We start from the raw sequence: 57,671 nt of genomic DNA on the forward strand, positions 1-57,671 counted from the left end.
AGGCATTGATCCAAAAAATTTCATCCTATTCATTCGTAAAAAAGGCTGAGCCTTCCTATAAACCGTTCCTGAAGACAGAATTCGAAAATTCGAAGCCGGATAAAGCGAAAGAATACGATTATAAAATGGGTATTTAAAAAGGCTGGGAGAATTCCCTGCCTTTTTTTCTGGTTATAAAAGAAATATTGAAACGTCAATCACTATGGGTGCCTGCCCTCGAGTTCTTGCTGGCAGGAAGTGAAATACGCCGCCTGCGCTTTTGTCATTCCTAATGCAGCGGCTGTATATAATGGTTCAATCTGAGAATGCCGATGAGGTACTGGTAGAATAATTCCTTTTCTGCAAAGAGTGCAGAAGGCTTTACTTCCAGACGGATCATTTCCTTTCCGCATTCATCAGCCAAATCCTTAAATAATTGAAATCTGGCATTGGGAGCAGTGTCAGGATGGGGGATACCTTCCCGGCAAATATACAGAGGCTGGAATTTCCCTGTCTCTGCAGGCTTGAGCACTGCGGCGACCGATGTCATCTCTTTCCCTTCAAAAGTGGATTGGAATGCAATCAGATGCTGCAGCCGATGCTTGTTGGAACGGACAATTTCAAGTAATTCATATATATCGGAATAGCCTTCTCCCAATTCAATAAAACGCTGGATCACATAGATTCCTCCTGGTTAATATGAAAAAATTTAATGAGTCTCCTGATACTTTATCACTAAGCAGAGTGTTTGAGAAGCCTTCACTCTAATCTGGAAACGGGTCTTCTGGCGGAAGATTATAGAAAGAACGAAAAAAATGCAAATCACGAATCAGGATAAAAGTTTCATGAAATCGTAAAAAAAAGGATAGTCCTGGTCAGGTTCATTTGCTATTGTATGAATAAAGAATTATTTTTCAAAGGAGAATCGGCATGTGGAAAGGATTGTTTCTCAGTTTTTTGGCATTAGGGACTGTAATCGGCGCAATGCTGTTCTTTCAGTGGAATGCCTATTCCAAACAGTCAGAGCCTTCTAATGTGCTGGAGACAGCCCAACAGGAGCTGACAATAGAAACAAAACAAGATCAATTATTTGTTACACAGACTATAAAAGGCCTGTCGAAAGGCAAAGAATACAGAACTGTCAAAACAGAGAAGCAGTTCAGATGGGAATGTCCCGGCATAGAAGGGAAGGGATGCAGCTCTTCTGATGAGGATCCGTCCACATTCATTTCTGAAGACGGCAGCTTCACATTCGAATATATAATCCCTGTGGGCGCTTCTCCAGCCGCGTTCCTGCTGACTGATTGGACGACCATGATTCCTGATGTTCACATAGATGATACACTTACCGTCATTGTAGATTCCTCCAGAAGGTCTGGAACCTGGTCTGCCGGCGGCCGCCCGGAAGGGTACAAGCAGGGAGAACTGATCGATTATTATGTGTTTGAACGGGAAGGAGGCGCACCGGCTGTCTTCTGGCAGGCTGAAAAGCTGAAGACTTTTGAGGCAGGCGATAATGTCATCTTTTTAGCTGAGGAAAAAGAAAACGGACTTGCCATAGCTCCGGAAACGGCGGAGAAAATGGCAGACCTTCCGTTCTTAACTTTAATACAAACCGCTGCCTATAAGGAAGCTGCCGGCAGCGGACTAATGATTATCAATCCCGGAACTGATCCAAATGAGATGATGGCTAAAATTCTGTCTCAAGCTCTAAAAGAGAAATTCAGCAGGACACCTCCTGGTGAAACCTGGCTGCTGGATTTAGCGGCTTCGGCAGTACTCTCACAGGAGCCTGGCTCTGAAAAGGCAAAAAGTCTTCTGGCGGGGCTGAAGGAGGTCATGGGTGAAGAAGGAATGGAACGATTTTACTCTTACGTTAAAAACTCGGATTCTCTTAATGCGGAACAGCTGGATCGTTTCCTTGTAAGTGAACTTGGAAAAGAAACACGCTATTTCACTTTGAACAAAGATGAGAAAGCTCCTTATATTCCTTTTTATTTTGCCGATGAGCGGAAAATAGATGTCAATGGGACAGAGTCAGATTTGGAGGCAATCGGCCTGAATGGAAAAACATATTTTCCATTTATTAAAACTGCAGGGCAGCTTGGATTCAAAGCGGAAAAAGTTTCTGCTAAAGAAATTCTCCTTCAGGGGGCAGGCAATAATAGCTACCGTTTCTATCTGGACAAAAACATTTTCATATACAATGAAGAGGACTACGGGCTCCTGGAGAATCCGCTGGTAACAGTAGGACCAGAGCTTTTTATGGACAGTCACTGGCTGGAAGCACTATTTAAAATTAAAGTTGCCGAAGATGAAAACAGGATTTCTATCGAAAAAGGCAAATAAGAAAAGCTGGCGATGCCAGCTTTTTTCATTTGTTCGTCTGTTAAAAGAAAAGAATTTACCGATAACTATCTAATTCCAAACTTTTCAGCACTCCCGCCTTTCTTTTGGCAGTAACAAAAAAAACCCTGCATTCCTGCAGGGCCCTTCTATATCCCATAGGGACAGAAGGCAAAGGGAGAGGAGAAACCGGAGGAAGAACTTATGGGGAAACGTAAGTCTTCTCCGCGGTTGGCAACAACACCCTCGAATAGATGTTGTTACTTACATTATTTCCATAAAGAACACGCTTATACACCTTTTGGGAACATTTTTTGCAGTTAAGGAAATTTACTAATCCAGCGCCTGCCCCCTCGAGTCATAAGCCAAGCCCCCCAAAAAGGCAAAGAGCGCCTTTTCGGGTGTCTTGTCTTAGGGCCCCCAGGAAGCTGGTCATGCAGACGTTGCCACAGGACGTGGCGTTCTTAGTCTGCGTTCCTTAAGTGGGCAAGGCGCTTCCGCTTTTCTGATGAATCCGCTTTCAAATAGCCTGTTGGCGGCATGGGGCGAATTGTGTTAGGATAAATAAGAAAATAAGGGAAAATGTCAAATGATTGTGGTGATGAATGATGAGAGTGGTGTCAGGTGAATGCAAAGGCATTTCTTTAAAAGCAGTGCCCGGAAATACAACAAGGCCAACCACCGATAAGGTTAAAGAAGCTATTTTTAACATGATTGGGCCGTATTTTGATGGCGGAATCGGACTTGACCTTTTTGCCGGCAGCGGAGGCCTCGGAATTGAAGCTTTAAGCCGGGGGCTCGGAAGCGTGATTTTCGTTGACCGGGAAGGAAAGGCAATCAAGACGGTCCATGAAAACCTGGAAGCCTGCGGCCTTGAAGACAAGGCGGAGGTTTACCGGAACGATTCTGAAAGGGCATTGAAAGCGATTGTTAAAAGGGAAATTTCTTTTGACTATATCTTCCTGGACCCTCCTTATAAAAAACAGCAGCTGCTGAAGCTGATGGAACTGATCGGCCGGCATTCCCTCCTCAAAGAAGAGGGAGTTATCGTCTGTGAACATGCTTCAGATATAGAGCTGCCGGGTGAGGCAGGGAATTTTGTGAAAACTAAAAGTGAGACATATGGAATAATCGCAGTTTCTATTTTTACATACAGCAACGGAAATGAAGGAGGATGACAATGGCAAGCATTGCAGTTTGTCCGGGCAGCTTTGATCCCATTACATATGGCCACCTGGATATTATTAAAAGGGCCTCGAAGGTTTTTGACCAGATTCATGTGGTCCTGCTTAATAACTCATCCAAAAATCCGCTTTTTTCTGTTGATGAGCGCATCAGCCTGATCAGTGAAGTGACGAAGGAATTCCCCAATGTGAAAGTGGACTCTTTTCAGGGGCTGCTTGTAGACTACGCAAAAGGGGTCGGGGCAAGCGCAATCATCAGGGGCCTCAGGGCGGTTTCAGATTTTGAGTATGAGATGCAGATTACATCAATGAACCGGGTATTGAACGAGGAAATAGAAACGTTTTTCATGATGACAAACAACCAATTTTCTTTTTTAAGCTCCAGCATCGTCAAAGAAGTGGCTAAATACGGCGGAGATATTTCCGAGCTTGTTCCAGAGGCAGTCCAAAAAGCGCTCAGCGGGAAATTCAGTCTTCAGCAGTAAAAATAACCGGCGTGTGCCGGTTATTTTTTTTGTGCATCTCCTGCATAAATTTGCCTGCCCAGCAGGAAAATATAGACAAGCAAAGCTGCGAGCGTTATCAGAGGTCCATGCTCTGCCAGGAATGCCGCAGCCTGTGAATAAGCATTTCCTCCAAACAGCCCAACAGGCAAAGCATTGGAAGGGGCATCTGTATGATAGAACCTCTCATAGACTGGCCCCCAAAGAAGAAAGGCGAACATAGCCGCCGCAATTCCATGGATGATTCTTGCAGCAAAGAAAGGCTTAAAGCCGATATCGGTCTGGGCCAGAATGCTTGCCACCTGGGCCTGTACACTAAATCCTGAGAATCCCAGCACAAGACTTGTTACGATAACCTGCTGCATCAGGGTGGCCTGCTGAATCTGGCTCGTCATTTGGCTTCCCAGTGTTATTTCAAACAGACCTGAAATAAATGGGATGCTGAGCTCGGAAGGAAGATTGATGCTGCTGAAGGCGACTGCTATGAATTCGGCTGCAAAGGCTGTGATATGCAGGTGGAAGAGCAATTTATTGATAACCGAAAATAAGATGATGAAGCCCCCGATCATAAGCAGCGTCTGGACTGATGACATAACAGCGTCGCCGAGCAATTTGCCAATGGGCCTGTTGTCATTGATCCTTGTCTGATGGAGAGCAGAAAACGCAGCCCTGAGAGAATTTTTCCTTTTTGGCCTTGAACGGGTCATCTCTTCTTTTCTTCCATAAAACCGCATGATCAGGCCGACAGTAATATTTCCAAGATAGTGGGCCAGAGCCAGTATGATGCCGATTTTTGCATTGTTGAAAAAACCGACAGAGACCGCTCCAAAAATAAATAGGGGGTTGGATGAGTTTGTAAAAGAAACGAGCCTTTCAGCTTCTGTTTTGGTCAGCTGATCTTCCTGCCGCAGCCTGGCAGTAAGCTTTGCCCCGGCAGGATAGCCTGAAGCCATCCCCATCGCCCAGACAAAACCTCCGACGCCCGGAACGCGGAAAAGCGGCCGCATGAGCGGCTCCAGCAAAACGCCGAGGAATTTGACCACCCCGAATCCGATCAGCATCTCAGATACTATGAAAAAGGGGAGGAGGGAAGGAAAGACAATTTCCCACCACATATTGAGGCCTCTAATCGAGGCGTCGACTGATTCTTGTGGAAAGGATATGAGCGATACAGCCATTAATGTAACGGATGAAGCTAATATGAGTGTTTTTAGTTTGGAACGCAACACCGGCAAATCCTCCCTTATCAGGTAACAAACTGTGCAGCTCTTGCAGAACAGTGATAAACTGTATTTATAATCAGCGGGCCGGGTCTGGAGCGGCAAACCGCCCCTCCTGAGTCTGCACAGTAGATTTTTCAGCCAATATACAGGGTTTTCCATTTGCTTTGCCCAATCGGCTTCAGCCGGGCACGCCTTGTCCCCATATATCCCAATATACTCATAGAAAGTTAAAATAGACCATAAGATTAAACCAGGCTTTATTGTGTTTGATGGGGAGGTAAGCAAATTCTTGACTATCGCCCGCCATGAGTCTTATATAAAAGGGGGGATGCTGATGAGGCAGCCCGTGATTGGATTGGCGCTGGGATCAGGGGGAGCCAGGGGGTTCGCCCATCTTGGTGTCATCAAAGTGCTGAAAGAGGAAGGAATCAACGTCGATGTGATTGCCGGGAGCAGCATGGGAGCGCTTGTAGGCTGCTTTTATGGAGCAGGACTGGACATTGACAGGCTCTATAAGCTGGCCGGAGCTTTCAAAAGAAAGTACTATCTTGATTTTACAGTGCCGAAGATGGGGTTTCTGGCTGGCAAGAAGGTGAAGGAACTTATTCGATTGTTTACCCATGGCAAGAACCTCGAAGATCTTGATATCCCTGTCAGAGTGGTTGCAACTGATCTTAAGGCAGGGGAAAAAGTTGTTTTCTGCAAAGGGCCGATTGCTGATGCCGTCAGGGCAAGCATATCAATACCCGGGATTTTCACTCCGGAAAAACTGGAAGACCGGCTCCTGGTCGATGGGGGGGTCATTGACAGGGTGCCTGTATCTGTTGTTGAAGAAATGGGAGCGGACCTGATCATAGCTGTAGATGTGTCAAGAGTGAAGACCAGCTCTGACATCACATCCATTTTCGATGTGATCATGCAAAGCCTGGACATAATGCAGATGGAGCTCGTTTCCAACCGGGAGATCGCCTCTGATATCATGATCAGACCGCATGTGGAAATGTACAGCTCAAGGGCTTTCACAAATATTGAAGATATCATCAGGATTGGGGAAGAAGAAGCAAGAAAGCAAGTTCCCAGAATAAAGGAAGCTATTCAAAATTGGAAGGGGCAAGAAGACGATGAAGAGAAATAAAATCTTCCTCCGTTCCTTCTTTATCGCTGCAGTGATTTTGCTGGCAGGATTTTTCTATTATCTGCCTTATTATGTAACAAAACCAGGCATGGCCAAGCAGCTGGAACCGATAATTGAAGTGGAAGGCGGATATGATGAGACAGGGGACTTCATGCTTACGACCGTCAGGATGGGCAGGGCCAATATTTACTCCTATCTGACTGCAAAGGTGAGCAAGTTCCAGGAAATCTATCCTGTCGAGGAAATTAGGCGCGAAGATGAAACTGATGAAGAATACAATGTCCGCCAGCTGCATCTGATGGACACATCAAAAACAGCAGCCATTGAGGTTGCCTATAAAAAGGCTGGCCTGCCGGTGGATTATGAGTACAGAGGCGTCTATGTGATGAATGTCCTGCCTGATATGCCTGCCGACGGAGTGCTGAAGGCAGGCGATATGATAACACAAGTGGACCATCAGAAATTCAAGTCGTCTGAAGAATTCATTTCTTATGTCAGCACACAAAAAGAGGGAGACACCATTACACTTGCCTATAAAAGAGGCGGGGAGAGCAAAGAAGCAGAGGTTTCGCTGAAAGCTTTCAAGGATGATCCTGATAAGGTCGGGATCGGCATATCGCTTGTCGATGACAAGGAGATTAAAGTCGAGCCGGAAGTCAGCCTCAATACAGAGGAAATAGGCGGTCCGTCCGCTGGATTGATGTTTTCTCTGGAAATCTACAATCAGCTGACTAAGGAAGATCTGACAAGAGGTTATCAGATTGCAGGAACAGGAACCATTTCTGCCGATGGAACAGTCGGAAGGATTGGCGGGATTGAGCAGAAAATTGTAGCGGCCGACAAAGCTGGCGCAGAAATCTTTCTGGCGCCGAATGAAAATGGCGCAGCCGGGTCGAACTACAGCGAAGCAGCAAAAACTGCCGAGGAGATCGGGACAGATATGAAAATCATTCCGATCAACACATTTGATGAAGCGGTAGATTATTTGGAAGGTTTGGAACCAAAATAACAAAGCAGGCAGGATGATTCCCTGCCTGCTCCTTTTTTGTCAGGCCCTGCTGCCTTTCAGATAGATTGGCGGCTGAGTGTATTCCATATCCAGCAGTTTCTGGCGCTGCGGATGCGGGAGGGCTGAAGCATAGATCCTGGCTGCACGTATATCCTGCCGCACAGCTTCTTCGGGGCTGGAAGACAGCTTGGAAATGAGGGGCAGGCCGAGGCTTCCTTTTTGCCTGTTTAAATATATCCGCCCTTCTTCACTCATCCCGAGCAGCCGGAGATAGGATGCTGACTTAGGCTGCGGCAGCATTTCTTCTTTTTTCGTGTTGGTCAGTATATGGACACAAGCCCGCTGCAGCCTTGTCCAGGTATATCGCTTCGTTTTTATGGATTCCATAAACTCATGGAAGGTTCCTGCCTTTATGGCCGAATGCATGATTCTGTTTTCAAGGCCTTCTTCCATTTCGTAGATTTCTTTTAGTTCAGGAGCGGACATCTGAAGCAGCCGGTACTTGAGGAAGGGCCAGTACATTTCCCACTGGTGGAAGGCACCGAAGGTTTTTTTATAAGCTTCCATGATGTCAAGCGTTGTTCCAGGAACATATGATTTGATATCGGTCAGTTCATGCCCGTCTGAAAACAAAGCTTTCCTGATGCTTGTTGCGCTCGCAATGGTCTCTGATGAGAAGTGTTCGTCATGATAGCCGGCACTTTTTCTTTCAACAGTCAGGAGCTCCAATTCCTGATGGCGGGAATGGACCGACTTGGCGTACTGATAGCCGAGAATATTGTTCGGCTTGGACAGGTCCAGCCCGGATTCGCCCAGCCCAAGATCACTGAAAGCAAGAGACAATGCTTTAGGGTAGCTGTTTCCGTCTCCTATATGGTGCCTGATCCTTTCCTGGTAGGCTTCATTGTATTTGTCGAGCAGATGGACGGCAGAGTTGAATGTTTCGATGTCTCCAGATTCGCTCCCAAAGCAGATGGAGCTGCATCCCGCAGCAGCAAGAATGGAAACTGCACCGTCTGCAAAAGTTTCGGCATTCTGAACAGCGAATTTATAGGGAAGCTCAAAAACGAGGTCGGCGCCGGCTTGTAACGCCATTTCAGCCCGTGCCCATTTAGAGAGAAGCGCCGGTTCGCCTCTTTGGAGGAAATTTCCGCTCATGACAGCTATGGCAACATCTCCGCCTGCTGCTTGCCTCGATTTTTTCAGATGATATAAATGCCCGTTATGGAAAGGATTATACTCAACGATTACACCAACTGCTTTCATAAGAACATTCCCCTTATAATGGTTTAATATCGGCTGCTTGTGATAAACCTATGTTATAGTGACAGAAGCTGTAATGGTAGATGAGGCTTCTCCTTCAAGAGGAAAAATCCCGGAAAATAAGCCGATTCTGCGTTTAACTAGCTTAAATTATAGTGTAAAGAAAAAATATTGACAAATAATTATATGAAAGCTATAATTACTTTTGTTGCCTTGGGGTGATTCGTATGAAATGGACAATAAGTCAATTACAGAAATATCGAAGCAAGGATTATCCGATCGATGAAACAGTGGATGTGAGCGGGATCAGGGATACTGACCCGACGATCAGAGAGGTTTCGCCGATTCATATATTTGGCCGGGCGGATATAGATTCGTCCAAGGTGACTTTTCATTTAGCGATTAAAGGTCATCTGGTGCTGCCTTGTTCTCGTACGTTAGTTGATGTGCATTATCCAATTAATGTTGAAACAACTGAAACATTCCTCTTAAAAGGTTTGGATTATGAAACCGAAGAGGAAACCCATCAGGTGAAAGGCGATGTCATTGATCTTCAGCCGATCATTGAAGAAATCCTTTTGCTTGAAGTCCCTATGCAGGTTTTTTGCGAGGACAGCGGTGAAGAGGGTGCCCCCCAATCCGGCAAGGACTGGGAAGTCATCCAGGAGGAAGACCTTCAAAAGAAAGTCGACCCCCGTCTTGCTGGGCTTGCGAATTTCTTTGATCAAAATGATCCCTCCGGCGAATAGCAGGAGACTGGATTATGATCCCCGGAATATTTCCGGACTAATGAACTACTACAAGAAGCATTTGAAGAATCCAGCGAATACCTGGCCTTCATAACTTTCTTAATACTCTTTAAGGAGGTGGGAAGAATGGCTGTACCTTTTAGAAGAACTTCTAAAACTGCGAAAAGAAAACGTCGCACTCATTTCAAACTGCAAGTGCCTGGTATGGTAGAATGCCCAAACTGTGGTGAGATGAAACTTGCTCACCGCGTGTGCAAGGCTTGCGGAACATACAAAGGAAAAGAAGTTGTTAACGACTAATTTTCACTATTAAAAGCACAGGGATTATATCCCTGTGCTTTTAATTTTGGCGTTTTTCAGGTGCAGCTGGGCTGTTCTGTGATTTTATTGCTATTTAGCCGGACTTCTTCCTATAATGGAAGAAAAGTGAAGGAAGATGATGATGCCGTATTCGATAGAACAGCATGAAGATGGACTGCTTCAATTCACGATCAACAGGCCGGAAGTCCGGAATGCAATCAATTATGAAGTAATGGAAGGGCTGAGGGAGGCAGTCAATCTGGCAGGCAGGAAAGAGGTTAAGGCACTTATGATAACCGGAGCCGGAGGCCATGCTTTTTGTTCAGGCGGAGATTTGGGGCTCTTCCACAGCCTGAAGACAGAGGATGAGGCTTTTGGAATGCTGTCAGGGATGGCGGCAATCCTGAAAGACCTGCTGTTCCTGCCCAAACCGACAGTGGCTTTTTTAAATGGGGCGGCGGTTGGAGGAGGCTGTGAGATTGCATCTGCATGCGATTTCCGTATAGCAGCTCCGGGTGCAAAGGCAGGATTCATCCAGGGAAAGCTAGCAATTACGACCGGCTGGGGCGGCGGCTCTATTTTAATGGAGAAACTCCTGCAGGCCAATGCGCTGAAAATGCTGGCGGAAGCATCGGTTTATGGATGCTCTGAACTGCTGGAGCTCGGATTCATTCATATGATAAGCCAAAAGGAAGCGCTCGAAAGCTGCAGGGATTATTTGTCAAAAATTCTCCGGATGGATGTGAATGTGCTTGAAAGCTACAAAAGGCTGCAGATTGAAAAGTGGCAAAACAGCCATATTCTGCAGAGAATTGACGACGAAGTCCGCCGCTGCGCAATTCTGTGGGAAAAGGATGAGCATCATGCCCAGGTGGACAAATTTCTAAATCGCTCTTAATCATTATAATTTATTTTGCATCAGTCTATCTTTTCTAGCAGAAGCATATGCTTTTAAAAAGACTAGGAGGGATAGCTGATGTCGACAACAAGGCAGGATGCCTGGACCCAGGATGAAGATCTGCTGCTTGCTGAAGTGGTGCTTCGCCATATCCGGGAAGGCGGTACACAGCTGCAGGCCTTCGAGGAAGTGGGAAAACAGCTTTCAAGGACCCCTGCGGCATGCGGTTTCAGATGGAATTCTTATGTGAGGAAGCAATATAAATCAGGGATTGAGCTTGCAAAGAAACAGCGGAAGGAATTGAAGAAAAAGCCGGAAGCGGTACAGACTGGCAAGCTGGAACCTGAATCCGCCAAAACGGAGGAAGGTACAACAGCGGAAAAAGCCACACCCGGGGCAGAAATCCCTGAAGTTGAGGTTATAGTGGGTTACATTGAAGCATTGTACCGCAAAGCCAATCAGCCGGCAGCGGCTGAGACGGGAGAGCAGATCAAGAAGCTGGAAAATCAGGTATATTACCTGGCGGCAGAAAACGAAAGGCTGCTGAAGGAGATTTCTGTCATGGAAAGAGACTATGAAGCGCTTACCGAAATAATGGAAAGGGCAAGGAAGATGGTGGTGCTGAAAGAGGAAGACCGCCAGCAGAAAACAAAGAACAGCCAGCAGGTATTTCAAAAATGATCATACTAAAAAGCGGACAATTAATGTCCGCTTTCTGGCTGTCTGCCCCTGTTATTTGCTTTCACCCGTCTGTTCAGATGCTCCGGCTGGGATCCACACCAATGGGTTTTCTCCCAGATCCCTTTCTATGTCATACGAGACGGAAGTGAAGCCCATCCTCTCCCAGAATTCCTTTGATTTGATGCGGGGATTGGTTTTGATAGGAAGCTTGAAGCTTTTCGCAAAGTTCACAAGCGCAGTTCCGTACCCTTTGCCCTGGTAATCAGGCAGAACTTCCAGCTTCCAGAGCTCAAGATAATCCTGCGGCGGGCTGAAATAGCGGTCAAACTTCGCAGCCTCCCGGTAAAGACTCATTCTGGCAACCAGCTTATCCCCGAAATAGATCCCGTAAAAAGGAGACTCGCTGTCGTTTTCAATAATATTGGCTTCAAGATCTTCAAACATGGATAATTCCTGCAGGCCATATTCTTTGAATCTTTTAAATTCCTCAAGTGTTTTATAGTTCACCTTTAATTTTTCTACTTTAAATTCCATTATGTTTCCCCCTTGCGTACTGGCTGCATTACATCATATGAATTTTTTTGCCCTGCATTATAGAAATTTAAACCTGCCTGTTACAGCAAATATTTGAAGGCGCTTTCCAACATTATATAACAAAATAACAAATAATTCTGCATAATCAAGTAGTAATTGATGTTGAATTTTATGGCAGCATGCAGATATCCGGAATGAATATGCTGCTGTCAGGCAAAAAGAAAGAGGGCTATTAGCTATTTTCAAATAATATAGAAAGCGTTTTCAAAAAAAGAAGGGAAAAAGGAGAACTTTGTAGAAATATATTTTATTGCAGGGATAAAGCCAGGAAAGGGGACTGAATGTGCGAAAAATACTGATTGCAAACCGCGGGGAGATTGCCTCGCGCGTCATTAAAACATGCCGTGAAATGGGAATTGAAACGATTGCTGTTTACTCAGATGCAGATAGCGGAATGCCATATGTCCAGGAAGCGGATCATTCTTTCCGGATAGGGGAGCCCCCGGTTGGCAGATCTTATCTCAAAACAGATGAAATACTGCGGATTGCCAAAGCTGAAGGGGCCGATGCTATTCACCCGGGCTACGGCTTTTTATCAGAAAACGCGGCTTTTGCCCGTGCAGCAGCTGATGAGGGAATTGTTTTCATCGGACCATCCCCTGAGACCATTGAGCTGATGGGAGATAAAATCGTTTCCCGGGATACTATGGCCAAGGCGGGAGTTGCCGTCGTTCCGGGAAGCAGTGAAGGTGTCGCCACGCTCGAAGAAGCTATAAGCCTTGCAGATGAAATGGGCTATCCTGTCATGCTCAAGGCAAGCGGCGGCGGGGGAGGAATCGGGATGATCCGCTGTGAAAATGAGCAAGCGCTCGCTAAGTCCTACGACTCAACAAAAGCACGGGCAAAAGCTTATTTTGGCACAGATGATGTATTTGTAGAAAAGTATATTCCTAACGCCAGGCATATCGAGGTCCAAATATTCGGGGATTCATTCGGAAACCTTGTGCACCTGTATGAAAGGGACTGCTCCATCCAAAGAAGACACCAGAAAGTGGTTGAGGAGTCGCCATCCCCTTTTTTATCTGAGGGGACAAGGCAGAATATGCTGGAAACAGCGCTGAGAGCAGGAGAAGCGGTCGGCTATGTGAATGCCGGCACTGTTGAATTCATTGTAGATGAAGAAGAGAATTTCTATTTCCTGGAGATGAATACAAGGCTTCAGGTCGAGCATCCCGTAACCGAGCAGATCACCGGCCTGGATCTTGTGAAATGGCAGATCCTCGTGGCAAGGGGCGAAAAGCTTCCATTGCTGCAGGGTGAAATAGCAAGGGACGGCCATGCGATCGAGTTCAGGCTTTATGCAGAAGATCCTGTAAGCTTCATGCCTTCTCCGGGAAAAATTGATAGCTTTTCCTGGATAAAGGGGGACGGGATCCGGATGGATAATGGATATCTCGCTGAAAACACAGTCACACCTTTTTACGATCCAATGATTTCGAAGTGCATCATCTTCGGAGGCTCGAGGTCAGAAGCGATCCAGCGGGCATCTAATTTCTTTGCACACCTGGAAATCAAGGGGATCAAAACAAATGCTCCTTTATTTCAGCAGATATTGAATGACGAAGATTTTATTAAAGGAAATTATACAACAGCCTTTTTGGCGGAAAAGAAATTTGCAGTTCATTAAGAGGAGGAAATCACATGAAAGAAATAACATCATCAATGGCTGGTACGGTTTTGAACACAATGGCAGGGCCTGGGGATGAAATCAAGGCCGGCCAGGAAGTCATTATGCTGGAGTCCATGAAAATGGAAATCCCGGTTGAAAGCCATATGGACGGAAAAGTAGCTGAAATAAAAGTCTCAGCCGGTGATTTTGTCAATGAAGGAGACGTTCTGATCGTACTGGAATAGCAGTCCGCCAAAATAAAAAGAGGAGGAATAACATGAAGGCAGTCAACACTTTGACCGAAACATTAAGGGAAAGGTCCGCAGCGGCAGAAGCCGGCGGGACCCCTAAATATCATGAAAAGCTGAAGGCGCAAAATAAGCTGTTTGTCAGAAAGCGCCTCGAGCTTTTATTTGATGACGGGGAGTATATGGAAGACGGCAAATTTGCCAATTGCAAGGAAGAAGGCCTTCCGGCTGACGGAGTTGTTTGCGCCACTGGAAAAGTGGGCGGACAGACAGTCTGTGTCATGGCCAATGATTCAACCGTAAAAGCTGGATCCTGGGGGGCAAGGACCGTCGAAAAAATCATCCGGATCCAGGAAACCGCCGAGAAGCTGAAGGTTCCATTATTGTATTTGGTAGATTCGGCCGGCGCCAGGATTACAGATCAGCTGGAAATGTTTCCAAACCGCCGAGGTGCAGGCCGAATATTTTATAATCAGGTCAAGCTGTCGGGCGTCATCCCGCAGATTTGCCTGCTGTTCGGCCCATCTGCTGCTGGCGGGGCTTATATACCGGCTTTCTGTGATATCGTCATCATGGTGGATCAAAACGCTTCCATGTACCTGGGTTCCCCAAGGATGGCTGAAAAGGTCATTGGGGAAAAAGTGACGCTGGAAGAAATGGGCGGCGCACGTATGCATTGTTCTGTCAGCGGCTGCGGCGACGTGCTTGCTTACAGTGAGGAAGAAGCGATCGAATATGCCAAACGGTACTTGCCGTACTTCCCTCCAAATTTTCAGAAGAAAACGGAACTGCTGGAGGGAATGGCAGCCAAAGAGGGCCGTCAGCTGGAAGACATTATTCCGGTTAACCAAAATGCCCCTTTTGATATGTACGAATGCATTGATGCATTGATTGACGAAGGCAGTTTCTTTGAAATCAAGAAGCTGTTTGCTCCTGAAATCGTTACTGGGCTGGCTCGGATAGGCGGGAGAGCTGTCGGTATCATTGCCAATCAGCCGAAGGTTAAAGGAGGTGTGCTGTTTGTTGATTCAGCCGATAAAGCGGCGAAATTCATTCAGCTCTGTGATGCCTTCCATATTCCGCTGCTGTTCCTTGCAGATGTCCCAGGTTTCATGATTGGCACAAAGGTTGAGCGCGCCGGCATCATCCGCCACGGCGCCAAGCTGATCGCAGCCATGAGCTCGGCAACTGTTCCTAAGATATCCGTCATTGTGCGGAAGGCATATGGAGCCGGATTATACGCAATGGCGGGCCCTGCATTCGAACCTGACTGCTGCATTGCCCTGCCGACCGCACAGATTGCGGTAATGGGCCCTGAAGCCGCCGTCAACGCCGTATATTCCAATAAAATCAATGAAATAGAAGATCCAAAGGAGAAAATCGCCTTTGTCCAGGAGAAGCAGCAGGAATACAAAGAACATATCGACATCTACAGGCTAGCTTCTGAATTGATCGTAGATGATATTGTCGCTGCCTCTGATCTCCGCGATCAGCTGATCGAGAGATTCTCTTATTATGAAACAAAAGAACTGAATTTCAGCGTGAGAAAGCATCCGGTTTATCCGGTTTGATAGAAAGAAAAGGGGAGGGGTTCCAGTTTCGAAACTGGGACCCTCTATTTGTAGATAAAGAAGACAAATGATCTTAGTCAGGGCTGCTGAGGCCCTCTGATTAAGAGAAAAGAAAACAGAGGGTTTTAGTCAGAGCCACTGAGACCCTCTGACCGGGAAAAAAGAAAAACAGAGGGTTTTAGTCAGGGCCACTGAGACCCTTTGACCGGGAAAAAAGAAAACAGAGGGTTTTAGTCAAGGCAGCTGAGACCCTCTGACCAAGAAAAAAGAAAACAGAGGGTCTTAGTCAGAGCCACTGGGGCCCTCTGATCAAGAAAAAAGAAAACAGAGGGTCTTAGTCAGAGCCACTGAGACCCTCTGACCAGGAAAAAAGAAAACAGAGGGTTTTAGTCAGAGCCACTAAGGCCCTCTGACCACTGTAGTTCTGCTCCGCTCTACTCATCAAGCCAAAATGCCTTTAATTTACTTTTAAACACCTTCTGCGCGAGCTGCCTTTTGCCTGATTTCATCCTATAACCTCAGCCATTTTCATAAAAAAAAGAAAAAGTCCCAGGCGGAGTACAGGAAGTTGGCTATATCTGATAGAATATTACTAAAAGTTACAAAATAGAGGAGTTATTATGAAAATAGGGATCATTGGCGGGGGGGCCATTGGATTATTATTTGCAGCATACTTGCAGAAAGGTCATGACGTCACTCTGTATGTCCGTTCTGCAGAGCAGAAAAAGCTTATCTCTTCCTATGGGATTTCATTATTGGCGGAAGGCCGGGAACATATTTCTTATGTACAGGTGCTGCTGACTGATGAGTGGAAGGGAGGAGAAGAGCTCTCCATTGTTGCGGTCAAGCAATACGATATCCATCCCCTTATTTCTATCATAAATGATAATCAGGCTGCCACATCTTCTTCTTTTTTATTTCTCCAGAATGGAATGGGCCATCTGTCACTGCTTCACGAACTCAGGGCCAGGGCCATCCTTGTAGGAACTGTTGAGCATGGGGCTTTAAAAAAAGATGCAAGGACTGTTCAGCACACGGGTGCTGGAAGAACGAACATAGCGGTTTTCTCAGGAGAAGGAACAGAAGCGGCGGAATGCCTGGAAGAACCCTCAGGGGACTTTCCTTTTTCCGTCCGCAAGGATTACAAGGAAATGCTCCTTCAAAAGCTTGTCATCAATGCTGTAGTCAACCCGCTGACTGGCATTCTTCAAGTGAAAAATGGAGAATTGATTGAAAATCCCTTTTATTACATAGTAGTGCAGAAATATTTTGCGGAAATTGCCGCTGTGCTGGAGCTTTCCGATCCTGAAGAAACTTTTGATGCTTTGGTTTCAGTCTGCAGGAAAACTTCATCAAACACTTCATCTATGTTAAAAGACCTGCAGAACCAGAGACAAACAGAAGCTGATGCCATTCTCGGATATATTCTGGGAGAAGCGGATAAAAAAAATAAACAAGCTCCCCTTGTTCATGCATTTTATTCGTGCATCAAGGGGAAGGAGCCTGGAAACTAGGGGGGATCCATCATGTCATCATTCTTTTCGGCAGTTGCCGCAACACTTGTAACAGTACCGCTGCTAGGCTACCTGATTGTATTCGTCATCAGCAAGCAGATTACAGGAAGCCACAAAAAGTCAGTCCGCATTGCACTCGACTCTAGTACATTTCTTCTTATTCTTTCTGTTCATTTTTTGATCCTGGCTATTTGGGAACGGTCTTATTTATGGATTATAGTGCTGTTCATGCTGTTTGCTGCGGTCATATTCACAGTCATCCATTGGAAAGTCAAACAGGAGATTAATATCCAGATGATTTTCAAGGGGTTCTGGCGGTTCAATTTTCTTTTGTTTTTCTCTGCCTATATTGTCCTTTTGATCTTCGGTGTCTTTCAAAGTGTCTCCGGCTATCTGTCTATTCCGTAAGCAGCAATGCTCTGATAGTCATTTTTGGGCGATGTTTCTCAGGCAAAGTTTTTTTCTTTTCAATTCTGACAATGATATACTCAGGTAGGAGTGAAAATTGTTGACCAGAAAGGAAGTACTTAGATGGAGATTTTAAATCTCTCACTGCCGGCATCCAGCCGGTTTGCGACAGATTATACGTCTCATGAGCCTGAGGTGGAGCGTTTTTTCCATTACCGCTATCATGATGCCAGCGAATATCAAAGGCGTTTGAACGAGCTGAAGGGACGGAAGTTTTACAGAGAAGAGCTTGCCGATTATATCGGGCAGTATATGTCCAGATTTCCTTCTTCGGACAAAACCGGCATTTCATTAGATAAGCTTCGCTCGGAGGACAGTGTGGTCATCATCGGCGGACAGCAAGCAGGAATATTGACTGGGCCTTTATATACTATACATAAAGTAATTTCTATAATTGTTCTTGCAAAGCAGAAGGAAGCCGAACTCGGAGTTCCTGTTGTGCCGGTGTTCTGGATAGCCGGGGAGGATCATGATTATCACGAGGTCAATCATATCTTTGCGGAGAACAGCGGGCGGATTGATAAAGCTGTGTATCCATATAAGATACTTGAGAAGAAAATGGTATCTATGATCGAGCTGGATCGATCCCTGTGTTTCCGCTGGGCAGAAAGCCTGATCGAAGGTTATGGAGAAACAGAGCATACAAAAGATCTGCTTCAATTTGTCCAGCGGGCTGCCGACGAGTCAGAAACCTTTGTCGACTTTTTTTCATATATGATTATGGAGCTGTTTAAGGAATATGGCATTTTGCTTGCCGATTCAGGAGACAGCCGTCTGAGAAAACTTGAAAAAAACATTTTCTCTGAACAGCTGAGCCAGTTTTCCTCCATCACCAAAGCTGTTAAACAGCAGCAGAAGGAAGTGGAGGCAGCCGGTTTTAAGCCAGCGATTGAAATAGGAGATAATGCAGCCAACCTTTTTTTCTATGATGAACTCAATTCTGAAAGGGTCCTTCTAGAATATAATGAGGAACTCAGCGTGTTCGAGGGCAAGAATGGAGCTATTCAGTTTTCTCTTGATGAACTGTCACTGATTGCCAAAGAATCGCCGGAAAAGCTAAGCAATAATGTGGTGACAAGGCCAATTACGCAGGAAAGGCTTTTCCCTGTCCTTGCTTTTATTGCCGGCCCGGGGGAAATCGCCTATTGGGCAGAGCTCAAACAGGCATTTGAACATCTCGGCATGGAGATGCCTCCGATTGTGCCAAGGCTGAATATCACATTGCTGGAAAGGCCTGTTGCTTCAGACATCCAGGATCTTGACCTGGAAATAGCAGCGGTTTTGGAAAATGGAACAGGCAAAGAGCAGGAAGCTTTTGTCGATGGAGTAAAGGACCAGGCGCTTTCAAGCCTGTTCGGGGAAACGAAAAAGCAGCTGATCAGCCAGTATAAGATGATTGAAAGCCGTCTTCGGGAAACGGACAAGGGAATGCTGCCCCTGCTTGAAAAAAATGGATCTTTTCTTCTGAAGCAGCTGGATTTCATGGAGGCGAAGACTGAAGAAAGCCTAAAAAACAGGCATTCAGCTATTCTTTCTAAATACAGGCGGATTGAAGCTGCCTTAAGGCCTTCGGGGTCGCCTCAGGAACGGATCTGGAATATCCTTTATTATCTGAATTTGCATGGTCTTACCCTTATAGACGATATAATGGAGCTTCCGTTTGAGTTCGATGGAAAGCATAAACTGATAAAGCTTTAAAATTAAGGACGGTCACTGACCTGCCTGTAAAGAGGTTTGGAATGGAAATATTCCAAACCTCTTTTTTAGGAAGATTTTTTGAAAATATATATTTGTTTCCCCATCCCTTGCCAATCCGGCTGGGGATTTTTTGCATTGGGAGCCGCGCCTGCATCCAGGAAAGAATTTTTTATCAGGAAATAAAAAGGAGAAAAATAATTATTTACCAGAAGGATTTGCAGAATGCAAGGAGAATATTAAAAACATGTGGAGGAAAGTGGGGGAATGTGGTACATTTGAGTTGGAAAGTGGGGTTTAGGGCATGTTCATGGGCGAATACCATCATAATGTTGATACAAAAGGCCGTTTGATAGTGCCTGCTAAATTCCGTGACGATTTGGGCGAAATGTTCATTTTGACACGCGGGCTTGATCAATGTTTGTTTGGCTATCCGCTTTCTGAATGGAAGCAGCTTGAAACAAAGCTGAAAGGGCTGCCCTTGACCAAGAAGGATGCACGCGCGTTTACCCGCTTTTTCTTTTCCGGTGCATCTGAATGCGAACTCGATAAGCAGGGAAGAATCAACATTTCCAGCCCGCTCATGCAATATGCGAAGCTGGAAAAGGAATGTGTCATAGTAGGCGTTTCCAATCGAATCGAAATATGGAGCAAACATCTTTGGGAAGATTTTTTTGCAGAGTCAGAGGAATCTTTTGCTGAAATTGCAGAAAATATGATTGGGTTTGATATATAATGGGAATGTTTTATTAGTATAATAATTCCTCGATGATTCGATTGGAAGGTGGAAGACAAGTATGTTTGATCATAAAACAGTTTTGCTGGAGGAAACGGTAGCCGGCCTGGATATTAAGCCGGATGGCGTCTATGTCGATTGTACAATGGGCGGGGCCGGGCACAGTGAACTGATTCTGACACAGCTGTCAAACCGGGGAAAGCTGTATGCTTTTGACCAGGATGAAACAGCTATTGAAAATGCACAAAAGAAGCTCAGTAAATATGGAGACAAAATCACTATTATAAAAAGCAATTTTCTTCATTTAAAGGAAGAGCTGGAAAAAGCCGGAGTCACCGAGGTGGATGGTGTGCTCTATGATCTTGGCGTTTCTTCTCCGCAGCTTGATACACCTGAGCGGGGATTCAGCTATCATCATGATGCTCCGCTTGATATGCGCATGGATAAGGATGCAAGCCTGTCCGCTTATGAAGTGGTGAATGATTGGCCGTATGAGGACCTTGTCAGGATATTCTTCCGGTATGGCGAGGAAAAGTTCTCGAAGCAAATAGCAAGAAAGATTGAAGCGGCCAGGGAGAAAGCACCGATTGAGACGACCTCCCAGCTGGTCGAACTGATAAAAGACGGCATACCTGCGCCGGCAAGAAGGAAAGGCGGCCATCCTGCCAAGCGGGTTTTCCAGGCAATCAGGATTGCTGTCAACGATGAGCTTGGTGTTTTTGAGAAGTCGCTTGAGCAGGCGATTGATATTCTGAAGCCAGGCGGCAGGATCAGTGCCATTACTTTCCACTCGCTTGAGGACAGGATATGCAAAGCGACTTTCAAGAAAGCGAGCGAGACTCCGCCGCTGCCTCCGGGCCTGCCGATCATTCCAGATGAATTCAAGCCGGTGCTTAAGCTTGTTGCAAGGAAGCCTATACTTCCATCAGAAGAAGAACTGGAAGAAAACAACAGAGCGCGGTCGGCAAAGCTGAGGGTTGCAGAAAAACTGTAAGCAAATCAATAAGGGGACAAGCTTAACAGCTTGCCCCAATATAAAAATAAAGGCCAGGCATTGTCCGGCCCTATATGATCACAGGAGGGATAAAATGAGCAACTTGGCAAGGAAAATGCAGCAGGAGGAAGTACAGCAGCACAAGACAGCTGTAAAGGTGAAGAAGGTTAAGATCAAGAACCTGTGGCTCTCGCCCGGCGAAAAAATTATGGGTGTCGTTTTTGGGGCCATTGTCTGTTTTGGCGCTGTCCACATCATTTCAAACCAGGCTGCCATTTATGAGATGAACAAAGATATCCAGGACATCCAAACCTCTATAAATGAGAAAGAAAAATCAAATCGCGAGCTTGAATTGCAAATCAGCGAGCTTAGTACATACGAGCGTATTTTTGAAAAAGCAAAATCTCTTGGTCTGACACTTAATGAAAATGTCAGAGGTGTACAGGATAAATGATGAAAAAACAGCCAAATATCAATTATGGAGCAGCGATATTATTTGTAATATTCAGCCTGCTCTTTTTTGTTCTGATGTACAGATTTGTGTCGATTCAAATAACAGGAGAAGCGGGCGGCCAGCCTTTGGCCGCAAAAGCGGAGCAGAAGTATACCAATGAACGCGTCCTTGAGGCGAAAAGGGGGACCATCTATGACCGGGGCGGCGACGTGGTAGCCGAAGATGGAAGCTCATTCACGCTGGTTGCCATCCTTAACAAAAAAATGACTGTCAATAAGAAGAAGCCGCAGCATGTAGTGGATAAGGACAAGACGGCAAGGGAGCTTTCAAAGGTAATTGACCTGGAAGAATCCGAGATTAAGAGGATTCTTTCAAAGCCTGGTGCCAAACAGGTGGAGTTCGGTACGGCAGGCCGCAATATTTCGAATTCGCTTAAGAGGGAAATCGAGGACCTGAAGCTTCCGGGAATCTCTTTCCGGCCGGAAATCAAGCGATTCTACCCAAATGGGATGTTTGCATCCCATCTGGTGGGCTATGTGGAAAAGCCCGAAGAAGAGGATAAGGATGAACCGGACAGAACGCCTGCAGTGGGGAGGCTTGGGATAGAAAAAAGCCTGAACACCGTCCTGAGCGGCATCAATGGGAAGGTAACCTATGAAAAAGATCACTGGGGATATCTTCTCCCGGGGACTGACGAAAAGGTAAAACCGGCCAAGGATGGAAATGATGTATATCTGACGATCGATAAAAAAATCCAGACATTCCTGGAAGACAGCATGAACAGTGTCCAGAAGGAATATAACCCGAAGAAAATGGTGGCAATCGTGGCTGACCCTAAGACAGGCGACATCCTCGCAATGTCGCAGCGGCCGTCCTTCCATCCTCAGACAAGGGAAGGCCTTGAGGATGATTGGTATAATGAGGCGATCGAGACCTCTTTTGAACCAGGTTCGACCATGAAAATTTTCACGCTGGCATCAGCGATAGAAGAAGGGAAATTCAATCCCAATGCCTGGTATGAGTCAGGGACATATGTGGTTGACAAGGGGTCAAGGCCTGTCCGTGACCATAACTATGGACGCGGATGGGGTTCAATCACCTATCTTGAAGGGGTGCAGCGCTCCTCCAATGTCGCTTTTGCAAAAATTGCCAAAGAGCAGCTTGGCTTTGATGCTTTCAGAAAGTATCTGACCAGGTTTGGGTTTGATAATCCTACCGGAATAGACCTTCCGAATGAAACAGGTGCTAAATTCGCCTATCAGTATCCGATTGAAAAGGCAAACACTGCTTTCGGACAGGGGACGGCTGTCACGCCGATCCAGCAGATCCAGGCAGCAACCGCCATTGCGAATAAAGGGCAGATGATGAAGCCCCATGTGATTGACAAAATCGTGGATTCATCAACAGGAGAAGTGATCAAGGATACAAAGCCTGAAAGCGCCGGAAATCCGATTTCCGAAAAAACGGCGAAGGAAGTCCTTGATATACTTGAAACAGTGGTTTCAGCAGAAAAAGGGACAGGCTATAAAAAATATAATCTGGAAGGCTATAAAGTTGCAGGGAAAACCGGAACCGCACAGATTCCGGGATCAGGCGGATATTTGACCGGGCCTGAGAACTATGTTTTCTCTTTCATGGGCATGGCGCCGGCAGAAGATCCTGAGCTGGTCATGTACGTGGCAGTCCAGCAGCCGCAAATCGATGATTACGTGAAAGGGTCTCTGCCTGTATCGCAGATCTTCAAGCCGGTTATGCAGAACAGCCTTCAATATTTAAATATAGAACCTTCAAAGCAGACGAAAGTCGAAGCAAAAGAGGTTCCGGATGTTGCAGGCCTTTCTGCGGAAGTCGCTGTCAAAAAGCTGAGCGGCGCCGGGTTTGTGCCGGCGGTGATCGGGAAAGGCGGCAAAATAACGGGACACCTTCCGGAACCGGGAGCTTCTATACTCGAAGGGGAACGGGTAGTCATTAAAACGGACGGGACTTTGAATGTTCCGGATATGCAGGGCTGGTCCATGAGGGATGTTATGAAGACGGCTAAAATTGCCGGCCTGAAGCTGAATACGGTAGGCAGCGGCTTTGCAGTCAAGCAGAATCTTTCCCCGGGGTCTCCAGTCAAGGAAGGCGAGTTTCTAATTGTGGACTTTGAAACGCCTCTGGAACAATACAGCAGGTCAGCGGCTGAAGAGGACGAAGCTGCCGGCGGGGAAGACGCTGAAGAGGAAGAAGTATTGGATTAACAGGAAAGGGCGCACCGCTTCAGGCGGTGCGTTCTATTTGTGCTGGTACAAGCATATAGTTGAACGAGCCATAATTGAAGGAGGTTCGTTTTTCATGCGCGTTTCAAATGTTACCGTAAGAAAACGGTTGACCATTGCTTTATTGGCAGGCATACTCATCTTTTTCATCATCGATATCCGGCTCGGATATGTCCAATTTTTCCTTGGCAGCATGCTGACGGATGAAGCTAAAGAGCTGTGGAGCCGGGACATCCCTTTTGAGCCGGAAAGGGGAGAAATCGTCGACCGCAATGGTGTGGCTTTGGCAACCAATGTCAGTGCCCCGACCGTCTATGTCGTTCCAAGGCAGGTAAAAGATCCTGATGATACGGCTGAAAAGCTGGCCGCCATACTGAATATGTCCGAGGAGAAGGCGCTTCAGCTGATCACCAAGCAGGCATCAAGTGTAAAAATACCTGAGGGCAGAAAAATTTCCCATGAAAAAGCGACAGAAATCAGGGCGGAGGGAATGGCTGGGGTCTATATCGCCGAGGACTCCAAGCGGCATTATCCTTTTGGCAATTATCTTTCCCATGTGCTCGGATTTGCCGGGATCGACAACCAGGGGCTGATGGGGCTGGAGCTTTATTATGACAAAGATTTGAAGGGCGAGAAAGGCTCTGTCAAATTTTATGCAAATGCAAAGGGACAGCGGATGAATGATATGGCAGATGATTATAAGGCGCCGGTCGATGGCATGGACCTGAAGCTGACGATCGATTCGAAGGTGCAGACGATCGTCGAGAGGGAGCTGGATATTGCAGAGGCGGCCTATAATCCGGACGGCATCATAGCCATTGCCATGAACCCGAATACAGGGGAAATCCTCGCAATGTCAAGCAGGCCGGACTTTGATCCTGCCAATTTCCGGAACGTTGCGCCGGATATATACAACCGGAACCTGCCGGTCTGGAGCTCATATGAGCCGGGCTCCACTTTTAAAATCATCACCCTGGCAGCCGCCCTCGAAGAAGGGAAAGTGGATCTTGCCAAAGATCACTTTCATGATCCGGGCTACACTGAAGTAGGAGGAGCGAGACTGCGCTGCTGGAAAAGAGGAGGGCATGGAAGCCAATCATTCCTCGAAGTCGTGCAAAATTCATGCAACCCGGGCTTTGTGGAACTAGGAGAAAGGCTTGGGAAGGAAACACTGTTCAAATATATTAAAGACTTTGGTTTTGGCGCAAAAACAGGCATAGATCTTCAGGGTGAATCAAAAGGGATCTTATTCAATCTTGATAATGTGGGTCCTGTTGAACAGGCGACCACTGCTTTCGGACAGGGTGTTTCTGTTACACCGATCCAGCAGGTTGCCGCGATATCTGCAGCCGTCAATGGCGGGACGCTTTATACACCCTTTATAGCAAAAGAGCTGGTTGACCCTGCTTCAGGAGAAATCGTGATGAGAAAAACCCCTGAGGCTAAGAGAAAAGTGATATCAGAGGAAACTTCGAAGGAAATCCGCCTGGCACTTGAAAGTGTAGTGGCTCAAGGGTCCGGGAAAAAAGCATTTGTAGACGGATACAGAGTTGGCGGCAAAACCGGAACTGCACAAAAGGCGGAAAACGGAAGATATCTCGAAAATAATCATATTGTATCTTTTATAGGATTTGCCCCTGCAGATGATCCTGAGCTTGTTGTTTATGTGGCAGTGGATAATCCAAAGGGCACTATCCAGTTTGGCGGGGTTGTCGCCGCGCCGATCGTCGGGAATATCATGGGGGACAGCCTTAGGGCGATGGGTGTCGAGCCGAGAAAGGATCAGCTTGAAAAAGAACTGACATGGCTGGATACACCGATGGTAGAAGTGCCGGATTTAGTTGGCATCACGAAAAAGGAGCTCGGCGAATTGCTTGTCAACCTGAAGATAGACGGGAGCGGGGAAGGCGAGACAGTCGTCAGGCAAACCCCTCAGCCTGGTGTAAAACTGAAGGAAGGCTCCACAATCAGGCTGTATTTCGACGACAAATAAGAGCATGATGCGGGCGGCCGGACAGCGCTGCCCGTTTTCTTTGATAAGAAGCAAAAGGGAATTTCCGCATCTCTTTCAAGCAAAGGAAGTTTTTCTTTAAATTTTCATTACTAAATGGCTAAAAAGAGAATAATCATGTAAAATATAAGTCGCCATGCAGGAAATATCTAAGCTGATAGCTTCATGGGAAGCATACAGCAGCGTTTTTATTATCCGTGAAAATGCCGCTGCTGATCGCTGCATGGCCAACTGAGCAAAACGGCAGGGGATGACGCAGGCCGATACTGCCTGTCTTTCCTGCGAATGAGAGGAATGGGTTTAATTGAAATTACATACACTGCTTCACTATCTCCATCCTTTTAAACCTTTTGGCGGAGATAATCCTGAAATAGTATCCTTGGAAAATGATAGCAGGCAAGTGAAAAAAGGGAGCTTGTTCATCTGCATCGAGGGCTTTACGGTGGATGGACATCATTATGCAGAAACAGCTGTCCAGAACGGGGCGGCGGCCGTTTTGGCTGAAAGGGAGCTTTCGCTGAATGTCCCTGTCATCATTGTCAAGGATACAGCAAGGGCCATGGCTGTACTGGCGGATGCTTTCTACGGCCAGCCGAGCCAGCAGCTGCATCTGATCGGGATCACCGGTACAAACGGAAAAACGACGACGAGCCATCTTATTGAAAAGGTTCTGGCGGATGCCGGCAAAAGCACGGGCCTCATCGGGACGATGTACACCAAAGTCGCCGGCGAGACGCTTGAAACGAAGAATACGACGCCGGAAAGCCTGACATTGCAGAAGACCTTTGCTTCCATGGTCGAAAAGAAAGTGGAAGCAGCTGTCATGGAAGTAAGCTCCCACGCACTTGATGAAGGGCGCGTCCATGGCTGCGATTTCAATGTGGCCGTTTTTACCAATCTGACTCAGGACCATCTGGATTATCACAAAACGATGGACGAATACAGAAGGGCCAAAGGCTTGCTTTTTGCACAGCTTGGGAGTGCGTTCTATCATCATAAACCTAAGTATGCTGTCTTGAATGCTGATGATCCGGCAAGCGCTGAGTACAGAAAATCGACCGCTGCGCAGATCCTGACCTACGGCATCGATAATGAAGCGGATTTGCGTGCTGTGCACATCCAGATGGATGCCAGAGGGACTTCATTCGACCTTGTCAGCCCGTTTGGCGTGCACCCTGTTGCCATGCAGCTGATCGGCAAATTCAGTGTTTATAATGTGCTGGCTGCAATTGGTGCAGCTTTGGCTTCAGGTCTTGAGCTCGAAGCGATCCTGGAATCCATTTCGACTGTGAAAGGTGTCCCGGGCAGATTTGAAACAGTGGATGCCGGACAGGATTTTTCTGTGATTGTCGACTATGCGCACACGCCTGACAGTCTGGAAAATGCATTGGAAACGGTAAAAGAGTTTGCTGAAGGCAGGATTTTCGTCGTAGTTGGCTGCGGCGGTGACAGAGACAGAACCAAAAGGCCGCTGATGGCTAAGATCGCCTGCCGGCTTGCAACGGATGCGGTATTTACATCGGATAATCCGAGAAGCGAGGATCCGGATGAAATATTGAAAGATATGGCTGCGGGCGTCCCTGAAGGAAATTACACAATGATAGCAGACCGCAAAGAGGCAATAGCATACAGTGTTGGTGCTGCCGGCAAGGGAGATGTGATTCTCATAGCAGGCAAAGGGCATGAAACGTACCAGCAGATCGGCGGGCAGACATTTGACTTTGACGACAGGACCGCAGCAAGAGAAGCTATATTGAACAGATAAGCAGGGCAGCAGCCGGAAAAGCTGCTGCTATGCTGAATATGCTCTATAACAAATAATAAATAGATATACTGAAAGGCTTTTGATCATGACGAATACTATTCAATCCAGCAGTGCCGAATATGGCATAGCTGCCCACAACAACCATAAGATAGAAAATAAAAGTCTTAATGACAGGCTCACTACATATGATATTGCAGTAATGAATGAGCGGGCATTACCGGAAGGGGGGGAATAAAATGATGGAGCAGGCAATATTTCTGACAATCCTGATGGGGTTTTTAATAACAGTCCTACTATCTCCCATTTTCATCCCTTTCCTTAGAAGGCTGAAATTCGGTCAGAGCATCCGTGAGGAAGGCCCGCAATCTCACCAGAAAAAAACAGGCACGCCGACGATGGGCGGAATCATGATTCTGCTTTCGGTCACTGTGACTACCCTGGTGATGTCCAGTAAGTTTGCGGAGCCTACAGCAGAGATTTATATGGTCCTATTGGTCACACTTGGCTTTGGGCTTCTTGGTTTTCTGGATGATTTCATCAAGGTGGCGCTAAAAAGGAATCTAGGCCTTACTTCTAAGCAAAAGCTGCTGGGCCAGATTATCATATCGCTCATTTTTTATTTTATTTTCCAAACAAATGAATTTTCAACAGAGGTCTCTATCCCGTTTACTGATCTGTCCATCGACTTAGGCTGGAGCTACGCATTGTTCATCATTTTTTGGCTTGTCGGCTTTTCCAATGCTGTCAATCTGACAGACGGGCTGGACGGACTTGTTTCCGGTACGGCGGCCATCGCGTTCGGGGCCTTTGCTGTTCTGGCCTGGAACCAGTCCCAATTTGAAGTGTCGATCTTTTCAGTTGCTGTTGTCGGTGCTGTACTGGGATTCCTTGTATTCAATGCCCATCCGGCAAAAGTATTCATGGGCGACACCGGCTCGCTTGCCCTGGGTGGTGCAATTGCGACTGTTGCCATCCTGACAAAGCTTGAGTTCATCCTGATCATCATCGGCGGGGTTTTTGTCATTGAGACGCTGTCTGTTATTCTGCAGGTAATATCTTTTAAAACAACTGGTAAGAGGATTTTTAAAATGAGTCCCCTTCACCATCATTATGAGCTTGTCGGCTGGTCGGAATGGCGCGTAGTAGTGACTTTCTGGACAGTCGGGCTCCTGTTTGCAATCCTGGGAATCTATATCGAGGTGTGGTAATAATTGAAGCAGATAGATACTTACCGTCATAAAAAAATTCTTGTACTCGGACTCGCCAAGAGCGGTGTGAGTGCAGCTTCCCTGCTGCACAAGCTGGGGGCCTTTGTCACTGTTAACGATATGAAGCCTCTATCTGAAAATCCGGAAGCCCAGGGCTTGCTTGAGCAGGGGATCAAGGTTATATGCGGAGACCATCCGATAGAGCTTTTGGATGAAGGGTTTGAACTTATTGTTAAGAACCCGGGGATCCCTTATCATAATCCAATGATAGAGGGGGCCATGGAGCGCGGCATTCCTGTCATTACAGAAGTGGAGCTTGCGTATCAGATTTCCGAAGCAGCATTTATCGCGATCACTGGAACGAACGGGAAAACAACAACGACAACCCTTGTCCATGAAATGCTGGAAGCAGGCGGAAAGTCGCCGTTGATTGCGGGGAATATCGGGACGGTTGCCACAGGCGTTGCGGAAGGTGCAGATTCCGCAAATACCATTGTCATTGAGCTGTCTTCTTTCCAGCTGATGGGCATAGAGGCCTTCAGGCCGAAAATCGCGATTCTTACAAATCTGTATGATGCCCATCTGGATTATCATGGGACAAGGCATGAGTACTTTGAAGCCAAAGCCAATATAACTAAAAACCAGACAGAAGAAGATTACTTTATTATCAATGCTGACCAGGAGGCTGTCGTTCAATTGGCGGAAAAAAGCCGCGCCCGGATTGTGCCGTTCTCTGTGAGCAGGGTTCTTGATGCAGGGGCATGTGTAAAGGATGGCTGGATCTGTTTTAATGGGGAGCCTGTCATGAAGCGGGAAGATGCATCCCTTCCCGGCGATCATAATCTGGAGAACATCCTTTCTTCGATTGCAGCCGCGAAGCTTTCAGGCGTGGATAATAAAGCGATCTTTAAGGTCATGTCCTCTTTTGCAGGTGTCAAACACAGACTGCAGTATATCGGTGAAGTGGACGGACGGAAATTCTACAATGATTCCAAGGCTACAAATATACTTGCTACGAAAAATGCTATTGCCGCTTTTGATGTTCCTGTCATACTGCTGGCCGGCGGTCTTGACCGCGGCAATGATTTTGAAGAATTGATCCCTTCATTGGCTAATGTAGAAACACTGATCACCTTTGGGCAGACAGCCGGAAAAATAGAAGAGGCAGGAAAGCTTGCGGGAATAAAATCGATCATGCGTGTCGATAATGTTGCTAGCGCCGTACCCGCCGCCCACAGGCTTTCAAAGCCGGGCGATGTTATTCTCCTCTCGCCGGCATGTGCAAGCTGGGACCAATACAAAACTTTTGAGGTCAGGGGAGACATCTTTATCGATGCGGTGCATAAGCTTAAGTAAGGGCTTGTCCCGGGCGCTGGCCGTCCGGGAGCGACTGCATCCTCATTGTGCTGCAAACTGGAATGCATGCTCATGCAGGCCCTAAAACTTGCATTCGAGGTGTATTCTGTTGCCAACAAAAAGATCTACTCCGGACTTTATATTGATTTTAGTTACATTTACTCTGCTGGCAGTCGGCCTCATTATGGTATACAGCGCCAGTGCCATTTGGGCAGAGTATAAGTTTGATGATTCCTTTTTCTTTGCGAAGAGGCAGATGCTCTTTGCAGCCGCAGGCATCATGGCCATGTTTTTTATCATGAATATCGATTATTGGACATGGAGGACCTGGGCCAAGGCAATTGTAATCATTTGCTTTGTACTGCTGGTTCTCGTTCTGATTCCCGGGGTTGGAAATGTAAGGAATGGATCAAGGAGCTGGATAGGCGTGGGGGCATTTTCCATCCAGCCTTCCGAATTCATGAAGCTTGCCATGATTGCGTTCCTGGCTAAGTACCTTTCTGAAAGGCAAAAGCTGATAACCTCTTTCCGCAAGGGGCTCGTCCCTTCCCTTGGGCTCGCATTTCTTGCATTCGGAATGATTATGCTTCAGCCTGACCTTGGGACAGGGACCGTCATGATCGGGACCTGTGTGGTTATGATATTTATCTCCGGGGCTAAGATAAGCCATTTTGCTGTTCTTGGGCTTATCGGCCTGGGGGGCTTTGCAGGGCTGGTGCTGTCAGCTCCGTACAGGATGAAGCGGATCACATCATTCCTTGATCCATGGGAGGATCCGCTTGGGAGCGGCTTCCAGATCATCCAGTCATTATATGCAATAGGGCCAGGCGGGCTATTCGGCCTTGGCCTAGGGGAGAGCAGGCAAAAGTTTTTTTATCTGCCAGAACCCCAGACCGATTTTATTTTTGCCATCCTGGCGGAAGAATTGGGCTTTATCGGTGGCTCTTTCGTGCTTTTACTGTTTTCTCTCCTCCTCTGGAGGGGGATAAGGATTGCGCTGGGAGCACCTGATTTGTACGGCAGCTTCCTTGCCGTGGGAATCATTGCGATGGTGGCGATCCAGGTTATGATTAACATCGGGGTTGTTACCGGGCTGATGCCGGTAACAGGGATTACACTCCCTTTCCTCAGCTATGGCGGTTCGTCCCTTACTCTAATGCTGATGGCGATCGGAGTCCTCCTGAATATAAGCCGGCATGCGAGATACTGACCCTGTTTCCGACAGGGTTTCTTTTTACTTTCCGGGCTGGCTATACAAGGGAAAGAAGCTTCTTCGATACAGCTTCAAAAATCAGGGTGACTATCCATATATTTTAAGGATTTTTATTACATTTGCATGACATTAATGTTATGGCTTATTAGAGCCGTTTAGATTATAGTAGAATGGGGTAAAGCGTGAGAGTGTTTTTTAAGGGAGACTTTGTGCTGCCACCCCTATTAGGCTATAAATGCCTGCTAAATACCAACACTCTTCTTTGAGGTGAAAGTCATGAGAATTGCAGTCAGCGGAGGCGGTACAGGAGGACATATATATCCTGCACTCGCATTGATCAGAGAAATTCAAAAAGAGCATAAAGACACAGAGTTTTTATATATAGGGACTGAAAAGGGGCTGGAGAGCACTCTCGTGGAAAGAGAAGGCATCCCGTTCAAATCCATACATATCACTGGCTTCAAAAGAAAGCTGTCTTTTGAAAATATTAAAACTGTATTCAGATTCCTGAAAGGAACAGCTGACAGCAGGAAAATGCTCAAGGACTTCAAGGCAGACATTGTCATCGGAACTGGCGGCTATGTGTGCGGTCCTGTTGTCTATGCAGCTGCCAAGCTTGGCATCCCGACCATCATACACGAGCAAAATAGTGTCCCGGGACTGACCAACAAATTCCTGAGCAGATATGTCGATAAAATAGCAGTCTGTTTTGAAGAAGCAAAAGAATTCTTTCCGTCCGATAAAGTTATTTTGACCGGAAATCCCCGCGCCTCTGAAGTGATTGGCCAGGACCCTGTCAAAGGCAGGCTGTCAGCCGGGCTGAAAACAAATATCCCGTCTGTTTTGATCTTTGGCGGCAGCAGGGGCGCAAGGCCGATTAATGAAGCAGTGCTGAAATCGCTCGCCGAGCTGCAGGATAAGCCTTACCAGGTGCTGTATGTGACAGGAGAAGTGCACTATGAGGAAGTCAGAAAAGAGGTAGAGCTGGTCGGCAATCCGCCAAATGTGATCATAAAGCCATTTGTCCATAATATGCCGGAGGTTTTGGCCGGCACGGACCTGACAGTGGCAAGGGCGGGGGCGACCACTCTTGCAGAGCTGACATCACTTGGAATCCCGAGCATACTGGTGCCAAGCCCTTATGTGACCAACAACCACCAGGAGAAAAATGCCAGGGCCCTTTCTGATAACGGGGCAGCAGAACTCCTGCTTGAAAAAGAACTGACCAGCAAGAAGCTTGTCGCTTCAATTGATGGAATACTCCTTGATGAGAAGAAACTGAAGGATATGAAAAAAGCGGCCAGGGAATTGGGGATACCGGATGCGGCCAAAAGGCTGCACCGCGTCATGGAAGACCTTGTCCGTAAGAAGGGCCGGTAGCCCAAAGAGCTTAAAAGACATAAGATAGTAAAAAGAGTGGAAAGGGAGGTATATATGGACGAATTGATCAGCAGGCTTAAAGATATGCAGGTTGGAAAAGTGAAAGAAAATGAACCTTTGGCCAACCATACTACCATGAAAATAGGCGGCCCCGCCGATTTGTTTGTAGAACCTTCATCTATAGACAATTTCATTAAAACAATGGAGCTTATCCGTGAACATGATATCAAGTGGAGGGTAATAGGCAGGGGATCGAATCTGCTTGTATCAGATAAAGGGATTGAGGGGGCCGTCATTAAGCTTGGCCCAGGATTGGATAAACTCGAAGTGGACGGATCTGAGGTAACTGCTGGCGGAGGATTCTCTATCGTGAGCCTATCCGTCCAGATCAGCCGGAAAGGCCTATCCGGCCTGGAATTCGCAAGCGGCATCCCGGGTTCGGTCGGCGGTGCGGTCTATATGAATGCCGGCGCCCACGGCTCCGATATTTCAAAGATCCTCAAGAAAGCTTTTGTGCTCTTTGAAGATGGCAAAATGGAATGGCTCACCAATGAGCAAATGAAATTTTCCTACCGTACATCAGTTCTTCAGAAGGAGCGGCCCGGCATCGTGCTTGAGGCAGTTTTCAGCCTTAAGGAAGGAGAGAGAGACAGCATTGTGGCAGAGATGCAAAAGAACAAGGATTACCGGAAAGAAACACAGCCCTATAACTATCCTTGTGCAGGAAGCATCTTCCGCAATCCGCTTCCACAATATGCCGGACAGCTGATTGAGTCGGCAGGTTTAAAAGGCCACAGCATCGGCGGGGCAAAGATTTCCGAGCTGCATGGGAACTTCATCGTAAATGCCGGCAGCGCGTCGGCAGAAGATGTTCTTGGATTGATCGAGCATGTAAAAGATACTATCTATTCCCAATATAAGGTTAAAATGGAAACCGAAGTGGAAATTATCGGCCGAAAGTAACAGGAAATTCTGCTTACTGCTGCCATTTATTGTGATATAATATTTCCTTAGAAATAACCTTTAAAAGCCGGCAGAAGCACCACCGGCATTCACAAATGCCGGTGCCCATTCTGCTTTCCGTCTGACGAAAACGTTATGCTGCCTGCCAGGCTGATAGGCTATTGGCATTATGCGGCTAAAGCTTTTATAGTGAGGTGAAGGTTATGGAGAAAGGGAACGTAGTCTCGCTGGAGGATCGAATTCCCAAACTGAAGCAGCAAAGAAGGAAAAAAGCGAACCGCAGGCTTATCGTTTTATTGCTTTTATTCTTTTCTATGATTGTTTTTGTGATATATTTCCAGTCGCCTTTAAGCCGTGTAAAAGAGATCAGCATCAGCGGAAATCAGACATACACGACAGAAGAATTGATTAGCGTAAGCGGCCTTTCAAAGAAAACAAATATTTGGAAGGTTGATAAGGGGGCAATTGAGGGTAGACTGAAAGAGCTGCCTGAAATCAGCGGGGCTGAAATAAAAACCCGCCTCCCCAATACGGTTGACATCAAGGTGGCTGAGCACAATCGCATTGCCTACATAGCGAAAGAAAAAAGTTTTTTGCCTGTACTTGAAAACGGGATGATACTTAGCAAACAGGAAATCACAGACATTCCAGTTAATGCACCTCTGCTGCTCGGATTCAAGGAGGGCGACGTCCTCCTTGAGATGATAGACAGCCTGGAAAGCCTTCCGAAAGAGGTGCTGAACGCAATTTCGGAGATTCATTATTCTCCTAAAGAAACGGACGAGTATCATATTACTCTATATATGAATGACGGGTTCGAAGTTAGTGCTACATTGCGGAGCTTTTCAGAAAAGATGGCGCATTATCCTTCAATCATCAGCCAGCTGGACCCCGGGGTCAGCGGCGTGATTGATCTGGAAGTAGGTTCTTATTTTAAAGCCTACGGTCCGGAAGGAGAGGATAGCCGTGGAGAAGAAGAAGACGAAGAAGGTGAAAGGTAAGCGGGTTGTCCTTTCACTGGTGCTCCTTGTTCTCGGCTATATGCTTTCATTTTCCTATCACTTTACAAAAAGTGAAAATGAGGAAGCAGACATGACAGGAAGCCAGTGGGAACGGGACTCTGCACTGAGAAGCCAGCTCATCAGCATGGAAGAGCGCAACCGCAGGCTCCAGAAGGAATTGGACAGCAAACAGGGACAGGTTCTCCAATTCGAAAAGGATTTGTCAAAAGAGGCACAGGTATATTTCAACCTGGCAGAGGACGCAGAGAAATACAGGATGTATCTTGGGAAAGTCGCCGTCCTGGGCAAAGGGGTGGAGGTTACATTGGCTGACGGGGATTATAATCCCAGCGAAGCCAATGTAAACAGCTATATTGTCCATGAACACCATGTTTTCAAGGTAATCAATGAACTGTATATTTCTGGTGCTTCAGCTGTTGCAGTTAACGGCCAGCGCCTTTCCCATGACTCATATATTTTGTGCAATGGCCCTGTCATTGAAATTGATGGAAAACAGCATCCGGCACCTTTTGTCATTGAAGCAATCGGCGATCCGGAGGTTCTTTCTTCAGCGCTGAACCTTACAGGCGGAGTCAAGGATTCGCTTGTCAATGAGAACATCCAGTTCTCGCTGGAGGAAAAGGCTGAAATCAAAATGGAACCCAATCTGGGGAATTAAATACGGCTGATCCACTTACTGGAAGCAGGAGAAAGTAAGGTGGAAATCGTGAAAAGGAATCAGATCATAAGCTTTACGGTAATTTCCGCTGTGATCGGCTTTATGATTGCGGTCCAGTTCCAATCCGTCAAAGAGCCGGTGGTGAGGGATACCCGCGACACATGGCAGCTTAGGGAGGACTTGCGGAAAGAACAGGAAATCCAGCTGAGGCTGATACGCGAAATCAGATCAAACGAGCTGAAGCTTGCTCAATATGAAAATAAGCGGGAACAAAGCAAAGAACAGGTGCTGAAGGAAACGCTGGGTGAGCTTAAAGAGGAAGCTGGCCTGACGGAAGTTAAAGGCCCGGGGGTTACCATCCTCATTGAGCCTGCTGTTGAAGAAGCACTCCTGGGCAATGCACCCGGTGATGTTTCGCCTGATCTGCTTAAAAGGCTGGTCAATGAGCTGAATATGCATGATGCAGAGCAAATATCGATTGACGGGCACAGAATCATTAATACGACCGTCATCCGCGATATTAACGGCGAAACCAAAATCGACGGCCATGCAGTCAGTTCTTTGCCGATCGAAGTCAGAGCGGCCGCAGAAGATATGCAGTCAGCTCAAAAGCTTTATAATCAGATGCAGGTATCCAAATCGGCAGAAGAATTCTTCGTCGAAAATCTCAGGGTCACTATACTGAAGCCAAAGGAGAACATTGTCATCCCTGCCTATCAGGATACGATCCGGGTAAAAAATATGGAACCTGCAGAATCTGAAAAAGGAGGCAGTTCTTAATGTGGCTTCCCGTACTGGGTTTGCTTATCGGGGCCATACTGGGCCTTCTTACGGATTTCAGGATCCCTGATGAGTACTCCAATTATTTGTCTATTGCAGTGCTGGCTGCCCTTGACACCCTGTTTGGGGGCATCCGTGCGCATCTGCAGGATATATATGATGAAAAGGTATTTGTATCCGGCTTTTTCTTTAACATCCTGCTGGCAGCATCTTTAGCTTTTCTGGGGGTTCATCTTGGTGTAGACTTGTATTTAGCCGCAGTTTTTGCGTTTGGGGTAAGGCTTTTCCAAAACATAGCGGTCATCCGGAGAATTATTCTGACCAAATGGTCGAACCGAGAAAAAGTAGAAAAAAGTTAAGATAGAATAAAGGGAAATATATTAGTTTTGCCGAATAATTTAAATGATTATATTAATTTAAGATAAAACTAAAAATTGGCATTATTGTTGTTCAATAATCGGATTTGCAAAAGGAGGTGCCAGAGAATGAACAGCAATGAAATTTATGTTAGTCTTGACATCGGTACATCCAGTGTAAAAGTAATCATTGGTGAAATGGTCAACGACTCTTTAAACATTATCGGTGTAGGCAATGTGAAGTCTGAAGGATTGCGCAAAGGCTCAATTGTTGATATAGATGAAACCGTTCATTCTATAAAAAAGGCAATCGAACAAGCTGAGAGAATGATAGGGATGGAGATTAGGCAGGTCATCGTCGGCATCACCGGAAATCATGTCATGCTCCAGCCTTCGCATGGAGTAGTGGCAGTCTCCAGTGATAACAGGGAGATTACAGATGAAGATGTTGCAAGGGTGATCGATGCCGCCCAGGTGGTTTCCATCCCTCCTGAAAGAGAGATTGTGGATGTCATTCCGAAGCAATTTATTGTAGACGGTTTGAATGAAATAAACGACCCGCGGGGCATGATTGGTGTCCGCCTTGAAATGGAAGGCACCATTATTACAGGTTCTAAGACAATTCTACATAATATTCTGAGATGTGTTGAAAGAGCAGGGCTTGAAATTTTGGACATAACGCTCCAGCCGCTTGCAGCAGGGGCATTCGCACTTTCAAAGGACGAAATGAATCTCGGAGTGGCCTTGGTCGATATGGGCGGCGGCTCTACAACCGTTGCCCTGTTCGAGCAGGGAATCATGAAGGCAACGATCGTACTTCCTGTCGGCGGGGACCATATTACCAAGGATTTATCCATTGGCCTCAGGACCTCTACAGAGGATGCCGAAAAAATCAAAACCAAATACGGTTATGCTTTTTATGACCACGCTTCTGAAGATGAAGTCTTCAGTGTCCCGATTATCGGGAGCGATCAGCACCAGCAATTTAATCAGCTTGAAATTTCTGATATTATTGAAGCAAGGATGGAAGAAATTTTCGATCTGATCCAGAATGAGATTAAGAGATTGGGAGTCAGCGACCTGCCGGGAGGCTATGTCCTGACAGGTGGAGTAGCCAACACCCAGGGCATCCTGGAACTGGCACAGATCATTTTCCAGAACCGCGTCCGGATTGCCATTCCGGATTATATCGGCGTAAGGGAGCCGCAGTATACAACAGCAGTCGGCCTGATCAAGTTTGCATATAAAAATGCAAGGCTTCAGGGCAGGAAGATAGAGCCTGCCCAAGTGAACGAGGCGAAGGAGAAACGCGTCCAAAAACAACCGCAACCAAAAGCAAGACCGGAAAAACAGCCGGAAGAAAAGATTACATCACGAGTTAAAAAGTTCCTTGGCTACTTTTTCGAGTAAACAGTGCTTTAAGGAATATCGACGAATTAGGAGGATTTGTCATGTTGGAATTTGACACTAATTTAGATTCACTAGCGACCATAAAGGTTATCGGCGTTGGCGGCGGAGGAAATAATGCGGTAAACCGCATGATCGAACACGGCGTTCAAGGCGTAGAATTCATCGCAGTTAATACGGATGCACAGGCACTGAACCTCTCGAAAGCAGAAGTGAAAATGCAGATCGGCGGCAAACTTACGCGCGGACTGGGTGCCGGTGCTAATCCGGAAGTGGGCAAAAAGGCTGCTGAGGAAAGCAAAGAGCAGATCGAAGAAGCGCTGAAAGGCGCGGATATGGTGTTTGTCACTGCCGGAATGGGAGGCGGTACAGGTACTGGAGCTGCACCTGTCATTGCACAGATTGCAAGGGACCTGGGCGCTTTGACTGTAGGGGTCGTTACTAGGCCGTTTACATTCGAAGGCCGCAAGCGTGCCGGACAGGCAGCAGGCGGAATTGCTTCCATGAAGGAAGCAGTTGATACCCTGATTGTCATCCCGAATGACCGTCTATTAGAAATTGTAGACAAAAGCACTCCGATGCTTGAAGCATTCCGTGAAGCGGATAATGTGCTTCGCCAGGGTGTTCAGGGCATATCCGACCTGATTGCCACTCCGGGGCTGATCAACCTTGACTTTGCTGATGTAAAGACCATCATGTCAAGCAAGGGTTCTGCACTGATGGGGATCGGTGTCTCTTCAGGAGAAAACCGTGCGGCAGAAGCGGCAAAGAAAGCTGTTTCTTCTCCGCTGCTTGAAACGTCCATTGACGGTGCACAGGGTGTCCTGATGAATATCACCGGCGGTTCAAGCCTGAGCCTTTATGAGGTTCAGGAAGCTGCAGATATCGTAGCATCCGCTTCAGACCAGGATGTCAATATGATCTTCGGTTCTGTTATCAATGAAAACCTGAAAGACGAAATCGTCGTTACTGTAATTGCGACTGGGTTCAATGAAGAAGTGGCCGCGCCAAAACCGGCACGCCCATCATTTGGCCAGCCTAAACAGCAGCAGCCGCATTCACCTTCCCATAACCGGGACAGGGACAGGGAGCCAAAGCGGGAAGAGCAGAGCCATGAGCCGCCTGTAAGGAACTCATCATCTCAGTCTTCACAAGGTGAAGAAACATTGGATATCCCGACTTTCCTGAGAAACCGCAATAGAAGAAGATAAGATAGATTCGCTGAAACGGCGCCTCCTATGAGGCGCCGTTTTATTTTGGTTTTTAAGATTGAGACGTATATTTTAGACAGGCATATAAAACAAAATACTGACAAAAAACGAAGGGAATAGTGAAAAAATTCTCCTAAACAGGCTACAGAAAGTGACACACTTCAATGATATGGCTGGGGTATACTTTTCCATAAGATTAATAGATAGATGAAAAATCAGTTTTTGGCATCCGGACCTAATATGCCGGATATGTCTGGAGTGAAGCTGGATTGGCTATTTATTTGGATATCATTTGGCTGCTGAACTTTCTTTTTGACAGCCTCCTGCTGTATCTCACTGCGATCTTCCTGAAAAGGGATGTTTCTATTTGGCGGATACTGGCGGGCGGGGCTGCAGGCTCACTGATCGTTCTGCTCGCGGTAACACCGGTTCAATCTATTTCCGGGCATCCGCTATCAAAGCTGCTTTTTTCAATTGTCATGGTCGTCCTTGCCTTTGGATATAAAAGGGCCGGTTATTTTGTAAAAGGCCTGTTTACTTTTTATATGGCAACTTTCCTCATTGGAGGGACTTTGATAGGTGCCCATTATTTTGTGAAATTTGATTTTGAGCTTTCTTCAGCCGTCCTGCTGGGAAGTGTCAAAGGCTTTGGGGATCCGATCAGCTGGATGTTTGTCATCTTTGGATTTCCTGCAGCCTGGCATTTTTCACGGAAGCATGGAGAAAACATGGAAATGGCCAATATCCAATATGACCAGCTGGCTGAGGTTTGCATTTCGATTAATGGGATTGACCTGAACTTTAAGGGGCTTGTGGATACGGGGAATCAGCTTTATGATCCAATATCCAGGACGCCGGTCATGATTGCATCCCTAAAAGGGATGGCAGAAAAGCTTCCTGAAGTTCTCCTCGCCGTTTCCCAGGATCCTGAGCCTTTTCTGATGGGGGAGGCAAGAATCCCGACTGACTGGGAAAATCGGATGAGAATTCTTCCTTGCAAGGTGGTTGGACAAGAACATCAGCTTATTATCGCCATGAAGCCGGACAGGATCATCATCCAAAGGGGGGAAGAAAAAATCCTGGCAGGCAAGGCGCTCATCTCTTTTACGATGCAGCAGCTTTCCAGTGATGATGCATTTGACTGCATTATCCATCCAAAGATGATGACAGGTGCCGGCAAAGCAGAATCAGCGGAAAAGGTAAGTTAATAATACTATACTCGGAAAAACATAATTTAGAAGGAGGACAACTCATGAAAAATTTGAAGTTTCGCCTATCCTATTACTGGTATAAACTGCTGATCAAACTTGGGCTCAAGACTGATGAAATATTTTATATAGGCGGCAGCGAGGCTCTCCCTCCCCCTCTTTCAAAAGAAGAAGAAGAAGTTCTTCTGATTAAGCTCCCTAAAGGAGATAAAGCTGCAAGGTCAATGCTGATCGAAAGAAATCTCCGCCTCGTCGTATACATTGCCCGGAAGTTTGAGAATACGGGCATCAATATTGAAGACCTGATCAGCATCGGGACAATCGGGCTCATCAAAGCGGTCAACACTTTTAATCCGGAAAAGAAAATAAAGCTTGCCACGTATGCATCCAGGTGTATTGAAAACGAAATACTGATGTACCTGAGGCGGAACAATAAAATCAGGTCGGAGGTTTCCTTCGATGAGCCTCTGAATATTGACTGGGACGGGAATGAGCTCCTTTTGTCCGATGTGCTGGGAACCGAGGAAGACATTATTACTAAGGATCTGGAGGCGAATGTAGATAAGAAGCTTCTGCTGAAGGCCCTTCACCAGCTGACTGACAGAGAGAAGCAGATCATGGAGCTCCGCTTCGGCCTCGGATCTGGCGAGGAAAAAACACAGAAAGACGTGGCTGACATGCTTGGCATTTCACAGTCCTACATATCAAGGCTGGAAAAGAGAATCATCAAAAGATTGAAAAAGGAATTCAACAAGATGGTTTAAATTTTTTTTTATCCCGCTTAACCCTTATTCAGACTGTACATGCCGTTTTTTCCGGGCACCACGGAAAATCGGTATGTGCATATTTTTCCTTTCCGAGGAGATACTGTTTTTTGTACAGCAGCTCCTGTGAGGAGGGAAATGGATTGACTCGAAATAAAGTAGAAATTTGCGGTGTTGATACATCAAAGCTTCCCGTTTTGAAAAACGAAGAAATGAGAAAACTCTTCAAGCAAATGCATGAAGGTGATACATATGCCCGGGAGTGCCTAGTCAATGGCAACCTTCGGCTGGTACTGAGTGTCATCCAGCGCTTTAACAACAGAGGCGAATTTGTAGATGATCTCTTCCAGGTGGGATGTATCGGCCTGATGAAATCTATTGATAATTTTGATTTAAGCCAGAATGTAAAGTTCTCCACTTATGCTGTTCCGATGATCATTGGTGAGATCAGAAGGTATTTGAGGGATAATAATCCTATCAGGGTATCAAGGTCATTAAGAGATATAGCCTACAAAGCTTTGCAGGTCAGGGAACGACTGATGAGTGAAACGTCAAAGGAACCAACGGCTGAGGAAATAGCCAGGGTCCTTGAAGTGCCCCATGAAGAAATCGTATTTGCACTTGATGCGATACAGGATCCGGTCTCATTATTCGAGCCCATCTATAACGATGGAGGCGATCCGATATTTGTCATGGACCAGCTGAGCGACGAACGCAATAAAGATATTCAATGGATTGAGGAAATTGCCCTCAAAGAAGGCATGCGCAGGCTTAACGAAAGAGAAAAGCTCATATTGAGAAAGCGCTTCTTCCAAGGCAAGACCCAAATGGAAGTAGCCGAAGAAATCGGCATCTCCCAAGCCCAGGTCTCCCGCCTTGAAAAAGCCGCCATCAAGCAAATGAATAAAAATATCCAAAGCTGAAAGCTGCTGAAAAGCAGCTTTTTGTTTTAGGGTTTATAAGTGTTCATGCTGGCTTGTCTTATGAATAGAATGGGGAATCAATTTGTTTATACTGGAGGTTAAATGGAAGCCTAAAAAATTATGAAAACCTGTTGATTGCAGTGGAAGGCACGAAGACTCCAGTGGGATTGCAGCGGCAAAGCTAAGACCCCGCAGGAGCGACAGCGACGAGGAGGCATAGCGACGAGGAGGCATAGCGCCGCCCCACGGAAAGCGAAGTGCCTGCAACGGAAATCAACAGCTCATTGCAAAGCAGAAACCTATGGTGAAAAACTAAAATCTTATTTTTTTCCTTCCCAAAGTTATTTTTTATGGATATTTCCCTAAAACCCCCCATCAAATCAAAATATTCCATCCTTCCGCAACATATAATCAAGTAAGCAACAAATGGCGGGGGTGGACCATGGTTAAGATATCAGAATTCCAGGTCAAGGACGTAGTAAATGTGGCCGATGGCAAAAAGCTTGGGAGCATCGGGGATATTGACATCAATCTGATGAGCGGCAAGATTGAAGCTGTCATCATCAGCGGAGCAGGAAAAGTCCTCGGATTCTTTGGGAAAGATGAGGATATCATCATTCCGTGGAAAAATATTTTAAAAATCGGCGAGGACGTCATTCTTGTTCGCTATAAAATTTCAGAAGAACTCAAACCGGTGGAAGAGGATGCATAAGCTTCCTCCTTTTTTCTGTAACACGAACATTCTTTATGATAAACTAAAGAAAAACACGAAGAGGACACGATAAATGGAGCCATTTGTACTAAAGGAAAGCAAGTTTTTTTCCATTGAAGACTGGACGGGAAAGTATCCGGGCCTTGCTGCAGGTTTTTCCACGAAAAATGGAGGGAATAGCAATGGAGACTACAGCAGCCTCAACCTTGGCCTTCATGTAAATGATTCAGTCCAGGCGGTATGCGGCAACAGGGAAATTCTCTCTGATGCAATCGGCTTTCCATTGCCAGCATGGACTGGGGCAGAGCAGACCCACGAAACCTATATACGGAAGGTATCAAAGGAAGATGCAGGAACAGGCGCATTGGATTACAGCCAGGCATTCAGGAGGACTGATGGCTTTTTCACACTTGAGCAGGGCCTGCTTTTAACTCTATGCTTTGCGGACTGTGTCCCGCTTTATTTCATACATCCTGATTCAGGGGCTATAGGGGCCGCACATGCCGGCTGGAAAGGGACTGTCGGCGGGATTGCCGGAAATATGGCCGGTGTCTTTAAGAATGAAGGAATCGATCCGGGGGAAATTTTGGCGGCAATCGGGCCTTCCATTTGCGAAAAATGTTATATTGTCGACAGCAGAGTGGTCAATTTAGTGAAAAATAGACTAGAAGATGTCGATAAAAAACCATATAATCAAGTAAAAGAGAATCAATACCAGCTTGATCTGAAAGAAGTGAACAAACAGCTTCTCATGAAATCAGGCGTCCGGGAAGAGAATATAATTGTATCCGGCTATTGCACCAGCTGCCATGAGGAATACTTTTTTTCCCATCGCAGGGATGGGGGGAAGACTGGCAGGATGATGAGCTACATAGGCTGGAAGGAGGCTGACTTCAGCTAGATGAAGGTAGAGGAAAATCTTAAGGGCATCCAAGAAAAAATAGATGAAGCCTGTAAAAGGTCAGGGAGAAATCCTGGCGAAGTGACCATAATCGCTGTAACAAAATATGTTTCCACGGAAAGGGCGAAAGAGGCGGTGTCTGCGGGAATCGCCAATTTGGGCGAAAACCGGGATGAGGGTATGCTTGCCAAGCACGAAGAGATCGGCAATGCTGCCAAATGGCATTTCATCGGATCGCTGCAGACCAGGAAAGTCAAGAATATAATTGGCATTGCCGATTATATCCACTCACTGGACAGGCTTTCACTGGCGAAGGAAATAGACAAGCGGGCAGAAGAAACAGTCCAATGCCTGATACAGGTCAATGCTTCCGGTGAAGAGTCAAAACAGGGGCTTTCTCCTGAGGAAGTGATTCCGTTTGTAAAAGAACTGGAGGCTTATCCTCACATTTCTGCTGCAGGGCTGATGACGATGGCCCCTTTGACGGACGATGAGGAAATATTGCGGCATTGTTTCCGGACACTGAAAACTCTGCAGAAGGATATCCAGGATTTAAACCTTGCGCATGCGCCTTGCAGGGAACTTTCCATGGGCATGTCCAATGACTTTGGAATTGCAGTGGAAGAAGGGGCCACCATGGTCCGGATCGGAACTGCTCTTGTCGGAGAATAAGCAGGAGGTATAAAAAATGAGCATTAAATCAAAAATAAAAACATTTTTTTTCCTTGATGATGAATATGACTATAAAGAAGAGGAAATCATCGAAGAAGAAATCGAACCTGTCAGGCCTCAAAAACAGCCTGCTTCTCCAAAGCAGAATGTGGTCAGCCTGCAAAGTGTCCAGAAGTCTTCAAAGGTTGTGCTTGTTGAACCCAGGGTATATGCCGAAGCCCAGGATATTGCAGACCAGCTTAAAAACCGCCGGGCTGTGGTAGTTAATCTGCAGCGCATCGAAAGGGACCAGGCAAAAAGGATTGTCGATTTTTTGAGCGGCACGGTATATGCCATTGGCGGCGACATCCAGAAAATTGGAACAGATATCTTTTTATGCACTCCAGATAACGTGGAGGTGTCAGGGAATATTTCCCAAATCATGCAGGAGCATGATCTAGAAAATGCGAGGTGGTAGCACTACATGGCAACAGTAGTAGGTATTTTAAGTCAAATAATTTCGTTATATTCCTGGGCACTGATCATTTACATATTGCTGTCCTGGTTTCCAAATGCAAGAGAATCGTCCATCGGCCAATTTTTAGCCCGTATCTGCGAACCGTATCTGGAACCTTTCCGCAGGTTCATCCCGCCGCTTGGAATGATTGACATATCCCCGATTGTGGCAATTTTTGTCCTTAGATTTGCCACTCAGGGGCTTCATCAGCTTTTCTATTGGGTTGCATAGAATTACCAATAACTTGGGACTCTGAGCAGTCCCTTTTTTGGTGGCTGCTGTGATATGCTTGAACATGTCCGCAGATGCCTTCCTGAATAATATTAAAGGAGAGTGCCGATGTCTATTTATCAGCATTTTCGGCCTGAGGAGAAAGAATTCATCGACCAGTCTCTGGGCTGGAAGGACTATGTTGAAACATCCTATGCCCCTAAATTGACTGACTTCCTCGATCCGAGAGAGCAGCAGATCGTAAAAATGATTGTCGGGGAGCATTCCGGCGTGAAGCTTCGATTATTCGGGGGAACTGAGAGTACAGAGCGGAAAAGGGCCCTTCTGTATCCTGAATATTTTACCCCTGATGAAGAAGAATTCTCTATCACGCTCTTTGAAATCAATTATCCCAGCAAATTTGTTACAATCGAACACCCTCAAATACTTGGCAGCCTTATGGCTCTTGGCTTGAAGAGGGGTAAATTCGGGGATATCACTGTCGAGGGTGAAAGGGCGCAGGTTTTTGTCTCCCGCGAAATTGAAGACTATGTAAGCATGCAGCTGGAATCGATCGGCAAAGCTTCCGTCACTCTGAAAAAATTGCCGCTGGAGAAAGCGATCACTGCAGCCGGAGCATGGGAGGAATCGTCAGCTTCTGTTTCCTCGCTGAGACTGGATGCCGTCATTTCAGCCATATACAATATTTCCAGGCAAAAATCACAGCTCTTTGTCCAGCAGGGTCTTGTAAAAGTCAACTGGGGACAAGTCGAGGATCCTTCTTTTGTTTGCGGGGAAGCCGATGTACTTTCTGTAAGGGGAAAAGGCCGATCTAAAATCATAGAAGTTGAAGGAAAGACAAAGAAAGATAAATGGAGAATCATTACGGGAAAGCAAAAATAAATTATTTTTTTGCAGGATTTTAAAAGAAAATGTCGAATATATCTTTATCGCTCTGATAATATCAGAAATCAGCGTATTCACGCTGTCATACATATGCTTTAAGAATCATAGGGGGTGGCATTATGCCTTTAACACCATTAGATATACATAACAAGGAGTTCAGCAAAGGCTTCAGAGGCTATGACGAAGATGAAGTAAACGAATTCCTTGACCAGATCATCAAGGATTATGAAATACTGATCAGGGAGAAAAAGGAGCTTTCCGAAAGGCTTACAGATCTGAACGACCGGATCGGGCATTTCACCAATATTGAGGAAACGCTGAACAAATCCATCGTTGTTGCACAGGAAGCCGCTGAAGAAGTCAGGCGCAATGCACAGAAGGAAGCCAAGCTGATCATCAAGGAAGCTGAGAAGAATGCCGACCGCATCGTGAATGAATCCTTATCAAAAGCAAGGAAGATTGCCCTGGAGATCGAGGATTTGAAGAAGCAGTCAAAGGTCTTCAGAACAAGGTTCAGGATGCTTATCGAAGCACAGCTGGATATGCTCAATACAGAAGACTGGGACCATCTCCTTCAGTATGAGCTCGATTCAACGGATCTGAAATCAACTGAGGAAGAAGACTCACTGGCTTGACGTAGCCTGCATGAATCGAATATAATCCATATCATAAGAAAATATTGACTGCGTTGAAAGGGACAGTACAGCATTCTATATGCTTTTAAGAATAGCGATCCAGGGACGGTGGGAGCCTGGAATAAGCAGATTGCTGGAAGATCACCCTAGAGTACCTGCCTGAACGTTCTCCGAACCAGTAAGGTGCAGGCGTTTCATCCGCGTTAAGGATGCTTTGAGCGGGCAGAATGATTCTTTTCTGTCTACAAGGGTGGTACCGCGGGAGCTATAAGCCTTCTCGTCCCTTTACCGGGATGAGAGGGCTTTTTTTGTTTTCTCAAAAGGAAAACGCCCGGGGACGGCAAGTCAATTTACCTAAATGAAAGCAGGAGGAATTGCAGTGGAATACAAAGATACATTATTGATGCCAAAAACAGAATTTCCGATGCGCGGGAATCTTCCAAAAAGGGAGCCGGAAATCCAGGGCAAATGGGAAGAAATGAATATTTATGAAAAGGTGCAGGAGCATACGAAAGGCCGGCCGATGTTTGTTCTCCATGATGGCCCTCCATATGCTAACGGCGATATCCATATGGGCCATGCGCTGAATAAAATCCTTAAAGATTTTATTGTCCGCTACAAGTCCATGAGCGGCTTCCAAGCACCATATGTACCAGGCTGGGATACTCACGGACTGCCGATTGAGCAGGCATTGACGAATAAAGGCGTTAAGAGAAAAGAAATGACAGTTGCCGAGTTCAGAAAGCTTTGCGAGGAGTATGCCTATGAACAGGTTGACAGCCAGCGTTCACAATTTAAACGCCTTGGCGTCCGCGGCGACTGGGAAAACCCTTATATCACGCTGCAGCCGCAATATGAAGCACAGCAGATCAAGGTATTTGGCGATATGGCTAAAAAAGGCTATATCTATAAAGGGAAGAAACCGGTCTACTGGTCACCTTCAAGTGAATCAGCACTTGCCGAAGCAGAGATTGAATACCAGGATAAGCGCTCTCCTTCCATTTATGTCGGCTTTAAAGTCAAAGATGGAAAAGGTGTATTGGATCAGGATGTCCAAATCGTCATCTGGACGACAACTCCTTGGACGATCCCGGCCAACCTCGGGATCAGTGTCCATCCTGATCTCAATTATGTGGTAGCAGAAGCGGGTGGCAGCAAATATCTGGTCGCAGAAGAGCTCCTGAAATCTGTGGCAGAAGAAACCGGCTGGGAAGACCCGGCTGTCGTGAAGACTGTCAAGGGAAGCGAGCTGGAGAACATTCTTGCGGCCCATCCGCTTTATGGCCGCGATTCGCTTGTGATGCTTGGCGACCATGTAACCGTTGATGCCGGTACAGGCTGCGTCCATACTGCGCCCGGCCATGGTGAAGATGACTTTTATGTTGGCCAGAAATACGGACTTGAGGTATTGTGCCCAGTCGATGATAAAGGTGTCATGACCAATGAAGCTGAAGGCTTTGAAGGCCTCTTCTATGATGAAGCCAACAAGCCGATCACAGAAGCGCTTAAAGAGAAGGGCGCATTATTGGGCCTTAAATTCATCACTCACTCTTATCCGCATGACTGGAGAACGAAGAAACCGGTCATTTTCAGGGCTACAGCGCAATGGTTCGCATCCATCAAGGACTTCCGCAATGAGCTCCTGGAAGCAGTTAAAGAAACGAAGTGGGTGCCGGCATGGGGAGAAACACGCCTGTTCAATATGGTCCGCGACCGCGGCGACTGGTGTATTTCCCGCCAGCGTGCATGGGGTGTTCCTATCCCTGTCTTTTATGCTGAAAACGGCGACAGCATCATTACTGATGAAACAATTGATCATGTTTCTGCCCTTTTCAGGGAACACGGCTCCAATATCTGGTTCGAGAAAGAAGCCAAAGAGCTATTGCCTGAAGGGTTCACACATCCTGGCAGCCCGAATGGCAAGTTCACAAAAGAAACGGATATCATGGATGTCTGGTTTGATTCCGGCTCATCCCACCAGGCTGTCCTTGAGGAACGCGATGATCTGCAGCGTCCTGCAGACCTTTACCTTGAAGGCTCTGACCAGTACAGAGGCTGGTTCAATTCATCCCTGTCCACCTCAGTGGCAGTAACTGGAAAGGCGCCATATAAGGGTGTCCTTAGCCACGGCTTTGCACTTGACGGCGAAGGCAGGAAAATGAGTAAATCCATCGGCAATGTTGTCATTCCGGCGAAGGTCATGAACCAGCTTGGAGCAGATATCCTGCGTCTTTGGGTGGCATCTGTTGACTACCAGGCAGACGTAAGAGTTTCTGACCCGATCCTGAAACAGGTTGCTGAGGTTTACCGCAAGATCAGAAACACATTCAGATTCCTGCTTGGGAACCTGGCTGACTTCAATCCTGAGAAAGATGCAGTTGCCTATGAAAACCTCAGGGAAGTCGATCAGTTCATGCTTGTGAAGCTGAACAAGCTGGTCAATAATGTCAAGGAAGCTTATGACCGCTATGAGTTTGCAGGCATTTACCATGCGATCAATAATTTCTGTACATTGGATTTAAGTTCATTCTATCTGGATTTTGCCAAAGATGTTCTTTACATCGAGGCCGAGGATAATGCGGAACGCCGTGCGATCCAGACAGTCCTTTATGAAAGCCTTGTTGCGCTTGCGAAGCTTACTGCACCGATTCTTTCGCATACAGCTGATGAAGTATGGTCCTTTATCCCTGCTGTGAAGGAAGAAAGTGTCCAGCTGACAGACATGCCTGAATACAAAGAGCTTCCTAATGCAGATGAACTGATGAAAAAATGGACATCATTCATGAATCTGCGCGATGAAGTGCTTAAAGCACTTGAAGAAGCTCGAAATGAAAAAGTGATCGGTAAATCCCTGACAGCAAAGATCACTCTTTATCCAACGGCTGAAACTAGAAGCCTTCTTGACAGCATTAAAGAAGATGTGAAACAGCTGTTCATCGTTTCCGCCTTTGAAATCGGCGGAGAGTATGGCGAGGCGCCGGAAGAAGCCCTCAAGCTCGACAAAGCGGCAATTCTTGTGTCTAAAGCAGAAGGCGAAACATGCGAGCGCTGCTGGACAGTTACACCGGAAGTCGGTGCTGATTCCAGCCACCCTTCGCTTTGCCCCCGCTGTGCAGATGTTGTAAAAAACAACTATAGCCATTTGGCATAATAACAGACCCGGCTGCCTGGTGCAGCCGGGTTTTTGATTTTTTCCTCTCACTTTACCCCCGAAAGATTACCTTTTTTTTTCGATAAATCCTTCCACCTTATCTAAACTTTGTGCTCTTTGTTAAATGTTTATCAGGTTCTGTACGCCCAGGCCGGAGATAATAATTTTAAACAAAGAAGAACGGAGGAAGCGGCAATGGACAGCTCATTTGAAAAGCTCTATTCAGAACTCCGTGCAACTAAAGAGGAATTGCTTCAGAGGCTGGAAAGCGGAAGATGCTCAGCCCTTATCCAGCCATTAATATATGATGAGTTGGCCGATATTAACCGCGCCATCGGAAAATTGGAAACAGGGGAATATGGAAAATGTGAAATATCCGGGGAATTGATACCGGAAAATCTGCTGTCAGTCATCCCGACCATGGTAGCATTGTCAGATTATGATAAGCTTGGGGCGTTTTGCCGGAAGCCGATGGAATCAGTTTTTGAACCGTCGGCAGACACCGCTTCTTTCTTGATGATGATTATGAGGGGCTAACCGGTCAGCAGCAGCCTTCATAGTGGATAAAAGGTGTCGTTTTCATGGAGATTATGCTAAAATGCTAAGGTAATGACTTCAAATTGGAGGTAGCCTTTGTGTTTTATTACATAATTGCCTTATTTGTTATTGCTCTGGATCAGCTGACCAAATGGCTGATTGTTAAAAATATGGAGCTTGGTGAAAGCATCCCGGTGATCGAGAATTTTCTTTATATCACATCGCACCGCAACAGGGGGGCGGCATGGGGAATTCTTGAAGGGCAAATGTGGTTTTTCTATGTTATTACAGTTGCCGTCATCATAGGTATTGTCTATTACATCAAGACCGCAGCAAAAGGGAAGCGATTGCTTGGCATCGCACTGGGATTAATGCTCGGAGGGGCGATCGGCAATTTTATCGACAGGGTTTTCCGCAAAGAAGTGGTTGATTTCGTCAACACATATATCTTTGGATATGATTTTCCTGTCTTTAATGTCGCCGATTCATCACTGGTTGTCGGGGTAATCATACTGATGATACAAATGCTCCGGGAAGAGCGGGAAGCGAAGGAGAAATCGAATGGAGAAAATGGAATACATCATTAATGAAGAAGTGGCAGGGGAAAGGCTTGATAAAGCTGTTTCACTGCTGAACGAAGAGCTGTCCAGATCACAGGCGCAGCAAATGATCAAGGATGGCCATATCCTTGTCAACGGCCAGGGAACCAAAACGAATTATAAATGCAGCGCCAATGACAGGATTGAAGTGTCGTTTCCGGAACCGGAAGAGCTTGATGTCTTACCGGAAGAAATGGACCTTGATATCTATTATGAAGATGGTGATGTCCTTGTCGTGAATAAGCCCAAGGGAATGGTCGTCCATCCGGCGCCGGGCCATGCATCAGGAACGCTGGTCAATGGCCTTATGGCACACTGCAAGGACCTTTCCGGCATCAATGGCGTCCTGCGCCCGGGAATCGTTCACCGCATCGATAAGGATACATCAGGCCTGCTGATGGTTGCCAAGAATGATATGGCCCATGAAAGCCTTGTGAATCAGCTTGTTGAAAAAACAGTGACAAGGAAGTACCAGGCAATTGTTCATGGAACCATCCCTCATGACTATGGGACGGTTGATGCGCCGCTTGGAAGGGACCCTAAAGACCGGCAGAGCATGACAGTAGTGGATGGCGGAAAGAATGCGGTCACGCATTTTCATGTGATCCACCGCTACAAAGATTTTACTCATGTGGAATGCCAGCTGGAAACAGGAAGGACCCACCAGATTCGCGTTCATATGAAATATATCGGCTATCCGCTGGCAGGGGACCCGAAATACGGGCCAAGAAAGACACTTGAAATCGGCGGACAGGCACTCCATGCCGGTGTCCTTGGCTTTGTGCATCCAAGAACCGGGGAATACATGGAATTTGAGGCCCCTCTGCCGGCATACTTCTCGGAACTGCTGGAAAAACTGGGCAAGTAGCGTCTAATAAATAATAATCGTTGACATCTGTCCTAAAATATTTTACTATAGCTTTAATGAATATGACCTTTAAGACCAGTCCTGTGAGACTGAGAAGGTATCGGATACGGAAGGGAATCCCCTTCCTGCACTAAAGTGCAGCCAAACCTCTCGTCGTGCAGGCGGGAGGTTTTTTTATACAAGAAATCGTGCAGCCTGATGCTGGAGGGTGATAACATGACACAAAAAGCAGTGGTTTTAGATGAACAGGCAATCAGGAGGGCATTGACCAGGATCGCCCATGAAATCATTGAGAAGAACAAAGGGATAGATGAATGTGTGCTTGTAGGGATCAGGACCCGAGGCATCTACTTGGCAAATCGCCTGGCTGACAGGATTGAACAGATCGAGGGTAAAAGGATCCCTGTCGGGGAGCTGGATATCACGCTGTACCGTGACGACCTGACAAAGAAAACGGATGACGATCAGCCGCTGGTCAAAGGCAGCGACATTCCCCAGGATATCACCAATCAAAAAGTCATCCTCATCGACGATGTACTGTATACAGGCAGGACAGTCAGAGCGGGACTCGATGCCCTGGTAGACATCGGCAGACCGGCTGCGATTCAGCTGGCAGTCCTGGTGGACAGGGGCCATAGAGAGCTCCCGATCCGGGCGGATTATGTAGGCAAAAACATACCGACTTCGAGCTCGGAGAAAATAGTCGTTGAACTGAAGGAAGTAGATGAAACCGATCAAGTAAGCATTTTTGAAAACTGAACATCCCCCTTTTAACGCAGTCCAGAGAGGCTGGCAAAGGGGAACATGGCTGGTGTCTTTTCAGCTGTGCTCCTATGCCCTCTGTGCGAAAAAGCAAGAGGGTTTTTTTGCGGGGAAAAGACAACTACAAAGGAGACAAAGCCATGAATAAACCATTATTAGACGTAAACGAAGTACCAAAGCCATTTCAATGGATTACATTAAGCATCCAGCATTTATTCGCCATGTTCGGCGCAACCATTCTTGTTCCTTACCTCGTCGGGCTTGATCCGGCCATCGCTCTCATCTCGAGCGGACTTGGGACCATCGCTTTCCTGATCATCACAAAATGGCAGGTGCCGGCATACCTGGGTTCTTCCTTCGCCTTCATAGCACCGATCATCGCAGCGAAGGCCGCAGGCGGACCGGGTGCAGCCATGATCGGCAGCTTTATGGCCGGCCTGGTTTACGGCGTCGTTGCCCTCATCATTAAAAAAGCAGGCTACCGCTGGATTATGAAACTGCTCCCGCCTGTAGTGGTCGGCCCGGTCATCATTGTCATCGGGCTCGGACTTGCAGGTACAGCAGTAGGAATGGCGATGAACAATGCAGAAGGGGAATACAGCTTCCTGTACTTTTCCGCCGGCCTCGTCACATTGGCGGCCACCATTGTTTTCTCCATCTACTTTAAAGGGATGCTGAGCATGATCCCGATTCTTGGCGGGATCATCATCGGGTATGTATACTCCGTATTTGCGGGTCTTGTAGATTTCACTCCGGTTCTAGAAGCAAAGTGGTTTGAAGCACCGAATTTCCTCATTCCATTTGCAGATTATAAAGTTGATCTGTCATCATTGAAGATCGCATTGCTGATGGTGCCTGTAGCAGTCGTCACTTTATCAGAGCATATAGGCCACCAGCTTGTTCTCAGCAAAGTTGTAGGCAGGGATTATATTAAAAACCCGGGACTTCACAGGTCGATTCTCGGGGACGGGATGGCAACCATCATTTCCGCGCTGATCGGCGGACCGCCTAAAACAACTTACGGCGAAAATATCGGCGTCCTTGCAATCACAAGGGTCTACAGTGTATATGTGCTGGCCGGTGCCGCAATAGTTGCGACAGTGTTTGGCTTCATCGGCAAGATCACTGCGCTGATCGCTACCATCCCGACACCTGTGATGGGCGGGGTTTCCATCCTGCTCTTCGGCATCATCGCCTCGTCCGGACTGAGAATGCTGGTTGACAGCAAGGTGGACTTTGGGGACAAACGCAATCTGGTCATCTCGTCTGTCATCCTGGTCATCGGGATCGGCGGAGCCCATATAACACTGGGCGGATTAAATCTGGAAGGTATGGCGCTCGCAGCAATCTGCGGTGTGGCGCTCAACCTGATCCTGCCAGGCAAACCTCAGATTGAAGAAGATATGTTTCAAGCGGAAACAGAAAAAAAAAGTAATGTTGCATAAGAAAGACACTTTTTAAAAAAGTCCAGAGAGGCTTGCAAGGGTGTTGATGTGCTGCGGGAGGAAGCTCGGCTGCTTTTCCCGTGCAGTATGGCATGTTGACTTTTCAGCACCCTGAACCTTGTTCAGGGTGCTTTTTTTACAGCCTTGCCCGCCTCCGTTAAGGAGGAAGCAAAGATGAAAGATCTGCTCACGATGAATGAACTGGGCATAAAGGAAATCGGGGAGATTCTGAAACAGGCGCAGGAGTTTGCTGAAGGCGCAGTCTGGAGGCCGTCTTCACAGTCCTTCGTTGCCAATCTCTTCTTCGAGGCAAGCACAAGGACCAAGTGCAGCTTTGAAGTTGCCGAGAGGAAGCTTGGCCTTGATGTCATCCCTTTTGAAGCAGGGACTTCGAGCGTCCAGAAGGGCGAATCGCTTTACGACACGGTGAGGACACTCGAGTCCATAGGTGTCGATGCGGTGGTCATCCGCCATCAGGAGGAAGATTACTTTAGCGCGCTTTCAGGTAAGATAGGCATCCCGGTCCTGAATGCAGGTGACGGCTGCGGCCACCATCCAACGCAGTCGCTGCTGGACCTGCTGACAATCCGGCAGGAGTTCGGCCGCTTTGCCGGGCTGAAGGTTGCCATCATTGGCGACATCCTTCACAGCAGGGTGGCAAGGTCCAATGCTGAAGCTCTGGCAAGGCTGGGGGCAGAGGTTGTATTCTCGGGGCCGGAAGAATGGTTTGACCCTTCCTTCCGCCATTCTGGAAGTTTTGAAGAAATCGATGAAGCGGCTGCAACTGCGGATGTGGTCATGCTCCTGAGAATACAGCATGAGAGGCATCAGGAAAGCACAGGGATGTCTGCTGCCGAGTACCACGAAAAATACGGGCTGACAGAAAAGCGCGAAAAGCGGATGAAGCAGGGAACCATCATCATGCATCCTGCCCCGGTCAACAGAGGGGTTGAAATAGCTGACAGCCTGGTGGAATGCAGCAGGTCGAGAATTTTCAAACAAATGGAAAATGGTGTATTTGTCCGCATGGCAGTGCTGAAAAGGGCACTTGTACATAAAGAGGGGAGAGGTAATCATGAAAAAGCTGATCAAAAATGGCAGATTGCTTACTGAAAACGGAGAGCTTGTACAGAAGGATATCCTGATCGAGGGCGGAAAAATCGCGAAGATCGGGTCTGAAATCGAAAGTATAGATGCTGAAGTGATAGATGCAGGAGGGCTGCTGGCAGTCCCTGGCTTGGTCGACCTTCATGTACACCTGCGGGAACCGGGGGGAGAAAAGAAAGAAACGGTTGAAACTGGGACCCTGGCTGCAGCACGCGGAGGCTTTACAACGATTGCCCCAATGCCGAACACCAGGCCGGTGCCTGACACGGTGGAGCAGCTGGAATGGCTGAACAGAAGGATTGCGGAAACGGCTCATGTGCGGGTCCTTCCTTATGCTTCGATCACCGTCAGGCAGCTTGGCAGTGAGCTGACCGATTTTGAAGGGCTGAAGCAGGCCGGCGCCTTTGCCTTTACTGATGACGGCGTGGGAGTGCAGTCAGCCGGGATGATGCTTTCCGCGATGAAAAAAGCTGCTGCTGTCAGCATGCCTGTCGTTGCGCACTGCGAAGAAAATACGCTGATCAATAAAGGCTCTGTCCATGAAGGGGAATTTTCAAGGAAGCATGCAATCAATGGGATCCCATCTGTATGCGAATCTGTACATATTGCAAGAGATGTGCTGCTGGCTGAAGCGGCTGGCTGCCACTATCATGTGTGCCACATCTCTACTAAAGAGTCTGTCAGGGTTGTCAGGGACAGCAAAAGGGCAGGGATTAAGGTAACTGCTGAGGTTACGCCTCATCATCTGCTCTTATGCGAAGATGATATTCCGGGCCTTGACGCAAATTTCAAGATGAATCCGCCGCTAAGGAGCGCCAGTGACCGTGAGGCACTGATAGAAGGTCTTTTGGACGGTACGATTGATTTTATCGCAACCGATCATGCCCCGCATACCGCGGAAGAAAAAGGAGAAGGAATGGAGCTGGCCCCATTTGGGATCACCGGGCTTGAGACAGCCTTTCCGCTTCTCTACACACATCTGGTGCTGAAGGGGATCCTTACTTTAAAACAGCTGGTCGATTATATGACAATCAAGCCTTCAGAAGCTTTCGGTTTGCCATACGGAAAGCTGGAGGAAGGTTCATATGCCGACCTGGTGCTGCTTAATTTGGATCATGGGCAGAACATTGATCCGAAGGAATTTTTATCTAAAGGGAAAAATACCCCATTCTCAGGCTGGAACTGCAAAGGCTGGCCGGTTCTGACAATTGCGGGCGGAAAAACGGTATGGGCGAAGGAGAGTGTCAGAGCATGAAAAAACAGCTGATCTTGGAAGATGGAACCATATTTATCGGAGAAGGATTCGGGAGCAATTCGGCCGCTTTTGGCGAGGTGGTATTCAATACGGGTATGACCGGATATCAGGAGATCCTCTCTGACCCTTCATACTGCAGCCAGATCGTTGTACTGACTTACCCCTTGATCGGGAATTATGGCATCAACAGGGATGATTTTGAAAGCATTCTGCCGGCGATTCACGGATTGGTTGTTAAAGAAGCGGCTGAATTTCCTTCTAACTGGAGGAATGAGCACTCTTTAGGAGATTATCTTGAAGCGAAAGGCATTCCTGGAATAGCAGGTATCGACACAAGGAAGCTGACAAGGATCATCCGTAAGCATGGGACTTTAAAAGGGAGCATATGCCCGATTGAACAAGATCCTTCCGAAGTGATTGAAAAGCTGAAATCCGCTGTCCTTCCTCGCGACCAGGTAAAAAAAGTATCAAAGAAAACAGCCTATCCTTCCCCGGGCCGCGGCCGCAGGGTCGTTCTTGTGGATTACGGCATGAAGCATGGAATTCTCAGGGAGCTGAACAAGCGCGGCTGTGATGTGATTGTGGTGCCATACCATACAACAAGCGAAGAGATCCTCAGCCTGAGCCCTGACGGGGTTATGCTTTCAAATGGGCCTGGGGACCCGAAAGATGTAGAGGAAGCCATACCGATGATCCAGGGGCTGCTCGGGAAGGTCCCGTTGTTCGGGATCTGCCTCGGCCACCAGCTGTTTGCCCTTGCTTGCGGCGCTGACACTGAGAAACTGAAATTCGGCCACAGGGGGTCCAATCATCCTGTCAAAGAACTTAAAACAGGGAAAGTGGCGCTGACTTCACAAAATCATGGATACTCTGTCAACGAAGATTCTATTGACGGAACACCGCTTGAAGTAACGCATATCGCGCTTAATGACGGGACAGTCGAAGGGCTGAAACATAAGAATATACCTGCTTTTACAGTCCAATATCATCCTGAAGCCTCTCCGGGGCCTGAAGATGCCAATAATCTTTTTGAACAATTTATGCAAATGATCGAATCTGAGAAACGGGAAGGTGCTGCAGCATGCCAAAGCGTACAGATATAAAAAGCATTCTAGTGATCGGGTCGGGGCCCATTGTCATCGGGCAGGCCGCAGAATTCGACTATGCGGGGACACAGGCCTGCATAGCGCTGAAAGAAGAAGGATACAGGGTCATCCTTGTCAACTCGAATCCGGCGACCATCATGACAGATACAGAGATTGCCGATGCCGTCTATATTGAACCCCTGACGCTTGAGTTTGTCAGCAGGATCATCCGCAAAGAGCGCCCGGATGCGATCGTTCCGACCCTTGGTGGGCAGACGGGCCTGAATCTGGCAGTCGAGCTGTCTAAAGCAGGCGTGCTTGAAGAGTGCGGTGTGGAAGTGCTCGGCACAAAGCTGTCAGCCATTGAGAAGGCGGAAGACCGCGATCTTTTCAGAAGCTTAATGAATGAATTGGGTGAGCCGGTTCCTGAAAGTGAAATCATCCATAATATCGATGAGGCGCTTGAATTTGCAGAGCAGATCGGCTATCCGGTAATTGTCCGTCCTGCTTTCACGCTCGGCGGAACAGGGGGCGGAATCTGCCATGATGAGGAAGAACTGCTGGAATTCACGGCGAGCGGCCTGAAGAACAGCCCTGTCACCCAGTGCCTGCTCGAGAAGAGCATAGCTGGCTTCAAAGAAATAGAATACGAGGTTATGAGAGACTCGAACGATAATGCGATCGTTGTCTGCAA

General features: G+C 46.9%; 57 protein-coding genes and 1 other annotated feature (2 of these 58 cut by a window edge). Of the genes, 53 read left to right on the forward strand and 4 right to left on the reverse strand.

Translation table 11 applies throughout. From position 1 onward, the window contains the following. Positions 1-137, forward strand: the 3' end of a protein-coding gene (locus FZD51_RS05260; protein WP_009791147.1) for a YlbG family protein. 139 nt of this gene lie to the left of the window's left edge; the window shows 137 of its 276 coding nt (coding positions 140-276); the start codon falls outside the window, past its left edge; it ends in the stop codon at positions 135-137. 131 nt (positions 138-268) lie between these two features. Here FZD51_RS05260 and FZD51_RS05265 read toward each other — a convergent pair whose 3' ends face one another. Then, complete coding sequence (locus tag FZD51_RS05265) at positions 269-658, reverse strand: DUF7147 family protein (protein WP_148973810.1); 390 nt, start codon at positions 656-658, stop codon at positions 269-271. 251 nt (positions 659-909) lie between these two features. Here FZD51_RS05265 and FZD51_RS05270 point away from each other — a divergent pair, with 251 nt between their 5' ends. The 3 genes from FZD51_RS05270 to coaD all read left to right on the forward strand — a co-directional run bounded on the left by FZD51_RS05270 (position 910) and on the right by coaD (position 3,994). Next, positions 910-2,328 carry a hypothetical protein gene (locus FZD51_RS05270; protein WP_148973811.1) on the forward strand — a complete coding sequence of 473 codons (1,419 nt, stop codon included), beginning with the start codon at positions 910-912 and terminating at the stop codon, positions 2,326-2,328. A 605-nt stretch (positions 2,329-2,933) separates the two neighbouring features. Then, entirely contained in the window at positions 2,934-3,503 is a 570-nt protein-coding gene (gene rsmD, locus FZD51_RS05275; RefSeq protein WP_148974238.1) for a 16S rRNA (guanine(966)-N(2))-methyltransferase RsmD, read from the forward strand. Positions 3,504-3,505: 2 nt separating this feature from the next. Next, positions 3,506-3,994, forward strand: coding sequence for a pantetheine-phosphate adenylyltransferase (gene coaD, locus FZD51_RS05280; RefSeq protein WP_148973812.1), 489 nt, complete (start codon positions 3,506-3,508; stop codon positions 3,992-3,994). 20 nt (positions 3,995-4,014) lie between these two features. Here coaD and ylbJ read toward each other — a convergent pair whose 3' ends face one another. Continuing rightward, positions 4,015-5,241 (reverse strand): sporulation integral membrane protein YlbJ, encoded by a 1,227-nt coding sequence (gene ylbJ, locus FZD51_RS05285; RefSeq protein ID WP_148973813.1) that lies wholly within the window; start codon positions 5,239-5,241, stop codon positions 4,015-4,017. A gap of 328 nt (positions 5,242-5,569) precedes the next feature. On the opposite strand from ylbJ, the gene FZD51_RS05290 reads away from it, so the two are divergent. Both FZD51_RS05290 and FZD51_RS05295 read left to right on the forward strand, forming a co-directional pair. Then, complete coding sequence (locus FZD51_RS05290; RefSeq protein ID WP_148973814.1) at positions 5,570-6,370, forward strand: patatin-like phospholipase family protein; 801 nt, start codon at positions 5,570-5,572, stop codon at positions 6,368-6,370. Beyond that, positions 6,357-7,379 (forward strand): SepM family pheromone-processing serine protease, encoded by a 1,023-nt coding sequence (locus FZD51_RS05295; protein WP_148973815.1) that lies wholly within the window; start codon positions 6,357-6,359, stop codon positions 7,377-7,379. Before FZD51_RS05290 ends, FZD51_RS05295 begins: the two co-directional genes overlap by 14 nt. A gap of 39 nt (positions 7,380-7,418) precedes the next feature. On the opposite strand, the gene FZD51_RS05300 is transcribed toward FZD51_RS05295, so the two are convergent. Next, positions 7,419-8,645, reverse strand: coding sequence for a nucleotidyltransferase (locus FZD51_RS05300; RefSeq protein ID WP_148973816.1), 1,227 nt, complete (start codon positions 8,643-8,645; stop codon positions 7,419-7,421). A 224-nt stretch (positions 8,646-8,869) separates the two neighbouring features. Between FZD51_RS05300 and FZD51_RS05305 the strand changes: the two genes are divergently transcribed. From FZD51_RS05305 to FZD51_RS05320, 4 genes are all read left to right on the forward strand, one after another. Continuing rightward, entirely contained in the window at positions 8,870-9,391 is a 522-nt protein-coding gene (locus FZD51_RS05305) for a YceD family protein (protein WP_148973817.1), read from the forward strand. A 126-nt stretch (positions 9,392-9,517) separates the two neighbouring features. Continuing rightward, the gene (gene rpmF, locus FZD51_RS05310; RefSeq protein WP_009791160.1) at positions 9,518-9,691 is read left to right on the forward strand and encodes a 50S ribosomal protein L32; all 174 of its coding nucleotides are present in this window, start codon (positions 9,518-9,520) and stop codon (positions 9,689-9,691) included. A 139-nt stretch (positions 9,692-9,830) separates the two neighbouring features. Then, positions 9,831-10,589, forward strand: a complete 759-nt coding sequence (locus tag FZD51_RS05315) for an enoyl-CoA hydratase/isomerase family protein (protein ID WP_148974239.1) — start codon at positions 9,831-9,833, stop codon at positions 10,587-10,589. A gap of 78 nt (positions 10,590-10,667) precedes the next feature. After that, positions 10,668-11,270, forward strand: coding sequence for an RsfA family transcriptional regulator (locus FZD51_RS05320; RefSeq protein WP_148973818.1), 603 nt, complete (start codon positions 10,668-10,670; stop codon positions 11,268-11,270). Positions 11,271-11,321: 51 nt separating this feature from the next. On the opposite strand, the gene FZD51_RS05325 is transcribed toward FZD51_RS05320, so the two are convergent. Further along, a complete protein-coding gene (locus FZD51_RS05325) occupies positions 11,322-11,804 on the reverse strand; it encodes an N-acetyltransferase (protein ID WP_148973820.1) in 483 nt (160 codons plus the stop codon). A 343-nt stretch (positions 11,805-12,147) separates the two neighbouring features. Here FZD51_RS05325 and FZD51_RS05330 point away from each other — a divergent pair, with 343 nt between their 5' ends. The 43 genes from FZD51_RS05330 to carB all read left to right on the forward strand — a co-directional run. Beyond that, positions 12,148-13,491 carry an acetyl-CoA carboxylase biotin carboxylase subunit gene (locus FZD51_RS05330; RefSeq protein ID WP_148973821.1) on the forward strand — a complete coding sequence of 448 codons (1,344 nt, stop codon included), beginning with the start codon at positions 12,148-12,150 and terminating at the stop codon, positions 13,489-13,491. Between the two features lie 14 nt (positions 13,492-13,505). Continuing rightward, on the forward strand, positions 13,506-13,718 hold the full coding sequence (locus FZD51_RS05335; RefSeq protein ID WP_148973823.1) for a biotin/lipoyl-containing protein: 213 nt from the start codon (positions 13,506-13,508) through the stop codon (positions 13,716-13,718). A 32-nt stretch (positions 13,719-13,750) separates the two neighbouring features. Beyond that, positions 13,751-15,292 (forward strand): acyl-CoA carboxylase subunit beta, encoded by a 1,542-nt coding sequence (locus FZD51_RS05340; RefSeq protein ID WP_148973824.1) that lies wholly within the window; start codon positions 13,751-13,753, stop codon positions 15,290-15,292. A gap of 620 nt (positions 15,293-15,912) precedes the next feature. Further along, positions 15,913-16,806 (forward strand): 2-dehydropantoate 2-reductase, encoded by an 894-nt coding sequence (locus FZD51_RS05345; protein ID WP_148973826.1) that lies wholly within the window; start codon positions 15,913-15,915, stop codon positions 16,804-16,806. A gap of 12 nt (positions 16,807-16,818) precedes the next feature. Further along, complete coding sequence (locus FZD51_RS05350; protein WP_009791168.1) at positions 16,819-17,214, forward strand: DUF3397 domain-containing protein; 396 nt, start codon at positions 16,819-16,821, stop codon at positions 17,212-17,214. 123 nt (positions 17,215-17,337) lie between these two features. Beyond that, positions 17,338-18,972 carry a bacillithiol biosynthesis cysteine-adding enzyme BshC gene (gene bshC, locus FZD51_RS05355; protein WP_148973827.1) on the forward strand — a complete coding sequence of 545 codons (1,635 nt, stop codon included), beginning with the start codon at positions 17,338-17,340 and terminating at the stop codon, positions 18,970-18,972. A 301-nt stretch (positions 18,973-19,273) separates the two neighbouring features. After that, a complete protein-coding gene (mraZ, locus tag FZD51_RS05360) occupies positions 19,274-19,705 on the forward strand; it encodes a division/cell wall cluster transcriptional repressor MraZ (RefSeq protein ID WP_148973828.1) in 432 nt (143 codons plus the stop codon). Positions 19,706-19,766: 61 nt separating this feature from the next. Further along, the gene (gene rsmH / locus FZD51_RS05365; protein ID WP_148973829.1) at positions 19,767-20,699 is read left to right on the forward strand and encodes a 16S rRNA (cytosine(1402)-N(4))-methyltransferase RsmH; all 933 of its coding nucleotides are present in this window, start codon (positions 19,767-19,769) and stop codon (positions 20,697-20,699) included. A gap of 94 nt (positions 20,700-20,793) precedes the next feature. Then, the gene (gene ftsL, locus FZD51_RS05370) at positions 20,794-21,153 is read left to right on the forward strand and encodes a cell division protein FtsL (protein WP_148973830.1); all 360 of its coding nucleotides are present in this window, start codon (positions 20,794-20,796) and stop codon (positions 21,151-21,153) included. Further along, complete coding sequence (locus FZD51_RS05375; RefSeq protein WP_148973831.1) at positions 21,150-23,393, forward strand: penicillin-binding protein; 2,244 nt, start codon at positions 21,150-21,152, stop codon at positions 23,391-23,393. Before ftsL ends, FZD51_RS05375 begins: the two co-directional genes overlap by 4 nt. Positions 23,394-23,487: 94 nt before the next feature. Continuing rightward, a complete protein-coding gene (locus tag FZD51_RS05380; protein WP_148973833.1) occupies positions 23,488-25,404 on the forward strand; it encodes a stage V sporulation protein D in 1,917 nt (638 codons plus the stop codon). A 322-nt stretch (positions 25,405-25,726) separates the two neighbouring features. Next, on the forward strand, positions 25,727-27,187 hold the full coding sequence (locus tag FZD51_RS05385; RefSeq protein ID WP_148973835.1) for a UDP-N-acetylmuramoyl-L-alanyl-D-glutamate--2,6-diaminopimelate ligase: 1,461 nt from the start codon (positions 25,727-25,729) through the stop codon (positions 27,185-27,187). A gap of 236 nt (positions 27,188-27,423) precedes the next feature. Further along, on the forward strand, positions 27,424-28,395 hold the full coding sequence (gene mraY, locus FZD51_RS05390) for a phospho-N-acetylmuramoyl-pentapeptide-transferase (protein WP_148973837.1): 972 nt from the start codon (positions 27,424-27,426) through the stop codon (positions 28,393-28,395). Positions 28,396-28,398: 3 nt separating this feature from the next. Beyond that, on the forward strand, positions 28,399-29,751 hold the full coding sequence (gene murD / locus FZD51_RS05395) for a UDP-N-acetylmuramoyl-L-alanine--D-glutamate ligase (protein ID WP_148973838.1): 1,353 nt from the start codon (positions 28,399-28,401) through the stop codon (positions 29,749-29,751). Between the two features lie 109 nt (positions 29,752-29,860). Further along, positions 29,861-30,961 (forward strand): stage V sporulation protein E, encoded by a 1,101-nt coding sequence (gene spoVE / locus FZD51_RS05400; protein ID WP_148973840.1) that lies wholly within the window; start codon positions 29,861-29,863, stop codon positions 30,959-30,961. A 279-nt stretch (positions 30,962-31,240) separates the two neighbouring features. After that, the gene (gene murG / locus FZD51_RS05405) at positions 31,241-32,344 is read left to right on the forward strand and encodes an undecaprenyldiphospho-muramoylpentapeptide beta-N-acetylglucosaminyltransferase (RefSeq protein WP_148973842.1); all 1,104 of its coding nucleotides are present in this window, start codon (positions 31,241-31,243) and stop codon (positions 32,342-32,344) included. Positions 32,345-32,398: 54 nt separating this feature from the next. Continuing rightward, the gene (gene murB, locus FZD51_RS05410) at positions 32,399-33,307 is read left to right on the forward strand and encodes a UDP-N-acetylmuramate dehydrogenase (protein ID WP_148973843.1); all 909 of its coding nucleotides are present in this window, start codon (positions 32,399-32,401) and stop codon (positions 33,305-33,307) included. 203 nt (positions 33,308-33,510) lie between these two features. Next, positions 33,511-34,308, forward strand: coding sequence for a cell division protein FtsQ/DivIB (locus tag FZD51_RS05415; RefSeq protein ID WP_148973844.1), 798 nt, complete (start codon positions 33,511-33,513; stop codon positions 34,306-34,308). Then, positions 34,274-34,987: a DUF881 domain-containing protein gene (locus tag FZD51_RS05420; protein ID WP_262380727.1), complete on the forward strand. Its 714-nt coding sequence runs from the start codon at positions 34,274-34,276 to the stop codon at positions 34,985-34,987. The genes FZD51_RS05415 and FZD51_RS05420 overlap by 35 nt, the downstream gene beginning before the upstream one ends. A 48-nt stretch (positions 34,988-35,035) precedes the next feature. Continuing rightward, positions 35,036-35,767, forward strand: a complete 732-nt coding sequence (locus FZD51_RS05425; RefSeq protein WP_148974241.1) for a DUF881 domain-containing protein — start codon at positions 35,036-35,038, stop codon at positions 35,765-35,767. Further along, the gene (locus FZD51_RS05430; RefSeq protein ID WP_009791189.1) at positions 35,767-36,126 is read left to right on the forward strand and encodes a small basic family protein; all 360 of its coding nucleotides are present in this window, start codon (positions 35,767-35,769) and stop codon (positions 36,124-36,126) included. Before FZD51_RS05425 ends, FZD51_RS05430 begins: the two co-directional genes overlap by 1 nt. A 126-nt stretch (positions 36,127-36,252) precedes the next feature. Continuing rightward, the gene (gene ftsA / locus FZD51_RS05435; RefSeq protein WP_009791190.1) at positions 36,253-37,533 is read left to right on the forward strand and encodes a cell division protein FtsA; all 1,281 of its coding nucleotides are present in this window, start codon (positions 36,253-36,255) and stop codon (positions 37,531-37,533) included. Between the two features lie 41 nt (positions 37,534-37,574). Continuing rightward, positions 37,575-38,741, forward strand: a complete 1,167-nt coding sequence (gene ftsZ, locus FZD51_RS05440) for a cell division protein FtsZ (RefSeq protein WP_148973845.1) — start codon at positions 37,575-37,577, stop codon at positions 38,739-38,741. A gap of 269 nt (positions 38,742-39,010) precedes the next feature. Beyond that, positions 39,011-39,949, forward strand: a complete 939-nt coding sequence (spoIIGA, locus tag FZD51_RS05445) for a sigma-E processing peptidase SpoIIGA (protein WP_148973846.1) — start codon at positions 39,011-39,013, stop codon at positions 39,947-39,949. A gap of 44 nt (positions 39,950-39,993) precedes the next feature. Beyond that, positions 39,994-40,713: an RNA polymerase sporulation sigma factor SigE gene (sigE, locus tag FZD51_RS05450; RefSeq protein WP_009791193.1), complete on the forward strand. Its 720-nt coding sequence runs from the start codon at positions 39,994-39,996 to the stop codon at positions 40,711-40,713. A gap of 143 nt (positions 40,714-40,856) precedes the next feature. Next, positions 40,857-41,636: an RNA polymerase sporulation sigma factor SigG gene (gene sigG, locus FZD51_RS05455; RefSeq protein ID WP_009791194.1), complete on the forward strand. Its 780-nt coding sequence runs from the start codon at positions 40,857-40,859 to the stop codon at positions 41,634-41,636. A 442-nt stretch (positions 41,637-42,078) separates the two neighbouring features. Continuing rightward, the gene (locus FZD51_RS05460; protein WP_148973847.1) at positions 42,079-42,348 is read left to right on the forward strand and encodes a YlmC/YmxH family sporulation protein; all 270 of its coding nucleotides are present in this window, start codon (positions 42,079-42,081) and stop codon (positions 42,346-42,348) included. A gap of 73 nt (positions 42,349-42,421) precedes the next feature. Next, entirely contained in the window at positions 42,422-43,249 is an 828-nt protein-coding gene (gene pgeF / locus FZD51_RS05465) for a peptidoglycan editing factor PgeF (protein WP_148973848.1), read from the forward strand. Then, the gene (locus FZD51_RS05470) at positions 43,250-43,921 is read left to right on the forward strand and encodes a YggS family pyridoxal phosphate-dependent enzyme (RefSeq protein WP_148973849.1); all 672 of its coding nucleotides are present in this window, start codon (positions 43,250-43,252) and stop codon (positions 43,919-43,921) included. A gap of 16 nt (positions 43,922-43,937) precedes the next feature. After that, positions 43,938-44,378, forward strand: a complete 441-nt coding sequence (locus tag FZD51_RS05475; RefSeq protein ID WP_009791729.1) for a cell division protein SepF — start codon at positions 43,938-43,940, stop codon at positions 44,376-44,378. 6 nt (positions 44,379-44,384) lie between these two features. Next, complete coding sequence (locus FZD51_RS05480) at positions 44,385-44,648, forward strand: YggT family protein (protein ID WP_148973850.1); 264 nt, start codon at positions 44,385-44,387, stop codon at positions 44,646-44,648. 108 nt (positions 44,649-44,756) lie between these two features. After that, positions 44,757-45,530 (forward strand): YlmH family RNA-binding protein, encoded by a 774-nt coding sequence (locus FZD51_RS05485; protein ID WP_148973851.1) that lies wholly within the window; start codon positions 44,757-44,759, stop codon positions 45,528-45,530. A 122-nt stretch (positions 45,531-45,652) separates the two neighbouring features. After that, positions 45,653-46,168, forward strand: a complete 516-nt coding sequence (locus tag FZD51_RS05490) for a DivIVA domain-containing protein (protein ID WP_022543700.1) — start codon at positions 45,653-45,655, stop codon at positions 46,166-46,168. Between the two features lie 44 nt (positions 46,169-46,212). Next, positions 46,213-46,456, forward strand: a binding site (T-box leader). A 91-nt stretch (positions 46,457-46,547) separates the two neighbouring features. Then, positions 46,548-49,319, forward strand: coding sequence for an isoleucine--tRNA ligase (gene ileS / locus FZD51_RS05495; RefSeq protein WP_148973852.1), 2,772 nt, complete (start codon positions 46,548-46,550; stop codon positions 49,317-49,319). Between the two features lie 195 nt (positions 49,320-49,514). Then, positions 49,515-49,856 (forward strand): hypothetical protein, encoded by a 342-nt coding sequence (locus FZD51_RS05500; RefSeq protein ID WP_148973853.1) that lies wholly within the window; start codon positions 49,515-49,517, stop codon positions 49,854-49,856. Positions 49,857-49,954: 98 nt separating this feature from the next. Further along, positions 49,955-50,443 (forward strand): signal peptidase II, encoded by a 489-nt coding sequence (gene lspA, locus FZD51_RS05505; RefSeq protein WP_022543702.1) that lies wholly within the window; start codon positions 49,955-49,957, stop codon positions 50,441-50,443. Next, a complete protein-coding gene (locus FZD51_RS05510) occupies positions 50,418-51,323 on the forward strand; it encodes an RluA family pseudouridine synthase (protein WP_148973854.1) in 906 nt (301 codons plus the stop codon). The genes lspA and FZD51_RS05510 overlap by 26 nt, the downstream gene beginning before the upstream one ends. Before the next feature lie 216 nt (positions 51,324-51,539). Then, positions 51,540-52,082, forward strand: a complete 543-nt coding sequence (gene pyrR, locus FZD51_RS05515; protein WP_009795986.1) for a bifunctional pyr operon transcriptional regulator/uracil phosphoribosyltransferase PyrR — start codon at positions 51,540-51,542, stop codon at positions 52,080-52,082. Between the two features lie 143 nt (positions 52,083-52,225). Next, the gene (locus tag FZD51_RS05520; protein WP_148973855.1) at positions 52,226-53,530 is read left to right on the forward strand and encodes a solute carrier family 23 protein; all 1,305 of its coding nucleotides are present in this window, start codon (positions 52,226-52,228) and stop codon (positions 53,528-53,530) included. Between the two features lie 174 nt (positions 53,531-53,704). Continuing rightward, a complete protein-coding gene (locus tag FZD51_RS05525; RefSeq protein ID WP_148973856.1) occupies positions 53,705-54,643 on the forward strand; it encodes an aspartate carbamoyltransferase catalytic subunit in 939 nt (312 codons plus the stop codon). Further along, entirely contained in the window at positions 54,606-55,892 is a 1,287-nt protein-coding gene (locus FZD51_RS05530; RefSeq protein WP_148973857.1) for a dihydroorotase, read from the forward strand. The genes FZD51_RS05525 and FZD51_RS05530 overlap by 38 nt, the downstream gene beginning before the upstream one ends. After that, positions 55,889-56,995, forward strand: a complete 1,107-nt coding sequence (locus FZD51_RS05535) for a carbamoyl phosphate synthase small subunit (protein ID WP_148973858.1) — start codon at positions 55,889-55,891, stop codon at positions 56,993-56,995. Before FZD51_RS05530 ends, FZD51_RS05535 begins: the two co-directional genes overlap by 4 nt. Further along, positions 56,974-57,671 carry the 5' portion of a carbamoyl-phosphate synthase large subunit gene (carB, locus tag FZD51_RS05540; RefSeq protein WP_148973859.1) on the forward strand. It continues 2,515 nt past the right edge of the window, so only the first 698 of its 3,213 coding nucleotides appear in the window; the start codon lies at positions 56,974-56,976; the stop codon falls past the right edge of the window. Before FZD51_RS05535 ends, carB begins: the two co-directional genes overlap by 22 nt.

The sequence above is a fragment of the Bacillus infantis genome (genome assembly GCF_008180445.1).
Classification (GTDB): domain Bacteria; phylum Bacillota; class Bacilli; order Bacillales; family Cytobacillaceae; genus Bacillus_AB; species Bacillus_AB infantis_B.

Coding starts and splice junctions, on each gene's coding strand:
- FZD51_RS05270 (WP_148973811.1), top strand. CDS start 910: ATGTGGAAAGGATTGTTTCTCAGTTTTTTGGCATTAGGGACTGTAATC.
- rsmD (WP_148974238.1), top strand. CDS start 2,934: ATGAGAGTGGTGTCAGGTGAATGCAAAGGCATTTCTTTAAAAGCAGTG.
- coaD (WP_148973812.1), top strand. CDS start 3,506: ATGGCAAGCATTGCAGTTTGTCCGGGCAGCTTTGATCCCATTACATAT.
- FZD51_RS05290 (WP_148973814.1), top strand. CDS start 5,570: ATGAGGCAGCCCGTGATTGGATTGGCGCTGGGATCAGGGGGAGCCAGG.
- FZD51_RS05295 (WP_148973815.1), top strand. CDS start 6,357: ATGAAGAGAAATAAAATCTTCCTCCGTTCCTTCTTTATCGCTGCAGTG.
- FZD51_RS05300 (WP_148973816.1), bottom strand. CDS start 8,645: ATGAAAGCAGTTGGTGTAATCGTTGAGTATAATCCTTTCCATAACGGG.
- FZD51_RS05305 (WP_148973817.1), top strand. CDS start 8,870: ATGAAATGGACAATAAGTCAATTACAGAAATATCGAAGCAAGGATTAT.
- rpmF (WP_009791160.1), top strand. CDS start 9,518: ATGGCTGTACCTTTTAGAAGAACTTCTAAAACTGCGAAAAGAAAACGT.
- FZD51_RS05315 (WP_148974239.1), top strand. CDS start 9,831: ATGATGCCGTATTCGATAGAACAGCATGAAGATGGACTGCTTCAATTC.
- FZD51_RS05320 (WP_148973818.1), top strand. CDS start 10,668: ATGTCGACAACAAGGCAGGATGCCTGGACCCAGGATGAAGATCTGCTG.
- FZD51_RS05325 (WP_148973820.1), bottom strand. CDS start 11,804: ATGGAATTTAAAGTAGAAAAATTAAAGGTGAACTATAAAACACTTGAG.
- FZD51_RS05335 (WP_148973823.1), top strand. CDS start 13,506: ATGAAAGAAATAACATCATCAATGGCTGGTACGGTTTTGAACACAATG.
- FZD51_RS05340 (WP_148973824.1), top strand. CDS start 13,751: ATGAAGGCAGTCAACACTTTGACCGAAACATTAAGGGAAAGGTCCGCA.
- FZD51_RS05345 (WP_148973826.1), top strand. CDS start 15,913: ATGAAAATAGGGATCATTGGCGGGGGGGCCATTGGATTATTATTTGCA.
- FZD51_RS05350 (WP_009791168.1), top strand. CDS start 16,819: ATGTCATCATTCTTTTCGGCAGTTGCCGCAACACTTGTAACAGTACCG.
- bshC (WP_148973827.1), top strand. CDS start 17,338: ATGGAGATTTTAAATCTCTCACTGCCGGCATCCAGCCGGTTTGCGACA.
- mraZ (WP_148973828.1), top strand. CDS start 19,274: ATGTTCATGGGCGAATACCATCATAATGTTGATACAAAAGGCCGTTTG.
- rsmH (WP_148973829.1), top strand. CDS start 19,767: ATGTTTGATCATAAAACAGTTTTGCTGGAGGAAACGGTAGCCGGCCTG.
- ftsL (WP_148973830.1), top strand. CDS start 20,794: ATGAGCAACTTGGCAAGGAAAATGCAGCAGGAGGAAGTACAGCAGCAC.
- FZD51_RS05375 (WP_148973831.1), top strand. CDS start 21,150: ATGATGAAAAAACAGCCAAATATCAATTATGGAGCAGCGATATTATTT.
- FZD51_RS05380 (WP_148973833.1), top strand. CDS start 23,488: ATGCGCGTTTCAAATGTTACCGTAAGAAAACGGTTGACCATTGCTTTA.
- mraY (WP_148973837.1), top strand. CDS start 27,424: ATGATGGAGCAGGCAATATTTCTGACAATCCTGATGGGGTTTTTAATA.
- murG (WP_148973842.1), top strand. CDS start 31,241: ATGAGAATTGCAGTCAGCGGAGGCGGTACAGGAGGACATATATATCCT.
- murB (WP_148973843.1), top strand. CDS start 32,399: ATGGACGAATTGATCAGCAGGCTTAAAGATATGCAGGTTGGAAAAGTG.
- FZD51_RS05415 (WP_148973844.1), top strand. CDS start 33,511: ATGGAGAAAGGGAACGTAGTCTCGCTGGAGGATCGAATTCCCAAACTG.
- FZD51_RS05430 (WP_009791189.1), top strand. CDS start 35,767: ATGTGGCTTCCCGTACTGGGTTTGCTTATCGGGGCCATACTGGGCCTT.
- ftsA (WP_009791190.1), top strand. CDS start 36,253: ATGAACAGCAATGAAATTTATGTTAGTCTTGACATCGGTACATCCAGT.
- ftsZ (WP_148973845.1), top strand. CDS start 37,575: ATGTTGGAATTTGACACTAATTTAGATTCACTAGCGACCATAAAGGTT.
- sigE (WP_009791193.1), top strand. CDS start 39,994: ATGAAAAATTTGAAGTTTCGCCTATCCTATTACTGGTATAAACTGCTG.
- FZD51_RS05460 (WP_148973847.1), top strand. CDS start 42,079: ATGGTTAAGATATCAGAATTCCAGGTCAAGGACGTAGTAAATGTGGCC.
- pgeF (WP_148973848.1), top strand. CDS start 42,422: ATGGAGCCATTTGTACTAAAGGAAAGCAAGTTTTTTTCCATTGAAGAC.
- FZD51_RS05470 (WP_148973849.1), top strand. CDS start 43,250: ATGAAGGTAGAGGAAAATCTTAAGGGCATCCAAGAAAAAATAGATGAA.
- FZD51_RS05475 (WP_009791729.1), top strand. CDS start 43,938: ATGAGCATTAAATCAAAAATAAAAACATTTTTTTTCCTTGATGATGAA.
- FZD51_RS05480 (WP_148973850.1), top strand. CDS start 44,385: ATGGCAACAGTAGTAGGTATTTTAAGTCAAATAATTTCGTTATATTCC.
- FZD51_RS05485 (WP_148973851.1), top strand. CDS start 44,757: ATGTCTATTTATCAGCATTTTCGGCCTGAGGAGAAAGAATTCATCGAC.
- FZD51_RS05490 (WP_022543700.1), top strand. CDS start 45,653: ATGCCTTTAACACCATTAGATATACATAACAAGGAGTTCAGCAAAGGC.
- FZD51_RS05500 (WP_148973853.1), top strand. CDS start 49,515: ATGGACAGCTCATTTGAAAAGCTCTATTCAGAACTCCGTGCAACTAAA.
- FZD51_RS05510 (WP_148973854.1), top strand. CDS start 50,418: ATGGAGAAAATGGAATACATCATTAATGAAGAAGTGGCAGGGGAAAGG.
- pyrR (WP_009795986.1), top strand. CDS start 51,540: ATGACACAAAAAGCAGTGGTTTTAGATGAACAGGCAATCAGGAGGGCA.
- FZD51_RS05520 (WP_148973855.1), top strand. CDS start 52,226: ATGAATAAACCATTATTAGACGTAAACGAAGTACCAAAGCCATTTCAA.
- FZD51_RS05525 (WP_148973856.1), top strand. CDS start 53,705: ATGAAAGATCTGCTCACGATGAATGAACTGGGCATAAAGGAAATCGGG.
- FZD51_RS05530 (WP_148973857.1), top strand. CDS start 54,606: ATGAAAAAGCTGATCAAAAATGGCAGATTGCTTACTGAAAACGGAGAG.
- FZD51_RS05535 (WP_148973858.1), top strand. CDS start 55,889: ATGAAAAAACAGCTGATCTTGGAAGATGGAACCATATTTATCGGAGAA.